This is a genomic window from Sphingomonas sp. URJC2 (assembly GCF_059803575.1).
The window spans coordinates 1-56,502 of the sequence record NZ_JAPFGX010000017.1; the positions used below are offsets into that span (position 1 = coordinate 1).

Genomic DNA, 56,502 nt, shown 5'->3' on the forward strand with positions numbered 1-56,502 from the left:
GCGCTGGCCGGGCTGGGGCGGCTGTCGCCCGCCGATGTCGGCGCGCTCGCCACGCCGCGCGGGATCGCGCTTGGCCGGGCCGACAGCTGGACGTGCGAGATCGACCGCGCCGCCCGCGCCGGAGAGGCGGGGACGGTTGCGCTGCTCGCCGCCGCCGGGTTGCAGACCCGCGACTGGCGCGCGGTGCCGCCCGCCTATCTGATGCACATCGTCGCGGCCTTGCGCCGCGTCGGCCGGATCGGCGAGGCGCGGATGATCGCCGCCGAGGCGGTGACGCGGGCGTGACCGAAGATCGGGCCGGGCCGCCGGACGCGCCTGCCGGGCCGCCGTCCGAGGATAGCCGGCTGATCGACCGTTTCCTTGAAATGCTGGTCGCGCAGGCGGGGGCGGCGGCCAATACGGTGATCGCCTATCGCACCGATCTGCAACAGGCCTCGGCGCTGCTGGGCGGCGGGCTTGCTGGTGCCGATGCCGATGCGCTTGCCCGGCTGGGGGATGAATGGTCGGGGCTTGCCCGGTCGACGGTCGCGCGCAAGGCGGCGGCGGTGCGCCGGTTTCTGGCCTTTCTGGCCGAAGAGGGGTTTCGTGCCGACGATCCCGGCCGCGCGCTGCCCCGGCCCGGCGCGGCGCGGCCGCTGCCGCGCGTGCTCGACCATGGCGAGGTCGACCGGCTGTTTGCCGAGATCGACCGGCGGCTGGCCGCCCCCCATCCGCCGGTTGCCGATCTGCGGCTGTCGGCGCTGTTCGAGCTGCTTTACGGATCGGGGCTGCGCGCGACCGAGCTGGTGTCGCTGCCGCGCCACGCGGTCGCGCCCGATCGGCCGTTCCTCGTCATCCGCGGCAAGGGCGGGCGCGAACGGCTGGTGCCGCTGTCGGACCGCGCCCGCGCGGCGGTGGCGCGCTGGGCCGATCATGTGCCGGGCGACCAGCCCTGGCTGTTCCCCTCGGGCAAGGAGCATCTCAGCCGGGTGCGCCTGTATCAGATCGTCAAGGCGCTGGCGGCGGCGGCGGGGATTTCGCCCGACCGGGTATGGCCGCACGGGCTGCGCCATGCCTTTGCCACCCATTTGCTGGCGGGTGGCGCGGACCTGCGCGCGCTGCAGGCGATGCTCGGCCATGCCGACATCGCCACCACCCAGATCTACACCCATGTCGAGGCGAGCCGGCTGGTCGAACTGGTCAATGCGCATCACCCGCTCGTTGACGCGGCGGCGCGGACGACCTAGCGCCCGGTCTTATGACCACGTTTCTCGATTTCGAAAAACCGATTGCCGAGCTGATGGCGCGGGTGCGCGAGCTGCGCGAGACCGCCGTTGATGGCACGCTCGACATCGACGCCGAGATCGCCCGGCTGGAGACCAAGGCCGACCGGGCGCTGCGCGACACCTATGCCCGGCTGACGCCCTGGCAGAAGACCCAGGTCGCCCGCCATCCCGCGCGGCCGCATTTCAAGCATTATGTCGCGGCGCTGGTCAGCGATTTCATGCCGCTGGCCGGCGACCGCGCCTTTGCCGACGATCAGGCGATTCTGGGCGGGCTGGGGCGGCTGGGCAATCGCCGGGTGATGGTGATCGGCCATGAAAAGGGCGACGACACCCAGAGCCGGCTGCGCCATAACTTCGGCATGGGCAAGCCCGAGGGCTATCGCAAGGCGATCCGGCTGATGGAACTGGCCGACCGGTTCGGCCTGCCGGTGGTGACGCTGGTCGACACATCGGGCGCGTTTCCCGGCGTCCAGGCCGAAGAGCGCGGTCAGGCCGAGGCGATTGCCCGCGCGACCGAACAATGCCTGAAGCTGGGCGTGCCGATGGTCGCGGCGATTGTCGGCGAAGGCGGGTCGGGCGGCGCGATTGCGCTGGCGGCCGCCAACCGCGTGCTGATGTTCGAACATGCCGTCTATTCGGTGATCTCGCCCGAAGGCTGTGCGTCGATCCTGTGGCGCACCGCCGACCGTGCCCCCGATGCGGCCGAGGCGATGAAGATCACCGCGCAGGACCTGAAGCAGCTGGGCATCATCGACCAGATCGTCGCCGAGCCGCTGGGCGGCGCGCACCGCGACCCGGCGGGCGCGATCGGCGCGCTCGGGCAGGCGATCGGCGCGGCGCTCGACCAGCTGGCCGGCCAGCCGGCGGAGCGGCTGCGCGCCGACCGGCGGGCCAAGTTCCTGGCTATGGGGCGTATCTGATCGCCGTGACGGAACGATATTCCGTCGTTTGCGATCAACCCATGGTGGCAACGGGGCGGATTTCGGCATGAGACGGACGATCATTCTGGCCGCCACGGCGGCGCTGGCGCTGACCGTTCCGGTGACGGGCGTCACCGACGCACAGGCCCAGCGCGCGCCGCGCGGCATTTCGGCGGCCGAGGCGCGTCAGGGGGCCGCCGCCCATCCCCAGCTGCTCGACGAATATGGCGGCAGCTATGGCGGGGCGCAGGATGGCTATGTCGCGCGGATCGGCCAGCGCGTCGCCGCCCAGTCGGGGCTGGCCGATGCCGGCTCCGCGATCCGCGTCACGCTGCTCAATTCGCCGGTCAACAACGCCTTCGCGGTGCCCGGCGGCTATGTCTATGTCACCCGCCAGCTGCTCGCGCTGATGAATGACGAGGCCGAGCTGGCCGCCGTGCTTGGCCATGAGGTCGGCCATGTCGCCGCCCGCCACGGCGCATCGCGCAGCCGGGCGAGCACCTTCGGCACGCTGGGCGCGGTGCTGGTCGGCGTGCTGACCGGCAGTTCGGCGGCGACCCAGCTTGCCAGCCAGGCCGCGCAGCTGGTGACGCTGCGCTATTCACGCTCGCAGGAATATGAATCGGACGATCTCGGCGTCCGCTATCTGGCGGGTGCCGGCTATGATCCGGCGGCGATGGGGCGCGTGCTCGCCGCACTGGCCGCACAGGGCGCGCTCGATGCCCGGCTGGCCGGCCGTGCCGCCCAGACGCTGCCAAGCTTTGCCAGCACCCATCCCGATCCGGGCAGCCGCGTCGCCCGCGCCCTTTCGCGCGCGCGGCAATATCCGGGGGCGGGGCGCGAACAGGGCCGGGATGCGTTTCTCGCCGCGCTCGACGGGCTGATCTATGGCGATGATCCCCGGCAGGGGGTGATTGATGGGCAGGCGTTCCTGCATCCCGAACTCAGGCTGGCATTCCGCGCGCCGCCGGGGTTTCAGCTGACCAACGGCACCCGCGCGGTCACCATCGCCGGGCCGGGCGGGCAGGCGCAGTTCGCCGGCGCGTCCTTTGCCGGCGATCTTCAGGCCTATGTCGAGCGGGTGTTTGCCGGCCTGTCGCGCGACGGGCGGGTCGCGCCTGCTGGGGCGCGGCGCGGGCGGGTGAACGGGCTGGACACGCTGTCGGCAACCGCGCGTGTCGCGGGTCAGCAGGGGCCGCTTGACGTGACCGTCACCGCCTATGCCTTTGCGCCCGACCGCGCCTATCATGTGCTGACGGTGACGCCGGCGGGGCAGGGGATCGGTCCGTTCCAGCCGCTGATTGACAGCGTCAGGCGGCTGAGTGCTGAGGAAGCGGCGCGCATTCCGGTGCGCGAGATCGATATCGTCACCGTGCGGCCCGGCGACACGCCGCAGCGTCTGGCGCAGAACATGGCCTTTGCCGATGCGCAGCTGGACCGGTTTCTGGTGCTGAACGGGCTGTCGGCGGATGCCGCGCTCCGCCCCGGCGACCGGGTGAAGCTGGTCGTCTATCGCCGCTGAGCGGCGCGCGCGGATAAAAAAAGGCGGAGCGCCAGGGGCGCCCCGCCTTCCCGTGTCGATAAGGGTCGACGCGATTAGCCGCCGTTGCCGGCGGTCGAGGCCATGCCGTTGGCGGCGTTCTGGAACGTGCCGGTCACGTTGCCACCCAGGCTGCGCAGCGCGGTGATGGCGGCGACGGCGATCAGGGCGGCGATCAGACCGTATTCGATCGCGGTCGCGCCCTTGCTGTTCTTGATGAAGTTGCGAATGGTCTTCATTCCCGGTCTCCTAGACGTCAATTCCACATACCCGGCCAGATTTTCATCGGCAGCCTCCATCTATTGCCGGACAGGTTTCAAAAGAGTTGACGAACCGGGCGGATCGACGTGTGCGGCGGGTTAACCCTGTTGCCGGCCGATTGCCCGGAAGCGCCCCGGAAACCGGCCTTTGCCGGCACCGGCCCGCTGCTCAGAACTCATGATTTGTCGCATGGTCCGATGCGCCGGATGTCGCGACCCGGCCCGATCAAGCTCGGGGGCGGTTTCCAGCCGGGCGGATGCAAAATGCGGCCCGGAGAATGCGGGAAATCAAAGGCCTAGAGCGGCCAATCCGATGCAATCGGATCAGTTGCATCAGCGTCCGGCGTTGCGGTTCGTGGCCTGGATCTCGTCGGAAACATTGGACCACATCGAGATCGCATTGTCGCCGAACGCGCGGAACGCACCGATCGCGGCAAGGAAGATGAGTGCGACCAGCAGGCCGTATTCCACGGCCGTCGCCCCCCGTTCCGACGCGCGCATGCGCGCGATGAGATGCCTGTCCATGTCCGCCCGCGTCCCCTGGCAAAAGCGTTGCCCGGTTTAGGCCGCAGCCCTTAAGGAAAGATTATGACGTCTTCCCCGCTGCTGCTTGTCGTTGCCGCCGCCCTGATCGATTCCGCCGGGCGCGTGCTCGTCCAGCAGCGGCCGGAGGGGCGTGCCATGGCCGGGCTGTGGGAGTTTCCGGGCGGCAAGGTGGAACCCGGCGAGACGCCGGAAGACGCGCTGGCCCGCGAACTGGCCGAGGAACTGGGCATTGCCGTCGATCCGGCCGACTGCCGGCCGCTCGCCTTTGCCAGTGCCGGGCTTGATCGGGCGCATCTGCTGCTGCTGCTCTACACGATCGAGCGCTGGCAGGGCGCGCCCGCCGCGCTCGAGGCGGCGGGGATGGCGTGGCACCGCCCGGCCGCGCTGCGCACGCTCGCCATGCCGCCCGCCGATGTGCCGCTGGTCGACGCGCTGGTTGCGCATCTGGGCGACGATCCCGCCGGCGACAGCGATTCCGTGGTCGCAGAGTAAGCCCGGCTTGCCCATGCGCTGAGCCGGCCGTGCTGTCGGTTCAGGATCCCGGTTCGTCGCCACGCCCGGCCCGGAGCGCGGCGGCGAGCGAGGCAGTGGCGCTGCCGCGCTTGGCGGGCTTGGGCTGGCTGGGGGCGGGGGCCCAGCCGAGCATATAGACGATCTCGACCGTCTCGGCGGTGCGGCCATCGCCATCGGCGGCGGCATCGAACGCCGCCCCGGCGCGCATCAGCGCCGCGCGCGACAGCGGCGGCACCGCCCCTGCGAGCACATTGGTCGCCGCCATGCCGCGCAGATCATCGAGCAGCCGCCCGAGCGCGCCGTAACGCAGCGTCAGCCGCTCGCCATCCGCGACCGGCAGCGCAAAGCCCGCCCGCGCCAGCAGGTCCCCGGCCGAACGCACATCGATCTGCGGGTGGATGCGCGCGACCGCGCGGTCGGCCTCGCTCGCCAGCAGCGCGGCGCGCAGCCGCGTCAGGCTGCCCGCACCCGTCATCGCGCCCAGAAACAGCCCGTCGGGCCTGAGGCACCGGCGGATCAGCGCCAGCGCGCCGGGCAGATCGTTGACCGTGTCCAGCCCGCCCGCCGCCACCACCAGATCGAAGCTGGCATCGGCAAAGGGCAGCCGGTCCTCATCCGCCACCACGCCCCCCGCCGCCGCGGCAAAGCTGTGACCGGGATCGCAGGCAATAGTGGCGATCCCGCGCGCGGCGAGCGCCCGGCCGACGCGCCCGTCAAGGCAGCCGAGATCGAGCGCGGTCGCAAATGGCCGCCGCACCGCATCCAGCCGGTCGAGCAGTTCATCGGCGATGCGGGCATGGAGGAAATCATGCGCGGCAAAATCGCGCGCGGCGCGGTCACGCCGCAGCCGGCGGCGGGCGCGGTCGAAAATCTGCGGCACGGCTGGAGGCGGGCTGGCGGGGGAAGGCGACATGGCGGCGCTTGTGCCGGACGCGCGGGCGGGGGACAAGCGGGGTGGTTGACAAGCGGGGCGGGCGGAAAGGGGGGGCGGCATGCTGGACAGGCTGTGGGCGCTGGTGCGCGATTATGCGCTGCCGCCGCGCTGCCCGGCCTGTCTGGCGGTGCTGGCGACCGCTGACGGTTTTTGCCCCGATTGCTGGCGGCAGCTCGATTTTCCGGGCGGCGATGGCTGCGCTGCCTGCGGGGCGGCTTTGCCCGAAGGCGCGCTGCCGGGCAGCCGGTGCGGCCCGTGCCTCGCCGCGCCGCCCGATCATGACGGCATCCGCGCCGCGCTTTATTACGGGCCGGTCGCGCGCAGCGTCGCCATCCGGCTGAAACATGGCCGCCGGCCGGCGATGGCGCGGGTGATGGCCGGGCTGATGGCGGCGCACGCTGCGGCCGAGCCGGAGGCGCTGCTGGTGCCGGTGCCGCTGCATCGCTGGCGGCTGTGGCGGCGCGGCTTCAACCAGTCCTTGCTGATCGCCCGCGCGATTGCGCGGCAGACCGGCCAGCGGGTCGCGCCCGGGCTGATCGTGCGCCGCCGTGCGACGCCGCTGCTGCGCGGGCTGGGCCGCCGCGCGCGGCACCAGGCCTTGCGCGGGGCGTTTGCCGTCCCATCTGACAGCAGGGCCGAACTTGCCGGGCGCACGGTGCTGCTGGTCGACGATGTCCATACCAGCGGGGCCACCGCCAATGGCTGCGCCCGCGCGCTCAAACGGGCGGGTGCGGCGCGGGTGGTGCTGCTGTGCTGGGCGCGGGTGCGGCCGGACGCGGCGGCGGACCCGGACTGGCCGGGCGCGGCTTGACGCGCGCGTCAGGCTGGGCAACGGGCGGGGCAGGCGGATGACACGGAGATGACAATCGTGGCGAAGGTCGAAATCTACACCAAGTTCGGATGCCCCTATTGCGTGCGCGCGAAGAAGCTGCTCGCGTCCAAGGGCGCGACGTTCGAGGAATATGACATCACGCTGGGCGGCCCGCAGCGCGCCGAGATGATCGACCGTGCCGGCGGGCGCACCACGGTGCCGCAGATCTTCATCGACGGCCATCATGTCGGCGGATCGGACGATCTGGCCGCGCTGGATGCGAAGGGCGGGCTTGATCCGCTGCTCGTCGCCGGCTGAGCCGGGATGCGCGTCGCGCTCCTCCAGATGACCGCCGGGCTCGATCCGGCGGCCAATGCCCGGATGATCACCGATGCGGTCGCGGCGGCGCGCGCGGGCGGGGCGGCGATGCTGTTCACGCCCGAAATGTCGAACCTGATCGACCGGGACCGCGCCCGCTCCGCCCCGTTGCTTGCCGCCGAGGCCGATGATCCGACGCTGGCGGCGGTGCGCGAAGCCGCGCGCGCGGCGGGCATCTGGGTGCATCTGGGGTCGCTCGCGCTTGCCGGCGACGGGCCGGATGCGCGGCGGTGCAATCGCGGCTTCGTGATCGACAATAACGGTGCGGTGGCCGCGCGTTACGACAAGATCCATCTGTTCGATGTTGATCTGCCCGGCGGCGAAAGCTGGCGCGAATCGGCCGTCTATGCGCCGGGCGAGCGGGCGGTTGCGGTCGATGCGCCACCGGGGCGGCTGGGGCTGAGCATCTGTTATGATCTGCGCTTCCCCGATCTTTACCGGGGGCTGGCCGATGCCGGGGCGACGCTGCTTGCGGTGCCGGCGGCCTTTACCGTGCCGACCGGGCGGGCGCACTGGCATGTGATGCTGCGCGCGCGCGCGATCGAGGCGAGCGCGTTCGTCATCGCCGCCGCCCAGACCGGCAGCCATGCCGATGGCCGCGAAACCTTTGGCCATTCGCTGGTCGTCGATCCCTGGGGCGAGGTGGTGCTGGACATGGGTGAGGCGCCGGGGCTGGGCTTTGCCGAGATCGATCCCGCGCGGCTGGCCGATGTCCGGGCGCGCATCCCGGTGCTCGCGCATCGCCGCGCCATCCCGCCGGTCGAGGTGGCGCGGTGATCGTGTTCGATCTGAAATGCAGCGCCGGCCATGTGTTCGAAGCGTGGTTCGGCTCGTCGGCCGATTATGAGGCGCAGCGCGCGCGGCGGCTGGTCGCCTGCCCGGTGTGCGGCGATGCCGGCATCGACAAGGCGGTGATGGCGCCGCGCATCGGCTCCGGCGCGGGGCGCGGAGAGGTGGGCGAGGTGTCGTCCGCCTCCGCGCCCGGCGACAATGCCGCGCCGCTCGATCCCAAGGCGCTGCTCGCCGCGCTCGCGCGTGCGCAGGCGCGGATGCTCGCCGGGTCCGAATGGGTCGGCACGCGCTTTGCCGACGAGGCGCGGGCGATGCACCATGGCGAGGCCGAGCAGCGGCAGATCCATGGCGAGGCCAGCCCGCAAGAGGCACGGCAGCTGGCCGATGAGGGGATCGAGCTGGTGCCGCTGCCGCTTCCCGTCACGCCGCCCGATCAGCGCCACTGATCGTATCGACAGCATTCATTCATCTTTGCGTCATTAGCAGCCCCGACCATGCTGAAACCTGCGTTGTTCGCCTCCGCCGCGCTTGCCGCCCTGATGCCGTTCGCGCCCGCGCATGCGCAGGACGCGGCACCCGCGCCGTCCCGCCCGCCAATGGGCGAGACCGGCGAAATGGGCGACGGCGACGACGGCAATAGCGGCGAGATCGTCGTCTCCGGCCAGCGCGAACGCGGCGCGGTGATCGGCGATATCCAGCCCGAGCTTCAGCTCAGCCCGGCGGACATTCGCGGCTATGGCGTCAGCTCGGTCGCCGAACTGCTCCAGCAGCTCAGCCCGCAGACCGGCGGCATTCGCGGGCGTGGCGGCGGCCAGCCGGTGGTGCTGGTCAATGGCCGGCGCGTGTCGGGCTTTGCCGAGATCCGCGACCTGCCGACCGAAGCGATTGCGCGCGTCGATGTGCTGCCCGAGGAAGTGGCGCTCAAATACGGTTTTCAGGCCAATCAGCGGGTGATCAACTTCGTGCTCCGGCCGCGCTTCCGTGCGGTGACGGGCGAGGTCGAGGGCGGCGGCGCCACCGATGGCGGCGGCGCGCGCGGCGAGATCGATCTGGATTTCCTGCGTATCGACAATGACAAGAGGTTCGAACTTGCGTTCGAATATGAACGCGTCGAGCCGCTGCTGGAAAGCGAACGCGATGTCGACCGGTCCGATCTGGGCGGCACCGTCGATCAGGGGCGGTTCCGCACGCTGGTGCCGACCGGCGACACATTTTCGGTCAACACCATCGTCAGCCGCAACATCGCCGAGGGCGTGGGCGCGACGCTCAACGGCCGGATCGAACGTGCCGAGACGCTGGCGCTGATCGGCCTGCCGGCAACCGGCCTTGATCCGCGCACCCAGGCGCGGGACGTGCTCAACGGCCATCTCGGCACCACGCTGGGCGGCGCGCTGGGCGGCTGGCAATGGACGATGACCGGCAATTGGGACCGGATCGAAACCAATGTGCTGACCGATACCAGCGAGGCCGCGGGGCCGCGCGACCGGGCGCGCGCGGTGTCGGACATTCTGACCGGCGATTTCACCACCAATGGCCGGCTGTTCAAGCTGCCGGCCGGCGATGTGTCGACCACCTTTACCCTGGCCGCGACCCGCAACCGGTTCGACAGCGAATCGCTGCGCGCCGGGGTGGCGCGGACGGGCGGCGCCAGCCGCGACATCGGGGCGGGGCAGGTCAGCATCGATCTGCCGCTGACCAGCCGGCGGCGGGGCATCCTCGCGGCGGTGGGCGACCTGTCGGTCAATGGCAATCTGCAGGTCCGCCGGCTGTCGGATTTCGACACTTTGCGCACCTGGGGCGCGGGGCTGAGCTGGTCGCCGGTGCCGATTGTCGACATCGTCGTGTCGCACACCAATGAGGAAGAAGCCCCCAGCCCGCAGCAGCTGGCCGATCCGCAGATCGCCGTCCCCGATGTGCGCGTGTTCGATTTCGTCACCGGCGTGCCGGTGCTGGTCACGCAGCTGACCGGCGGCAATCGCGGCCTGCTGGGCGACAATCGCGAAGTGACCAAGTTCGGCCTGACGCTGCGGCCGACGATCGGCAAGGCCGATGTCAGCCTGACGGCGAACTATGTCGCCAGCCGGATCGACAATCCCATCGCCTCGCTGCCCAACCCGACCGCCGCCATCGAAGCGGCGTTCCCCGACCGGTTCCTGCGCGATGCGACCGGGCGGCTGGTGCAGGTCGATGCCCGGCCGGTCAATTTCGCGCGCGAAACGACGCGCCAGCTGCGTTGGGGCATCAACCTGTCGATCCCGCTCAAGGCCGATCCGGCGCGTTTTCAGGCGCTGCGCGAGGCCGGGGCGTTCGGGCGACCGGGGGCTGCGCCGGGTGGGCCGGGCGGTGCGGGTCCAGGCGGAGCAGGTCAGGGCGGAGCCGGTCAGGGTGCGGGCGGTCCCCCGCCGGGCGGGCCGCCCCCCGGTGCCTTTGGCGGCGGGCGCGGCGGCCAGTTTGGCGGCCGGGCGCAGTTTGCCGTGTTCCACACCGTCCAGTTCCGCAACCGCATCCTGATTGCCGAGGGCGGGCCGAGCCTTGATCTGCTGAACGGCGACGCCATCGGCGCACGCGGCGGCGCGCCGCGCCACCGGGTCGAGGTGCAGGGCGGCTATTTCCAGAACGGGCTGGGCATGCGCCTGTCGGCCAACTGGCAGAGCGCGACGCGCGTCGACGAGGCCAATGGCGATGCGCTGCGCTTCGGGGCGATCGGCACCGTCAATTTGCGGCTGTTCGCCAATCTGGGTGTGATCCCGTCGGTTGTGCGCGGCCGGCCGTTCCTGCGCGGCACACGGCTGACCTTTGCGGTCGACAATGTGTTCAACGCGCGCCAGCAGGTCACTGACGCATCGGGCCGCATCCCGCTGTCGTTCCAGCCCGACCTGCTCGACCCGCTCGGCCGGACTGTCAGGCTTCAGTTCCGCAAGCTGTTCTTCTGATTGACCGCCGGCGCATCGCGGGGCAGGAAAACCCCGCGTGCGTCCGTAGCTCAGCAGGATAGAGCATCGGATTCCTAATCCGGGGGCCGTGGGTTCGAATCCCGCCGGGCGCACCAAGACTGTGGCGAGCGTTTCCGGCGCGGGCGCATGCCGCACCGGGCCTGGTCGGCGCTGATCGCCTTGTTCCTTGACGAACTGATCGATCCGGCGATGATCGCGGCAAAGGACGATGCCGACGATGCCCCTGCATGACGAAGCCCATCTGGTGGCCCGTATCGGCTGGCTGCGCGCCGCCGTGCTGGGGGCGAATGACGGGATCGTCTCGACCGCGAGCCTCGTGCTTGGCGTCGCCGCGTCCGGGGCCGACCGGCAGGCGCTGCTCGTCGCGGGCGTGGCGGGGCTGGTCGCCGGGGCGATGTCGATGGCGGCGGGCGAATATGTGTCGGTCAGCAGCCAGGCCGATACCGAGGCCGCCGATCTGGCGCGCGAGCGGGCCGAGCTGGTGAGCAGCCCGGCGCTCGAACATGCCGAGCTGGCCGCGATCTACCGCGCGCGCGGGGTGGATGCCGAGACGGCCGACCGCGTCGCCACGCAGATGATGGCGCATGACGCGCTGGGCGCGCATGCGCGGGACGAGCTGCACATCACCGACACCATCGCCGCGCGTCCGGTGGTGGCGGCGCTCGCCTCCGCCGCCACCTTCACCGCCGGGGCGGCGCTGCCGCTGCTGCTGGCGCTGATGCTGCCGATGGCATGGATGATGGCCGGGCAGGCGGGGGGCGCGATCCTGTTCCTTGCGCTGCTGGGGGCGGTTGGCGCGCGCGCCGGGGGCGCGGCCGCCGGCAGGCCGGTTGCGCGGGTGGTGTTCTGGGGCGCGCTCGCCATGGCGCTGACCGCCGGCATCGGGCGGCTGGCCGGCACGGCGGTCTGACGAAAGGCCCGCTTTGGACATTGTCGGCTTTGCGCTTGCGGTGCTGGTCATCGAACTGACGCCCGGTCCCAACATGGCGTGGCTGGCCGGGCTGGCCGCGACCGAGGGGCGGCGCGCGGGCTTTGCGGCGGTCACCGGCGTCGCGCTCGGCCTGCTGGCGAACGGCGTGCTCGCGGCGCTGGGGCTGGCGGCGCTGCTTGGGGCGCAGCCGGGCCTGCTGACCGCGCTCCGCCTTGCCGGGGCGGCGATGATGGTGTGGCTGGCGGTCGAGACATGGCGCGGGGCGGGTGCCGGGGCCGCGCCGGCCATCGCCGGCCATGTCGAGCGCCGCGCCTTTCTTGCCGGGGCGCTGATCAACCTGCTCAATCCCAAGGCCTATCTGTTCTTCGTCGTGGTGGCGCCGCAGTTTCTGGGCGGTGCGACGCTCGCGCTCCACAATGCGCTGCTGCTGGCGGGGATCAGCGCGGCGATCGCGACGCTCATTCATTGCGGGATCGTGATGGCCGGCAGCCGGGCGCAGGTATGGCTGGCCGATCCCGGGCGCACCCGGCTGGTCCGGCGGACGTTCGCGCTGCTGATGCTGGGGATTGCCGCATCATTCCTGCTGCCGGGCAATGATTAGCGCCATTGCGGATCAGTTCCCGCCCGGGGGGCGCTTGACCGGGTCTCCCCTAACTGTATTGCCTGAATAATACAGATAGGGAGGATGCGATGCGCGTGGCGGCGATGCTCGCGGTCATGCTCGACGGCGCGGCCGGGCCGGCGACGCGCGACTATCCGGTTGCGGCCTTTCAGGCGGTCGATCTCGCCGCCAATGCGACGCTGACCATCGCACAGGCGGCGACGACCCGGGTCGAGGCGACGGGGGAGGCGGCGCTGCTGCGCTGCCTGACGGCGACGGTGGCGGGCGATCGGCTGGTGATCGGCTGGGCCGGCCGGCGCGGACGCGGGGCCGGGGACCAAGGGGACGCCAAACGGGGAGAGGGGCGGGACGAGATCGTCGTCACCGGCCGGGCCGCGTGTCCGCCGATGGGCGATCCCGGGCGGCTGCATATCCGCGTCACCGCCCCGGCGATCACGCGCGTCAGGCTGATCGAACAGGGCCGGATCGCCATCGGGCCGCTGGCCGGGCCGGGCCTTGCCGTGACTCTGGCCGGGCGGGGTCAGGTGACGCTGCGCGATCTGCGCATGGACGAAACCCGGCTGGCGCTGCCCGGCGAGGGCCGCATCGACGCATCAGGAACGCTCGGCCGGCTGGTCATCGCGCTGGCCGGACGGGGCGATGTGGACGCGGCACAGGCGCGGGCCGACAGCCTTGCCGTGACGCTGGCCGGCACCGGCATGATCGCTGCGCGGGTCGACGGGCCTGCGACCGGCACCGTCGCCGGTTCGGGCCGGGTCGTCGTCAGCGGCCGGCCTGTCTGCGCGATCCGCAGCGTCGGCAAGGCCCGGATCACCTGCCCCGCCGGCCGCTGATCGCTGGCCGCTGATCGCCGGCCGCTGATCCCTGGGCGCGCCGCTCAATAGCTGTCGGGGCCGAGCAGCCCGGTTGCGCGCAGCAGCGCCGCCTGCTGGATCAGGATGTCGCTGCGGCTGCGCGCAAGGGCGAGCTGCGCCGCGCGCAGCGACCCGTTGGCGATCAGGATGTCGAGCGTGGTGCGCAGCGAAAACCCATATTCGGCGCGCACGCCGTTCAAAGCGAGTTCGGCGGCGGCGACCCGGCGGGCATTGGCCTCGGCCCGCGCCTGCGCCGCGATCAGATTGGCCCATGCGGTCTCCGCCAGCCGGACGGCCTCGCGCTCGGCGGCGATGGTGGCAAATCCGGCGGCGCGATAATCCGCCCGCGCCGCCCGCACGCGCGCGGCGACAAGGCCGCCGGTCAACAGCGGCAGGCGCAGCACCAGATTGGCCGATGCGACATTGGGCGATGCGGCCAGCCGGTCGTTGACGGCATAGCCATAGCTGGCGCCGATCCCCAGATTGGGATTACCCTCGGCACGTTCGCGGTCGATCCGCGCTGCCGCCGCCGTCGTGGCCAGCCGCTGGCGGCGGACGACGGGATTGGCCGCAAGCGCATTGGCGCGCGCCGCCGCAACCGTTCCGGGCAGGGCGGCGGGCGGGGGCGGCGTCGCCTCCAGCCGCCCGGGGTCCGCGCCGATGGTGGCGCGGTAGACTGCGGCGATGGCGGCGGTTTCGCTTTCCGCCACCGCCAGATCCGCGCGGGCCGATTCAAGCTGCGCCTCGAACTGGGCGACATCGGTGCGCGCGGCCTGCCCCAGCTGAAAGCGCGACCGCGCCTCGGCGACCTGCTGAGCCAGCAGCTCGATATCGGCCTCGGCCACCGCCACCGCCTGCTGCGCATAAAGCAGCTCGGCATAGGCGGCGACGACGGTTTCGAGCACCGCCGCCTCGGTGTCGCGCACTGCCTCGGCACCGGCGGCGGCATCCTGCGTCGCGGCACGCACCGCCGCCGGCACCCGCCCGCCCGTCCAGACCGGCAGGTTGGCGGTGATCGCGCCGGTGCCGCCGGTGCCGTTGTCGAACCGGCTATAGCCGCCGGCACCACTCAGATCGGCGGTCAGCCGGCCCAGCGCCTGGGCCTGGTTCGGCGTTTCGGCCAGCGCGTCCTGCCGGGCGCGGGCCTCGGCCAGTTGCGGGTTGCCGGCATAGGCGGCGGCAATCGCCTCGCGCAGCGTCTCTGCTGCACATGGGCTGGCGAGGCACAGCATCAGCGCCGCCACGCAGGCACGATTATTCATGGCGCAGCGCCCATGCCGGGGTGGCATGGCTGGCGCGCAGGGCATGGCCGATCACGGTCAGCACCGCGATCAGCACTGCAAGCGCGCTCGCCGCGACGAAGAACAGCGGCGACAGCGCGATGCGGTCATCAAACCCGGCCAGCCAGGTCCGCGCGGCGACAAAGGCCAGCGGCCAGGCGAGCAGATTGGCGGCCAGCACCGGCCGCACGAACCGCCCGACCAGCAGCCGGACGATGTCGGCCGACGATGCGCCCAGCGTCTTGCGGATGCCGATTTCCTTCACCCGGCGCTGGGTGTCGAACGCCGCCAGCCCCCACAGGCCAAGGCAGCCGATCACCACCGCCAGCCCCGTGCCGATGGCGAACAGCCGCCCCGCCCGGTCATCGTCCTGATAGAGCCGCCGCAGATGCGTTTCGCCGGTGTCGGCGATGAACGGCACCTGCGGCAGGATCTGCTGCCATGCCGCCCGCACATCCTCGATCACCCGGCGCGTCTCGCCCCGGTAGCGCAGCGTCACGACCGGAAACGGCGCGACGCCGCGAAACGCCATGTAATAGCCCGGATCGCTGGGCAGGCGCGGCGAGCCGAAGCGCAGATCCTCGATCACGCCGATGATGGTGCGCGGCCCTTCCGTCTGGAAGGTCTTGCCGATCGCGTCCTGCGGCGCGGCAAAGCCCAGCCGGGCGGCGGCGGTGCGGTTGATGACGATGTTGCGCTCGCCCTCGGGCGGGATGCCGGCGGCATCGTCGGTGCGCCGCGCCTCGTCGAACAGCCGCCCGGCGAGCAGCCGGGGGCGATAGACGGCGAAGAAATCGCTGCCGACCAGCGTGCGGCGCAGCGCCGGGCCGGTGCCGGGCCGGCCGGGAATGGCGAAATTGTCGAGATTGTTGTTGCCCAGCCCGCCGACCGCCGCATCGGCCGTGGTCACCGCCGACACGCCGGGCACGGCCCGGAACGCCGCCATCAGCCGCGCCGTCGGCCCGGGTTCAAGGTCGCTATAGTTGAGCGAGGACACGACCAGCAGGCCGTCGCGCTCAAACCCCAGATCGGTCGCGCGGACGTGGCGCATCTGCGCGATCAGCACCAGCGCGCAGATGATGAACGCCGTGGCGAGCGCGAACTGCACGACGACCAGCGCCTCGCGGATGCGCGCCCCGCTGCGCCCGCCGCCGGGCGTGCGCGCCGAGGCGAGCACCTGAGCCGGGGGAAAGCCCGACAGCAGCAGCGCCGGGTAAAGCCCCGCCACGACGCCGATCACCACCGCCAGCAACGCGAGCGCGGGCAGCACCAGCGCATAGGGAATGGCGAGCGACAGGCCGCCGGCGGCATTGACGAAGGGCAGGCTGAGTTCGGTCAGGATCAGCCCGATCAGCGTGGCCAGTGCCGCCGTCAGCACCGATTCGGTCAGGAATTGCCGCATCAGCGCGGCCCGATCCCCGCCCAGCACCTTGCGCACCGCCACTTCGCGCGCGCGCAGCCCGGCCCGCGCGGTGGCGAGGTTCACATAGTTGACCGCCGCGATCGCCAGCGTCAGCAGCCCGACCAGGCCGAGCGTGGCGACCGTGAGCCGGAGCGACGCGCCCTCCTTGCCGGCGGGATGGAGATGCTGATCGGCGATCGGCAGCAGCTTCAGCGCCACCGTGTCCGACGCGTTCGGCCCCAGATCGGCAAAGCCGCGCCGGTCGACAAAGCCCGGCAGCCGCTGCGTAAACGCGCGGGCGGCATCGGGCTGGGGAAAACGCAGATAGGTGGCAACCGCCGTGCTGCCCCATTTGTACCACCAGTCCTCGCCATGCACCGCCGGGATGCGCGTCAGCATGGTGAAGCGCAGATCGGTATTGTCCGGCAGGTCCTCGAATATGCCGGTGACGCGGTAGCTGGCGGTTTTTTCCAGCGTGATCGTGAGCGTCTGGCCGATCGGGTCGGCGGTGCCGAAATAGCGCCGCGCCGCCGTGGCGCTGATCACCACCGCATTGGGATCGGCAAGCGCGGTCGCCGGATCGCCCCGCTGCATGGTCAGCGGAAACACGCGCAGGAAATCGGCATCGACCTGCGCGATGTCGTCGAGCACGGCCGCCCCGTCATGGATGACACTGCCGCCCGCTTCGCCGCCCTGGATACGGGTGCCGACCAGCCCCGGAAAGTCCTGCTTCAGCTGTTCGAGCAGACCGCCCATCGTATAGGGCAATGTGCCGGTGAACGGCCCGTCGGCGCGCCGCCATTCGGTCTGCACCAGATAAACCCGGTCATGGCCGGGCAGCCATTTTTCGAAGCTGGTCTGGAAATGGACATACAGGCCAAGCACCAGAAACGCGGCGATGCCGAGCGCCAGCCCGCCAATGGTGAGCAGTGCCTCGCGCTTGTGGCGGGTCAGCCCGCGGGTGAAGTTGATCAGCGACAGGCCGGTCATCACGGTCCCCTTCAGTGGCGGCGCGCGGCCGAGGCGATGATGCGCCCGTCGAGCATGTCGATCCGCCGTTTGGCCATGTCGGCATGGCTGGGCGAATGGGTGACCATCACGATGGTCGCCCCTTCGTCGTTCAGCCCGGTCAGGATCTTCATCACCTGCTCGCCATTGGCGGTGTCGAGATTGCCGGTCGGCTCGTCCGCCAGGATCAGCCGCGGTTCGCCGACAATGGCGCGGGCGATGGCGGCGCGCTGCTGCTGGCCGCCCGACAGCTGGTGGGGGAAATGGCGCGCGCGGTGGGCGATGCCGACCTTGTCCATCGCCGCGCGCACCCGTGCCCGCCGGTCGGCCGCATCGCGCCGATAGGCAAGGCCAAGCGCGACATTCTCCTCGATGGTGAGCTCGTCGATCAGGTTGAAGCTCTGGAACACAAAGCCCAGATGTTCGGCGCGGAACCGGGCCAGCGCTTTCTCATCGAGCGCGGCCAGATCGCGGTCGCCGAACAGATAGCGGCCGGCGCTGGGCCGGTCGACGGTGCCCAGCGTGTTGAGCAGCGTCGATTTGCCGCACCCCGACGGCCCCATGATGGCGACGAACTCGCCGGCTTCGACCTCAAGATCGATATTGGCGAGCGCGGTCGTCTCGACCTCGTCAGAAACATAGCGGCGCTGGATGTTTTCCAGACGGATCATCGATCCCTCCCTTGTCAGCGGATGTTGATGACGTCGCCCTTCACGGACGACAGGTTGGACAGCAGGATGCGCTCGCCCGCGCGCAGGCCGGACAGGATTTCCGCCTGTTGCGGGTTGCGGCGGCCGACGCGAACCGCGCGGCGGCGGGCATGGCGGCCATCGGCGTCGAGCACGAACACGCTGCCGCCGCCGCCATCCTCCAGCCAGCCGCCAACCGGCGCGACCAGCGCCGGGGCGGTGCCGCCCAGCGTGATGCGCACGTCGAGCGTCTGGCCGCGGTTCAGCCCCGGCAGCGGGGCGGCAAAGGCCAGTTCGACGCGGAAACGCCCGTCGCGGACCGTGGGCAGCACCCGGGCGACCGTCAGCCGCCCGCCGGCAAAGCGCGCCGCCTGGCCGGTGGCGACGCGGCCGAGGTGATATTCATCGACATCGGCCTCAAGCTTCCACGATCCCTCGCTGTCGACCTGGCCGGCGGGATCCCCGGCCTTGAGCGACTGGCCGGGCTGCAGGGTGAAGTTGGTCAGCCGCCCGGCGGCCGGGGCGCGCACCACCAGCGCATCGCGCCCGGCGCGGAGTGCGGCAAGGCTTTTGACCAGCCTTTGCCGCGTATCCTCCAGCCGTGCGGCCTGGGTGCGGGTGATGCCGGCTTCGGCCGCGCCGCCCGCGCGCAGCTGCGCCAGCCGCTTTTCCTGATAGGCGGCCTCTTCGGCATAGCTTGCCACCCCTTCGTCGGACAGGAACCCCTGCGCGCGCAGCTGTTCGCGGATCGCCAGATCGCGCTTGGCCTTGATGTAGCTGTAGCTGGCCTGGGCGATCTGTTCGGCCCGGTCGAGGCGGCTGCGTTCGATGCTCAGCCCTTCACCGGCGACGCCGCCAAGCTGGCTGGCGATCTGCGCCTCGCGCGTCAGCACATCCAGTTCGAGCGCGGGATTGCTCAGCTGCGCCAGCGGCTGGCCTTCGCTGACCAGCGCCCCGTCCTGAACCAGCAGCTTTTCCACCTGCCCGCCCGACAGCACGCCCACCAAAGTGCTGATCCGGGGGGCAACGACCGCGCGCACCGGCAGATAATCGGCAAAGGGCGCGCGGCGGACCATGCCGGTTTCAAGATCCGCGGCCGCCATGTCGACCGATCCGCCCGCCGGCATGCGCCAGATCAGCAGCGCCGCCAGTCCAAGCCCGGCGGCGATCCAGAATATCCGCCGCCGCCAGAAGGGCCGTGCTGAACGCGCGACCCGCCGGTCCATTCCCGCGCCGGGGAAATCGGTTGATTGCATCGCCTGTTCGGTCATCATGCCGGACAGTATCGCCGAGATCGGCCGGAAAGACTAAATGCCTATGAATGAACGCGAAATCGAGGGTGCCCAAGACCATGCCCGTCCAGATGCGGACAGTGTGTCCGCAAATGGACAGGCGGTGGACGTGTCAAGCGGCGCGACGATTCTGCTGATCGACGACAATCCGGAGATTGCGCGGGCGGTGGCGATTGCGTTCCGGATTAACGGCGATGCTGTCGACTGGGCAAACGGACCTGACGAGGCGTGGTCGGCGCTGGCCCGCCGGCGCTATGATGCGATCCTGCTCGATCTGAACTTCACCGCCGGGGCGGCGGACGGGGCGGAGGGGCTGGCCTGTCTGCGCCGGATCATCGCCGCCGATCCGCAGGCCTGCGTCGTCGTGATCACAGCGCACAGCGGCATCCGCATCGCGGTGACGGCGATGCAGGCCGGCGCACGCGATTTCATCATGAAGCCGTGGCGCAACGCCGATCTGATCGCCAAGGTGCGGGCCGCGATTGCCGCCCCGGCGGCGCTGACACCTGCCATGCCCGCCGCGCCCGCCAGCGCGGCCGAGCCGCCGCCGGCGCTGATCGGCGAGAGTGCGGCCATGGCGGAGGTGCGCGCGCTGATCGCGCGGGTCGGGCCGACCCGCGCGAGCATGACGGTCACCGGCCCGCCCGGCAGCGGGCGCACGCTGGCGGCGCGCGCCATCCATGCGGCGTCGCCCGATGCGGCCATGCCGGTCAGCCGGGTCGATGTGCGCGATCCGGCCCGGCTGGCCGCGCTCGCCGATGCCACCGGCACCGTGCTGCTGCGTCATCCCGACGCGCTCGATCCGGTCGCGCAGGACAGTCTGGCCGACCGGCTGGCACCGGGGCTGCGCTGCCTGACGGTCGCGGCAACGGTCGATGGCCTGACCCCGGCGCTGCGCCGCCGGCTGGCGACGGTCGAGCTGGCGATGCCGCCGCTGGCGCGGCGCGGCGACGATGTGCTGCGGCTGGCGCGGCATTTCGCCCGGATCGCGGCCGACCGGTTCGGCCGCCCGCAGCCGGTGTTTACGCCCGCGGCCGAGGCAGCATTACGTGTCGCCCTGTGGCCGGACGAGGTGCGCGGTCTGGCGCTGGCGGTCGAGCGGGCGGTGGTGCTGGCCGAGGATGGCCGGATCGACACCGCGATGCTCGATCCTGCCGGTCCGGCCTGTGCCGACAGCGCGCCGCCTGCGCCGCGTTTCGACCTGACCGATGCCGAACAGACGATGATCCGCGCGGCGCTTAAGGAGCATGGCCATAATGTGTCGCGCGCCGCCGCCGCACTGGGCCTCAGCCGCGGGGCGCTTTACCGGCGGATGGCGCGCTATGGGCTTTGACCGGCGGGTGCCGGCGGTCGGCCCTGTCGCCGGCCATGCGCTGGGCCTGATCGGCTGCGGCATGGCCGGGCAGTTTGCCGTCGCGGCCGGCTATTGGGGCTTGCTCGCCGGGGCGGTGCTGGCCGCGTTCGGGCTGGTGGTGGCCGGCCTGCGGTTCGTCGCGCGGCTGGCGGCTGCGCCCGAGCTGGCGGCCGAGCCGGTGGCGGACATCGCGCTCGACCGGCTGATCCTCGACGGCGCGCCGGTGCCGATGGTGGAAATCGCCGCCGGCCAGGTGCGCGCGCTCAACCGCGCCGCGCGCCAGCTGTTCGGGACGGACGAGCGCATCCTGCCGGTGCCGGCCGACCTGCTCGATCCGGCGGCGCATCATGTCCGCTATGCAGGGCGGCAGTGGCGCATCGACCGGGTCGAGCTGGGCGGTGCCCGGCCGGGGCGGACCGTCGCGTCGCTGATCGATGTCGAGCAGGAGGCGCAGGCGGCCGAGGCGCGGGCGTCGTCGGAGATGATCCATGTGCTTGGCCATGAGCTGCTGAACGGCCTTGCGCCCATCGTGTCGCTCGCGGAAAGCGGGGAGGCCGTGCTGGACGCAGGCGGGGCGGACCCCGCGCTGCTGCGCGAAATCCTGACGACGCTTGGCCGGCGGGCGGAGAGCCTGCAGCGTTTCACCGAGGCGTATCGCGAACTGGCGCGCCTGCCGCCGCCCCGGCCGGAGCCGGTGCCGGTCGCCGAACTGGCCGGGGACATGGCGCGCCTGTTCGCCAGCCGCTGGCCCGAGGTGGCGCTGGCGGTGACGGCGGCCGGGGAGGGCGTCTGGCCGCTCGACCGCGACCAGATCGGCCAGGCGCTGTGGGCGCTGTTGCAGAATGCGGCCGAGGCGGCGACGGCCGCGCGCGGCCGCGACGCGCAGGTGCGGCTGATGCTGCGCCGCGATCCCGCCAGCCTTGTGATTACCGTCGAGGACAATGGCCCCGGGGTCGCCCCCGAACAGGCGGGGCGGATCTTCCGGCCCTTCCAGACCAGCAAGGCGGACGGGACCGGGGTGGGCCTCAGCCTTGCCCGCCAGATCGCGCAGGCGCATGGCGGCACGCTGACGGTGCGGCCGGGACCGTCGGCGCTGTTCACCCTGCAACTGCCGCGCCCGTCCCAGCCCTGATCTGCTGGCCACCTGTCGTCCGGCGGATGTCGGATCGGTGCAATAAGGATTATTCATCCATATGCGCCGTTCGCATATTTGCTCTGCGATATGTGTCATGTCGGTCCGTTGCGGACAATCTTCAGTCCGAAACGGCAATCTTCTAATATTGACGGTCAGTCACCCTGTCAGTTGATTGCGCGCCGGAGCCGGATGGTCTGGCTCTGGCGACTCATCAACATGCAAATGTTGAAGTCGTATTCAAAAAAGGGTGAAACAACATGAACCGTATCCTGAAGCTGCAGCGCATGGCCCCCGATCAGACCCACTCGCCCAGCTCGGCGCTGAGCACCGGCAGCTCGACCTCCGACTGCTGCAAGAAGAGCGCCCAGCGCTAATCAGGCGGGATGGCCGCGCGACCGGCCCGGTGCGCCGGGCAGGTCGACCGGTCTCCGCCCGGCAGTGGCGTCGTCCGGGGACGGCGCCACTGCCGACTTGCCGCCTCCGTCTTCGACAGTGCCGGCCGCCGCGACGCGCAGACCGCGCCCGGCTGTGCTGCTGCGCGTTTTTGTCCGGGTGATCCATGCTGGCCACGATTAGCTCGCTGCGCGACATGCGCCATGTCGACAAGACCTATTATCTCGGGTCCGACGACCGGTTCTACGAGCTCAACTACACGCATTACACGCCGAGCGACGAGCTGCTCGATCTGGTCCGGCCGATGCTGGAGCCGCTGGGCGCCGCCTGGCAGGTGCGCCGCGCCGATGTGTGGACCCATGTCATGCCGGTGCCGCAGGACGGGGAGCCGGAGCTGCTGGCTCAGGGCTGGAAGATCCATGTCTCGGCGACCAACATGTCGGCCCGCGACATCCTGACCCGGATCGCCACGCTCGCCATCGCGCGGCGGATCCAGTTCAAGTTCGCCAACGATGTCGAAACCCTGCGGCTGATGACGTCGAAGCGCTGGACGCGCGGCGGATCGGGCAAGTTCATCACCATCTACCCCAAAAGCCTCGACGAGTTTCAGGAGTTCATCGACAGCGCCTATGTCGCGCTCAAGGACTGTCAGGGGTCCTATATCCTGTCCGACCGGCGCTACCGGGACAGCCGCTGCCTCTATTACCGCTATGGCGGGATGCGCGCGACCCGGCGGCTCGACTGCCTTGGCCGCCGGCTCGAGGTGCTGACCTCTCCGGACGGGGAGGAGGTGCTGGATCAGCGCCGGCCCTATTTCGAGCTGCCCCACTGGGTGCCCGACCTGTATCCGCCCGATCCCGCCGATCCGCACACCGACGACGCTGGCGATGCGGTGACGCTCGATCATGGCCGCTATGTCGTGCGCAGCGCCCTGTCATTTTCCAACACCGGCGGCGTTTATGTCGCCCATGATACGCAGGCCGGGCGCGACGTGATCGTCAAGGAAGCGCGGCCCGGCGTCGAACTCAGCGCCTGCGGCCAGGACGCGACCGACCGGCTGGCGCATGAGGCGGAAATCCTGCGCACGCTCGCTGGGCTGGGCATCGTGCCCGAGGTCCATGCCACCTTCCGCGACTGGGAAAATCTCTATCTGGTCGAGCAGAAGCTGGACGGCGACGACATCCGCAACGTGATGCTGCTGAACACGCCGCTGCTGCGCGTCAATCCGACCGTCGCGCAGAGCGCCGATTTCTACCGCATCTATATCGGCATCTTCAAAAGCCTGTTGATGGCGGTCGACCGTATCCATGGCCGGGGGGTGGTGATCGGTGATCTGTCGCCCACCAACATTCTGGTCGACAAGGACAGCGGCACGGTCCGCCTGATCGATTTCGAGGGCGCGTTCCGGCCGGGGCTGGATACGCCGCAGGACATTCATACGCCCGGTTTCCGTTCGGCCGCCGCGGGGCGCGCGCGCGAAAACAGCTTTGCCGACGATATCTACGCGGTCGGCGTGATCATGATGTATTCGATGTTCCCGATCGCGGCGATGGCGCATCTGCGCGAGGACGTGTTCGACACGGTGTTGCCGGTGCTGGTTGCTGATATCGGCTGGGCCGACACCCCGGTGCTGGAGGTGGCGCGCGGGCTGATCGGCCAGCGCCTGACCTGCCGGCAGGCGCTGGCCCTGCTCGACGGGCCGGCACGCATCGCGGCGCCGCTGCCACGGGTCGCGCCCGACCGGGCCGGGGGCGCAGCGTCCGAACCGGCGCTGGGTGAGGTCGAGCGGGGGCTGGCCGGGTTCATCACCGCCAATTGCCGGTTTGACGACAAATACACGCTGTTTCCGATCGATCCTTATGGGCTGCACAGCAACCCGCTCGGCTTCGGGTTCGGCGCATCGGGGATCGTGGCGACGCTGCACAGCGTCGGCGTGGCGCTGCCCACCCCGGCGCTTGAGCGGTTCCGGCACGAGATCATGGCCGTCGATCCCGACGATCTGCCGCCGGGCCTGCTGATCGGCACCGCCGGCATGGCGCTTGCCCTGCTGGGCAGCGGCGATCCCGACGGCGCGCGCCGCTTCCTCGACCACGCCAATGCCAGCCCGCTCGCTTATGGCCACCATTCGCTTTATTACGGCATGGCGGGCATCGGGATGGTGAACCTCGCCGCCCACCGGCAGCTTGGCGATGCGGCCTATCTGGCGCGGGCCGTCGAACTGGCAGGGGCGCTGCGCGACACTGCCCGGCGCGACGCCGGCGGCGTGCACTGGCATGATGGCGGCGGCATCCGCATCGGCTTTGGCTATGGGCAGAGCGGGGTCGCGCTGTTCCTGCTCCGGCTGTCGCAGATCCTGGACGCGCCCGAATGGCGCGCGCTGGGCGAGGCGGCGCTCGATTTCGATCTGGCATTCGGCCATGAGGTCGAACCCGGCATCGTCAGCTTTCCGGAATCGCCGGACAATCGCACGACGCTCGAACAATATATCGAACAGGGCAGTGCCGGCATCGCCAAGGTCGCGATCCGTTATGGCCGGATCGACCGGATCGGGCCTTTGCTTGCCGATCTCGACCGCAAATATTCGGGCTTTCCGGGGCTGATCTATGGTCTGTCGGGCTTTGTCGATGTGCTGACCGACGCGCATCTCTATTCGGGCGACGCCCGGTATCTGGAGATGGCGCGGCGGCCGGTGCAGGGGCTGCTCGACCTCTATCTGTTCAAGACCGAGGACGGGCTGGCGATGCCGGGTGAAAACCTGTTCCGCATTTCCTGCGACTATGCGACCGGGCTGGCCGGCGTCGTCAGGACGCTCAACCGCCGCCGCCGCCTGATCGGCGATGCCTTCTGCCTCGACACGCTCGACGGGTTTGCGGTCGCATGACGATGCGCAACTTTGTCGGCCTGCTCGGCGATCAGCGCGGGGCCTATCTGCTGGTGATGCTGTGCGCGGCGCTGGTCACGGGCAGCGAGGCGGTGCTGCATCCGCTGCTGATGAAGGCGATTTTCGACGCGGTGTCGGTGCGCGAGAGCTTTGCGCATTTCGTCTGGCTCGGCCTTGGCTATCTGGCGCTGGGCGTCGGCATCAACATTCTTAACTATGGCGTGTCGCTGTGGAAGCTCAGGGTCGATAACCGCATCGTCGCGCGGGTGAGCGACCGGCTGCTCAGCGCCTATTTCAGTCGCGATTACGGGACGCTGATGCGCGAGGGCAGCGGCTATTATGTCGCCCGCATCCGCTCCGACGTGCGCGACGGGCTGGTGCCGATGCTGGCGACGGTGCGCGCCATCGCGGTCAGCGGCACCACCTTTGTGCTGCTGATCGCGGTGCTGCTGTATCTGTCGTGGCAGGCCTTTGCGATCCTGATGGTGATCATCCCGGTGTCGACCGCCGTCAGCCTGCTGGTCAGCCGCCGCATCCGCCGCCTGACCGAGGTGGAACGCGACAGCGAGGCGGCGGTGGTCGATATCCTCACCCGCGCGGTCGGCGCGTTCAAGGTCGTGCGCGGTTTCGGGCTGGTGCCGCGGACGCTGGGCAGTTTTGCCGGCAGCCTCGGCTCCGCGCTCGATTCGGCCTATCGCAAGTCGCGCCTTGTCTGGCTTTTGCAGCGGGGCAGCGACCTGACGATGGTGGTGTCGGACGTCTGCTCGATCTTTGTCGGTGCCTATCTGGTGTTCCGCGATCAGCTGACCCTGGGATCGTTCATCGCGTTCATGAACGCGTTCTGGCGCGCGGCGACGACGGTGATCGAGATTTTCAGCAAGCTGGCCGAAATCCATGGCTATGGCGCGACGATCGACCGGCTGGCGGCGTTCCTCGCGGTGCCGCCCGCGCCGCGCCGCCATACGACGGGGGCCGAGGTGCGCGCCGCCGGGATCGGCTTTTCCTATGACGCGCGGCCGGTGCTGAGCGGCTTTGCGATGGCGGTCGCGCCGGGCGAACGGGCGCTGATCATCGGCCGCAACGGTGTCGGCAAGACCACGCTTGCCAACATTCTGTGCGGCCATCTGGCCCCGTCGACCGGCGCGCTGACCCTGCCAGCGCGGGTCAGCGGGATTACATTGCCGCTCAGTTTTCCGCCGATGCCGGTGCGCGACCTGCCGATCGACCCCGATCTGCGCGCGCTGTTCGGGCTGGACACCGCCGAGATTCTCGATGCCGCGCCCGACCGGCTGTCGGCCGGGCAGCAGCAGAAGGTGGCTCTCGGCCTCGCGCTTAGCCTCGATGCCGATCTTTACGTGCTCGACGAACCGCTCGCCAATCTGGACACGGCAAGCTGCGACCTCGCGATGCGCGAAATCTGCCGCCGGACCGCGGGGCGCATTCTGGTGATGATCATGCACAATGCCGACGATCATCTGCCGCTGTTCGACCATGTCCATGTGCTGGGCGAAACGCCGCCCGGCCGCGTGGCGCGGCGGGCCTGACGCCTGCCCGACGGTTCGGCACCGGTCAGGGGCGCAGCAGCCGTGACGTCAGCTGGATCAGGTCCGCCTGACGGCGCAGGCCCATTTTCTGGAAGATGCGTTTCAGATGGGTGCGCGCCGTTTCGCGGGTGATGTCGAGATCCGCGGCGATATTGGTCAGGTTGGCACCGAAGCCGACCATCACCGCGATGCGCGCCTCCTGCGGCGTCAGGCCGAAACTTTCGGTCAGCGTTTCGGCGATATGGGTCGAATCGCGGCGCTGCAGCTCCAGCGAGACGAGCGCGACCGCGCGGTTGAGGAATACTGTGTCGCGGGCGGCGGGCAGCGGAGCAAAGCTGGCCGCCGCCACCCAGCTCGGGTCGCGCGGCGTGCGCGAGACGATCACCGGCACCGTGCGCTGGCCGGCGGCGGTGCGCTCCAGCGCCTCGCTGATCCGCGCCTGGATGATGACCCGCGTCGCGCCGAGCCGGCCGTTGCGGACATGGAGCTGCCCGGTCTCCGCCAGGTCGCGCATAAAGGCATCGGTCGCCATCAGCACCCGCGCCTGATCGTCGAGCAGGCAGACCGAGCGCGTCCCGTGCGCGGTCAGGCCGTTCCAGTAGGAGCGCAGCACATCGGCGGCATGGCGCAGCGAAATCTTCAGGCCGGTGTCGATCTCCGCCGCGATCAGCTGCATGATTTCGCGGTCGCCGCTGACGAACGGTCCCTGGCCGGCGTCGCGATGGACCTGGAGCGAGGCAGCATAGCGGCCATCCTTCACCACCAGCGACAGCTGGTGGCGCACGCCCAGCTTGCGCTCGAGCCAGGCCAGCACGGCATGTGAGCGCCGGTCGTCGGGCGGAAAGGCATCGGCATCGGTATAGACCGATCCGCTGGCGAGCCGTTCAAGCAGCTCCGGATGCATGTCGGTATGGCTGAGTTCGGCGGTGTAGCGGGACCAGATCTGGTCGGACGTCAGCGCAAATCCGCGCATCGAGGCATGGATGAAGGCCTGCGATTCGAGGTCGCAGATCGCCAGCGCCGCGCCGCGCGCGCCAAAGAAATCGAGCACGGACTGAACAAGATCGTCCCAGTGATCGGGGTCATGCGCCGATCTGAGCGCTGCACCGTTCAGCTGGCGCAGAAATCCCGTCAAATGATCAACCGCGATCGACAAGAATAAATGCCCTCTGGTGCCTTTAATCACCAGCGTTATCAGGCTCGTGTCACGCCTTGCCATACCCCAATCGGAGTAGTGGTTTCCCATAGAGGGACGGGCGCGGACGCGGGCAGGCTGCACCCGAGGGGGCGCCTGACCGGGGGGAGGCTGGAGCAGGGCGGCGCGGTTGCGCGCGCCCGCCGCCAATCCCGCCGCCGCTTCTTCGGAGACAGCAGGAGGCGGCTGCTCCAGATCTCTGACTTTTCACACTTTCCGAGCGTTCGGGAGATCCGCTCCGCCTTGCCAATGCTTCAGCCGGGGCGTTGGGCGTTTTCAATAAAACATCCGAAATGGACTGAAACTGCCGCGGTCTGCGCGCCGGCTTTCATCTGCTCATCTGATCGGCGCAGCTGCACGGGCCGGGAAGGTGGCGGCCAGGCGGGTCGCCGGCCGGGGCGGCAGGGGATGCGGCCGTCCTCCGTCCCCCTTGCGCTGCGGCGCAAAATCGGCATGTAACCTTGTAACGTCATGCGGTTCGTCCTTTGTTCCTCCCTTGTGCCGGCCATCGTCCTCGCCGCCCCGGCGGCGGCGCAGCGCGTCGGCGACAATGCGGCGGTCGCGGCGGAGGATGCGTTCGGCACCAGCGTCGGCAATGAACGCGTCGGACTTTACAGCAGCTCGGACGTGCGCGGCTTTTCGCCGGTGGCGGCCAACAATATCCGCATCGAGGGGCTGTATATCGACCGGCCGGCCGCGTTCACCGACCGGCTGGTGGAAAGCAACACGATCCGCGTCGGGCTGACCGCGCGCCAATATCTGCTGCCCGCGCCGACCGGCATCGTCGATTACCGCATCCGCCCGGCGGGCAATGATCCGGTGCTGAGCGCGATGGTCGGGCTGAACTCGTTCGGCGGCGGGCGGATCGAGCTGGATGCCCAGATCCCGGTGATCCGCGACCGGCTGAGCATCGTGGCCGGGGCGGCCGGCTTTGCCGAGGAATATGCGAGCGGCGCGGGCGCGATCCTTGCCTCCTATGCCGTCGCCCCGCGCTGGCGGCCGCGCGAGGGGATGGAGATCATCCCGTTCTGGAGCCGGATCGACACCTGGGACCGCGAAGCGACGCCCTTGTTCCTGCCTGCCGGGCCGTATCTGCCGCCGCGCGTCGCCCGGCGCGACTATGTCGGTCCCGACTGGGCGGATACGCGCAGCATGGTGACGCATTCGGGCATGCTCGCGCGCTGGCGCGAGGGGGATGACTGGTCGCTGGCCGCCGGGCTGTTCCGCTCGGTCACGCGCACGCCCGAACAATATGCCCATATCCTTGCCGACCTGACCCCCGACGGCATGGCGGAGCGGCGGATCTCGCGCGATCCGCTGCAAAAGATCGCGGCCACCAGTGGCGAGCTGCGGCTGAGCCGTGCGCTGCGTGACGGGCCGCGCCGCCATGTGTTGCACGCGGTGCTGCGCGGGCGGCTGCGCGACAGCCTGTTCGGCGGCAGTGCGCGGCGGTCGTTCGGGCGGGTGAACATTGCCGACCGGATCGATGTGCCGCAGCCGCTGTTCACCCCCGGCGTGCAGACGGCGGAGGATGTCAGCCAGTGGATCGCGGGCCTTGCCTATGACGGCCGCTGGGAGGGGCGGGGGTCGATCAGCCTTGGCCTGCAGCGCACCGGCTATCGCAAAGCGGTGCTGCGCCCGGGCGCGGCGGAGTCGCGCACCACCGACCATGCCTGGCTGCCGACCGCGACCTTGGCGCTCGACCTTGCCCCCGGCCTCGTCGCCTATGCCAGCCATACGCGCGGGCTGGAGGAAAGCGGGATCGCACCCGACAGCGCCGCCAACCGCACCGAAGTGCTGCCCGCCATCCTGACCCGGCAGAGCGATGCCGGTCTGCGCTGGAAGGCGACCGAAAAGCTGAGCCTGATCGCCGGGCTGTTCGATGTCAGCAAACCCTATTTCGCCACCGATGCGCAGAATCTGTTCACCGAGCTGGGCGAGGTGCGCCACCGCGGCGTCGAGCTGAGCGCGGCCGGCACGGTGGCGGACGGGCTGACCATCGTTGCCGGCGCGGTGCTGATGCGGCCGCGCGTTACCGGCGCACCGGTGCGCGAAGGGCGGATCGGCCGCCGCGCACTGGGTCAGACCGGGCGGACGCTGACTTTGTCGGGCCAATATGCGGTGCCGGGGGCCGAGGGGCTGGCGCTGACGCTCGCCGCCACGCATCGCGGCGCGCGGGTGGCCGATACGCTCAACCGGGTCGAGGTGCCGGCACGGACGATCGTCGATGCCGGGCTGCGCTATACGTTCAAGCTGGCGCGCACCCCGGCGTTGCTGCGCTTCACCATCGTCAACCTGACCAACGCCTATGACTGGCAGATCGTCGGCAGTGGCGGCTATCAGGTCAATGCGCCGCGCAACGCGACATTGTTCCTGACGATGGATTTCTGAACCTCCGCCTGCGCCCGACACACCGGCTTGCGCCCGTGATGTTATCTTGTATCTAGCCCCGATGAATCGCCCGGCACGGGGCGCGGCAACAGGGGTCGGAACAGATGCGGTTTTGCGGTGGAACGCCATCGGGCATGGCGGTGATGCTCGTCCTTGGCATGGCGGCGGTGCCGGCGGCGGCGGCCGATGTCGATGATGCCGATGCGCCTGCCGGGCAGATCACCGTCACCGCCCAGCGTCAGGCCTATCGCGGCGATTTCACCCTGCGCGAGACGCCGCAGGCGATTTCGGTGATTTCGACCGAATGGCTCGACCGCACCAATGCGACGCGGCTGAGCGATGCGCTCGACCTGAATGCCGGGGTGGTGCGGCAGAATGCCTTTGGCGGGCTGTGGGATGCCTTTGCCGTGCGCGGCTTTGCCGGCGATCCCAATCTGCCGACCGGCTATCTGGTCAACGGCTTCAATGGCGGGCGCGGCTTTGGCGGCACGCGCGACGCCGCGGGGATCGAGCGGATCGAGGTGCTGAAAGGCCCCAATGCCGCGCTGTTCGGCCGCGGCGAGCCGGGGGGCACGGTCAACATCGTCACCAAGCGCGCCGATTTCGCCAATCATGGCCGGCTGTCGCTGATCGGCGGCAGTTTCGACCGCCTGCGCGGCGAGGCGGATATCAATCTGGCCGCCGGGCAGGTGCTGGCCGTGCGGCTGATCGGCTTTGCCGAACAGGCGGACAGTTTCCGCGATACGGTGGAGAGCAACCGCTTCGGCTTTCTGCCGACCGTCACCTTCGCCCCCTGGGCGGGCACCAGCATCACCTATGATCTTGAGGTGACGCGCACCGAGGTGCCGTTCGATCGCGGCATCGCGGCCATTGGCGGCCGGATCGACGCGCTGCCGCGCGGGCGATTTCTGGGCGAGCCGGGCGATGGCCCGATCGAGGCCGATGCGACCGGCCAGCAGCTGCAACTGCAACAGGATCTGGGCGGCAGCTGGAGCCTGTTGCTCGGCACCAGTTTCCGCGAAACCCGGCTGGAGGGCTTTTCGACCGAGGCCGAACTGGTGCGCGGCCGCCAGCGGCTGTTCCGCGACGGCCGTTCGCTGTCGCGCCAGCGCCGCTTCCGCCGATACACCGCCGATCATTTCGTGCTGCGCGGCGAAGTGGCCGGCCGGTTCGACACCTTTGGGCTGGAACACCGGCTGCTGGCGGGGGCGGATTACGACCGGTTCGACAACAGCCAGCTGTTCCTGCGCGCCCGCCCGCCGGTGATCGGCGCGACGACGACCGCGCAGGCGAGCAACGACATCGATGTGCTCGCCCCGGTCTATGGCCGGTTCCCGCTGCCCGTGCCGGCCCCGCAGACCGACCGGCTCGACCGGCAAAAGGCCTGGGGCGCCTATGTGCAGGACCAGATCCGCCTGAGCGAGCGGCTCCAGATCCGGCTGGGCGGGCGGTTCGACGATGTGACCATCACCAGCCGCAACCGCGCCAATGGCGTTGTCGGCCGGCGCGACCGCACCCGGTTCAGCCCGCAGGCGGGCATCGTCTATGATGCGACGCCCGCCATTGCGCTCTATGCCGCTTATGGCGAGGGCTTTCGCCCCAATCTGGGCGCGGATGTGCGCGGGCAACTGTTCGACCCCGAAACCACCCGCTCGGCCGAAATCGGCACCAAGCTTAGCCTGTTCGACGGGCGGCTGACCGGCACGCTCGCGGCGTTTTCGCTTACCAAGCGCAATGTGCTCGCCGCCGATCCGGGCAATCCGGGCTTTTCGCTGCCGGTCGGCGCGGCGCGCAGCCGGGGGGTGGAGCTTGATCTGGAAGGGCGGCTGCCGGGTGATCTGACCTTGTGGTTCTCCTATGCCTTTGTCGATGCCGAGGCGCGGCGCGATGTCGCTGATCCCGATTTCGGGCTGGCGATCCGCGCGGGCGATCCGCTGATCAACATCCCGCGCCACAATCTCAACGTGCAGCTGGCCCGGCGCTTCGATCTGGGCGGCACGCCGCTCGATCTCGGCGCGGGCGTCCAGCATGTCGGGCGGCGGCTGGGCGAGGCGGGGGTCGACTTTTTCCTGCCCGCGCACACGCTCGTGCGGCTGTTTGCAACCGCAAGGCTCAGCGAGCGGCTGGAGCTGTTCGGCGAGGTGACCAACCTGTTCAACGAACGCTGGTATGCCAACAGCTTCTCCCAGCTTTGGGTGCAGCCGGGGATGCCGCGCGCGGGTGCAGTGACGCTCCGCTATGCTTTTGGAGGGCGGCCATGAGCCTTGTCGAGATCAATGGCCTGATGGTCGACCGTGGCGGGCGGCGCATCGTCGACGGGCTGACGCTCAGCGTCGCGCCGGGGCAGGTCTATGCGCTGCTTGGCGGCAACGGATCGGGCAAGTCGACGACGGTGGCCGCGATCCTGGGCCTGTTGCCACGCAGCGGCGGCACGATCCTGGTCGGCGGCGAGGACCCGGCGCGCGCGCCCGATGCGGTGCGCCGCGCAATCGCCTATCTGCCTGAAAATGTGGCGCTTTACGATCATCTGAGCGCGCGCGAAAATGTCCGCTATTTCCTCAACATCGCCGGCATCAGGCCGGCGGCCACCGAGATTGGGGCGGCATTCGATGCCGTGCGCCTCGATCCGGCGGCGTGGGACCGGCGGGCGGGGGCGTTTTCCAAGGGGATGCGCCAGAAAACAGCGATTGCGCTGGCGCTGCTGCGCCGCGCGCCGCTGCTGCTGCTCGATGAGCCGACTTCGGGGCTGGACCCCAAGGCGGCGGAGGATTTTCATGCGCTGGTCGAGGATCTCGGCCGGCGCGGCATCGGCGTGCTGATGGTGACGCACGACCTGCTGGGCGCGGCCGATGTCGCCGACCGCATCGGGCTGATCCGCGACGGGCGCATCGCCGCCCAGTGGGATGCCGCCACCGCTGGCAAAGGCGGGGCGCGGTTCGACCTGCAAACGCTCTACCGTGCCTTTCAGGGCGCGGCATGATGACCGCCTTTGTCATTGCGGGCGGGGAGCTGCGGCTGATCCTGCGGTCCCGGCTGGCACTGATCGGCATGGCGACGCTGCTCGCCCTGTCGATGATCGCCGCGCTGACGTCATGGCGGCAGATGGAGGCGGCACAGGCGGCGCGCGCGGCCAGCCAGCATGCCGCCGATGCCGCGTTCAAGGCCCAGCCCGGCCGCCATCCGCACCGCATGGTCCATTATGGCAGCTATGCGATCCGCCCGGTCGGGCCGCTTGCCGCGTTCGATCCCGGCGTCGATGCCTTTACCGGCACCGTGCTTTATCTGGAGGGGCACCGGCAGAACAGCGCCACCTTTGGCGCGGCGCGCGAATCCTCCGGGCTGGTGCGGTTCGGCCAGCTGACCCCGGCTTTCGTGTTGCAGACGCTGGCCCCGCTGCTGCTGGTGTTCCTCGGCTTTGCGGGCGTGGCGCGCGAGCGCGAGGGCGGGGGGCTGGTGACGCTGCGCGCGCATGGCGCGACCGCGTTTCAGATCATCGGCGGCAAGGCGTTGGCGCTGGCGATGGTCGCGCTCGCTGCTGCCGCACCGGCGCTGGCCGGGCTGGCGCTTGCCGCCAGCGCTGCGCCGGCTGAGGCCGCCATCGCCGCGCTGATCGCGCTGGCGAGCCTTGTCTATCTGCTCGGCTGGGCGCTCATGGTGACGGCGGTGTCAGCGCTTGCGCGCACCGCACAGGGGGCGCTGATTGCGCTCATCGCGCTCTGGTCCGTCACCGTCATCCTGCTGCCGCGCGGCGCTGCTGCGGTGGCCGGGCTGGTGCATCCCTTGCCCGGACGGGCCGAGACCGAGCTGGCGATCAATGCCGATCTGCGGCGGCTGGGTGACAGCCATAATCCCGACGATCCGTTCTTCGCCGCCTTCCGCGCCCGGCTGCTGCGCCAATATGGCGTCACACGCGTCGAGGACCTGCCGTTCAACTATCGCGGCGCGCTGTCTGCGGAGGGTGAGCGGCTGACGGCGGCGCTGTTCGCCCGCTATGCAGCGCGCGCGGCCGCGATCCAGCGCGATCAGCTGGCGCTGGTCGACGCACTGTCCTGGGCCAGCCCGGCGATTGCGGTCCGGCGGCTGGCGATGCTGGGCGCGGCGACCGACCTGCGCACCCATTTGGCGTTTCTCGATCAGGCCGAGGCGCATCGCTACCGGATGGTGCAGCGGCTGAACGCGATGCATGCGACGCGCGTGTCGGCTGCTGACGATGCCCGGCGCAGCACCGATGCCGAGGCGGAACGGCGGTCCCGCATCGCCGCCGCCAGCTGGCGCGAAATCCCCGATTTCACCTTCAGCCCCCCCGATCCGGGCGCGCGGCGCACGGCGATGGCGGTGCCGTTGATCCGGCTGCTGGGCTGGCTGGGGGCGGCGCTGCTGCTGATGATGATCGCCGCACGGCGGATGGAGGTGCGCGCATGATTGCCGATCTGATCCGCGAGGCCCGGCTGATCGGGCGCGACCGGCGGGCACTGCTCGCGGTGCTGGCACTGGCGCTGTTTGCGGCGGCGAGCCTTGCCCTCGGCCTCGCCACGGTCGCGCGTGAGCGTGCGGCGATCGACCGGATCGTCGCGCTGCAACAGGCCGATGTCGAAGCCGTGATGCGCCATGCTGGCGATGCCGGGTCGGCGGCCTATTACACCTTTCACCCGACCTGGGACGCGCCGTCCGATCTGGCCTTTGCCGCACTTGGCGGGCGCGACATCGCGCCGGCGCTGCTGCGCATCCGCGCGCTCGCGCTCGAAGGCCAGATTTACGAGAACGAAGCCGCAAATCCGGAGCTGGCGCTGCCGGGGCGGTTCGATTTCGCGTTCGTTGTCGTCTATCTCGCGCCGCTCGTCATCTTTGCGCTGCTGCATGACCTGCGCTCGGGCGAGAGCGAGGCAGGGCGGCTCGGCCTGCTGCGCGCCCAGCCCGGGGCACGGCGGCGCATCTGGGGGCCGCGCATCGCGCTGCGCCTTGCACTGGTGCTTGCGGCGCTGCTGCTGCCCTTTGCGGTTGCGGCGTTGTGCGCGGGGACGGCACCGGCACGTGCGTTCGGCTTTGCCGGGCTGGTGGGGCTGGCCTGTCTGTTCTGGGGGCTGGTGGCGGTCATCGTCGGGCGCATCGGCCTGCGTTCGTCGGTCAACGCGGCGAGCCTCGGCGCAATCTGGTTCGCCGCGACCCTGATCGTCCCCGCGACCGCCAATATCGCGATCAACAGCGCGATCACCGTGCCCGATGGCGCGGCGCTGGCGCGCGAAAATCGCGAGGCCGTCCATGCCGGCTGGGACAAGCCGCGCGGCGAGACGATGGCGCGGTTTCTGGCGCTCTATCCGGCCTATCGCGGCACCCCGCCGGTGGGCGCGGCGTTCCACTGGAAATGGTATTTTGCCTTCCAGCATCTGGGCGATGTTCAGGTGATGGACGCGGCGCGTGCCTATCGCGACGGCATCGCGCGGCGCGAGCGGGCGGCACGGCTGCTCGGCTGGCTGCTGCCGCCGCTCGGGGTGCAGCAGGCGCTGCATGATCTGGCCGGAACCGGGGTCGCGGGGCAGCTTGGCTATCAGGACCGGGTCCGCGCCTATCACCGGCAGCTGCGCGAATTCTATTATCCCTATCTGTTTTTCGACCGGCCGTTCGGGCCCGCCGATTTCGCCCGCGCGCCGCGCTTTCGCTGATCTTCAGCCCGGCTGGGATGGCGAGGGCTGGGTTGGGGCAGGTTGGGGGAGGCGGATGTGAAAGGCCGCCCCCCCGGTTTCGGCCGGGCGCGCGACGATGGTGCCGCCATGTGCCTCGATCACCGTCCGGCAGATCGCGAGGCCAAGGCCGGTGCCGTCATCCTTGGTCGTGCGGAACGGCTCGAACAGCCGCGCCTCCGTCTCGGGCGCGAGGCCCGGCCCTGAATCGGCGATCATGATGAGCAGATCATCGCCCTGCCGCCCGGCGCGGATCAGGATGCGCCGGTTCGCGCAGCCGGCCATCGCGTCACAGGCGTTGCGCAGGATGTTGCCGATCACCTGTTCGATCTGCAGCACGTCGCAGTCGATCGCCAGCGCATCGGGCGCGAGATCGAGGTCCAGCGCCACCCCTGCGGCATTGGCGCGCACCCTGGTCTGTTCCCAGGCCGCGGCGATGATGTCGGGCAACTGGCCAAGGCTGCGCGACACCTCGCCCGACAGGGTGAAACGCCGCATCCGCCGGATGATTTCCGATGCCCGGCGCAGCGTGTCGGTGGCGTGCATGACCAGCGCCAGCGCATCGGCCCCGGCATCCGGCCCCGCACCAGAACCGCCGCCCCCGGCACCTTCGAGCCGCAGCCGCGCGGCGGCCAGATAATTGGCGGTCGAGGCCAAAGGCTGGTTCAGTTCGTGCGCAAGGGTGGAGGCGAGCGCCCCCATCGCCGACAGCCGCGAGGCGCGCAGCGCGACCTGCTGGGCGGTGTCGCGTTCCGAATCGGCAAGCTTGCGGTCGGTGACGTCGAACAGCAGGCCGCCGATGCTGATCGGCGCGCCGCTGCGGTCGCGTTCGACCACCGAGCCTTTGGCGCGCAGCCAGCGCGGTGCCTCGCGCGTGGTGGCGGCCCGATATTCGACATCGAGCAGCGCCGGCCCGTCGCGCGACCACAGCGCCTCGCATTCGCGCCTGACCCGCGCCCGGTCATCGGGATGGACGGCCATGAAGAACGTCTCGGCGGTCCGCACGGCATTGGGGGGGCGGCCGAACAGCAGCCCGAACCCGTCCGACACGTCGAATGCATGGGTCAGCAAATCCCATTGCCAGACGCCGAAACCGGCGGCCGTCATCGCCTGCGCCATCCGCTGTTCGCTGGTGCGGAGAGCGGTCAGCGCCCGCGCTTCGGCCAGCGCCTCGCCCAGCCGGTCGGCAATGGCGCTGCCGGTGGCGATCTCCGCCGCGCTCCACCCGCGCGGATGGGTGGCGAGCGCGAACAGCAGCCCCCCGGCCGGCCGGCCCGGCATGGGCAGGAACAGCGCAGCGCCAATGCCCAGATCGGCCAGCCCGGCCAGATATGGCGAGGTGCGCCGCAGATCGCTCGCCCCCAGATCGGGGATGGCGACGGCATCCGCGCCGCCCAGCGCATCGGCGAGCATCCGGCCGAGCGTCGCGACCCGGCGGCGCTCGGCGGGCGGGGGCGCGCCCTCGGTCGTCCAGGCGGTGCGGACCAGCGCGACCGCCTGATCGGCATCGGTTTCGATCAGGCCGATGGCGTGGGCATCGAGAAACTGGCCGAGCACGGCCCCGGCCGCTGCCAGCGTTTCTGCCGGTTCCGGTTTGCGCGCGAACAATTGTTCGTGCAGCGCCAGCAGCGCCGCGCGGCGGCGTTCATCCTCCTTGCGCGCATCGATCCGCCCTGCGGTGCCGAGCGCGCGCAGCGCCCGGCCATCGGCATCGCGCGCCGTCACCCGGCCACGCAGCAGCACCCAGACCCAGTGGCCCGCGGGGTCGCGCAGCCGAACCTCGGCCCCCGCGCCGCCGCCAGTGCCCTTGAGCAGCCCGATCAGCCAGTCGCGCAGCGCCGTGCGGTCCTGCGGATGCACGCGTTCGCGCCAATCGCGCGCACGCGCGTCGGCGTGGCGTTCGAGAAAGGCGGGCCAGTCGCCGGTCGGGACGATGCGGTCGCCGGGCACGTCCCAGTCCCACACGACCTCCTCGGCCGCGTCGAGCGCGCGCAGCGCCAGCGCCGCGCCATCCTGATGCGAACCATCTGGTTCGCCGGGGCCGTCATTGCCGTTGCTGCCCTGCATCCCGTCCCCTGCACCGGCCCGGTTCGGCCACCCCTGCGGGGCATGATGGCCCGCTGACCGGTCACTGACAACCGGCAATGGCAGCGTGACCGGCAAGCCGGGGTGATGCAATCGGTTGCGACCAGCAAAAAGGCCCCGCCCGACGCATGCCGGACGGGGCCTGAACAGTCGCCGGGCGGCCGGCGTTACTGGTCGAGGAAGCTGCGCATCTTGCGGCTGCGCGACGGATGCTTGAGCTTCCTGAGCGCCTTCGCCTCGATCTGGCGGATGCGCTCGCGCGTCACGCTGAACTGCTGGCCCACTTCCTCCAGCGTATGGTCGGTGTTCATGCCGATGCCGAAGCGCATGCGCAGCACGCGTTCCTCGCGCGGGGTGAGCGAGGCGAGCACGCGCGTCACCGTTTCCTTGAGGTTCGCCTGGATCGCGGCATCGACCGGGATCACGGCGTTCTTGTCCTCGATGAAATCGCCCAGGTGCGAATCCTCTTCGTCGCCGATCGGCGTTTCAAGGCTGATCGGTTCCTTGGCGATCTTCATCACCTTGCGGACCTTTTCGAGCGGCATCGACAGCCGTTCGGCCATTTCCTCGGGCGTCGGTTCGCGGCCCTGTTCGTGCAGGAACTGGCGGCTGGTGCGCACCAGCTTGTTGATCGTCTCGATCATGTGCACGGGGATGCGGATGGTGCGCGCCTGATCGGCGATCGAGCGGGTGATCGCCTGCCGGATCCACCAGGTGGCGTAGGTCGAGAATTTATAGCCGCGGCGATATTCGAACTTATCGACCGCCTTCATCAGGCCGATATTGCCTTCCTGGATCAGGTCCAGGAACTGCAACCCGCGATTGGTGTATTTCTTGGCGATGGAGATGACGAGGCGCAGATTGGCCTCGACCATTTCCTTCTTCGCGATCCGGGCCTCGCGCTCGCCTTTCTGGACCATGTTGACGATCCGGCGGAACTCGGGGAGCGCCATGCCGGTCGCCTGCGCGATCTCGGCGATTTCGGCGCGGATGCGCTCGACCGCATCGGCCTCGGCATTGGCAAAGGCGGTCCATTTCTTGTCGACGCCGCGCACGCTGTCGAGCCAGCTTTCGTCCAGCTCATGGTTCACATAGCGGTCGAGGAAATCCTTGCGCGGCACCTTGTGGCGCTCGGCCAGACGCAGCATCTGCCCGCCCAGCGCGGTCAGGCGGCGGTTGTAGCTGTAGAGCTGATCGACCAGATATTCGATCTTCTGGTTGTGGAACTGGACGCTCTCGACCTCGGCGGTCAGCTCCTCGCGCAGCTTCTGATAATCGCGCTCCTTGGCGGGCGGGAAGGCCGCGCCGCCGCCCATCGCGCCGAGGCGGAGGCCCTGAAGCTTGGCGAATTTCTGGTAGATTTCGGTGATGCGGGCGAATTTTTCGAGCGCGCCGGGCTTGAGCAGCTCCTCCATCGCGGCAAGCGACAGGGTGTTGTCCTCGTCATCCTCTTCCATCGGGCGCTGGGCGCGCCGTTCGGTCATCTCGTCATCGTCTTCGCCGGCCGGCTCTTCCTCGACCTCGTCCTCGTCCTTGAACGACGGGCCGGCGGTCTTTTCGGAAATCTCGCCGTCGCCGCCTTCCTCGTCCTCGAGATTGTCGGGCGTCGGGTCCTTGTTGAGCATCGCATCGAGATCGAGGATCTCGCGCAGCTGCATCGTGCCTTCGTTGAGCGCGTGCGACCAGCCGATGATGGCGTTGAAGGTGATCGGGCTTTCGCACAGCCCGAGGATCATCGTGTCGCGCCCGGCCTCGATCCGCTTGGCGATGGCGATTTCGCCTTCGCGGCTGAGCAGCTCGACCGCGCCCATTTCGCGCAGATACATGCGCACCGGATCGTCGGTGCGGTCGACGGTTTCCTTCTTCTTCTCCGGCAGCGGGGCGAAGCCGGCTTCCGAATCGGCGGCGTTGTCGATCTCGTCGTCGTCTGACTGTTCCTCGGCGTCTTCGCCGGCGTCCTCATTCTCGACGATGTTCACGCCCATGTCGTTGAGCGCGGACATGATGTCCTCGATCTGCTCGGACGACATCTGGTCCTGAGGCAGTGCCTCGTTCAGCTCGTCATAGGTGATATAGCCGCGCTTCTTGGCGCGGGCGATCAGCTTCTTGACCGACGCTTCGTTGAGATCGATCAGGGGCGCGTCGCCGCCCTCCGCTTTATCGACCGGTTCATCCATCGTTTTCGCCATCTGTCCGCCCGAGCTCAAGTCAGTCCTTCGCCTTCGTCGTCTTGCAGCAGATTTGCAAGCCGCCGGTCGATCTCGACACGCATTTCGAGAAGCCGCTGCTGCTCCTTATAGGTCGCTTCATCGAACGACCGGGTCAGCTGCGCGGTGGTCGCTGCCAGCGCCGCCGCGATTTCCGGCCCGGCGACCATCACATGGATGGCCTCGGCCAGAGCGGCGCGGGCACGGCCTGGATCGGCATCTTTCCGGGTGAAGGAAAAAGGCAGGCTGTCGGCACGCAACATTTCTCGCACGAGCGCATCGAACTCGCTGCCCGCCAATATGGTGGCGAGTGCGCCGGGATCAAGCGTCTCCTGACCGGCGATGCCGGGGGCCAGCGCCAGCTCGACCAGCCGCCCGACCAGCGCCGCGATTCTGGGATCGGCAAAGCGGATCATGTGCAGCGCCTCCAAATGGACGGCGAGCTGATCGGGCATGTTGAGCAGCCCGGCGACCACGCCCTTGACGAGGATCGCGTCCATGCCGGTTGCGCCCACCGCCTTGGCATCGTCGGTCAGCGGCGGGATGAACCCGGCAAAGCCGCCCGCCCGCCCGCCAAACGCCCGCCCGCCGCGCATATTCCCCCGGCCATCGGGGCGGAACGGGGCCTGCCTGTCGCCAAAGCCGCCACCGCGCGGCGGGCGGGCGAGATAGGCGGCCTCGAACCGCGCGCGGAACTCGGCCTGATATTGCGCGCGGACATCGCCGTCGCCGATTTCGGCGGCGAGCAGCGCCAGCCTTTTGCGCAGCCCGGCGCGCTGTTCGGGGGTGGCCAGCGGGGCTGCGTCCACTTCGTGCCGCCACAGCCGGTCGACCAGCGGCTCGGGCGCGGCCGCCAGCTGCTCGAACGCTGCCGCGCCGCCCGCGCGCACCAGATCGTCCGGGTCCTGACCGGCGGGCAGGGTGACAAAGGCAAGCGACCGGCCCGGGGCCAGTTGCGGCAGCGCGCGGGTGGCGGCGCGATAGGCGGCCTTCTGCCCCGCGCCATCACCGTCGAAGCACAGCAGCGGCTGATCGACATGCCGCCACAGCCGCTCCAGCTGCTGTTCGGTCAGTGCGGTGCCAAGCGGGGCGACCGCCGATTCGATCCCCGCCTGCGCCAGCGCGATCACGTCCAGATAGCCTTCGACGACGATCATCCGCCCTTCGCGGCGGGCGGCGGCGGCAGCGCGGTCGAGGTTGAACAGCGTCCGGCCCTTGTCGAACAGCGGCGTGTCGGGCGAGTTCAGATATTTGGGCTCGCCCTGACCGATGATGCGCCCGCCAAAGGCGATCACCCGCCCGCGCGGATCGCGGATCGGGATCATCAGCCGGTCGCGGAACCGGTCATAAGGCTCCTTGCCGTCGACCGCGATCAGCAGCCCGGCCTCGATCAGCAGCGCATCGCCATAGCCGGACAGCGCGCGGCGCAGCCCCTGACGGTTGTCGGGGGCATAGCCGATGCCGAAGGCGGTGCGGGTCGCCGGGCTGATGCCGCGCCGCGCGACATAATCGCGCGCTGCGCCGCCGCCTGCGCCCTCCAGCTGGTCGGCGAACCAGCGCGCGGCATCGGCCATCACCTCATGCAGGCCGCGCGCCTGTTCGGCCCGGCGCGCCTCGCGCGGGTCGGGGGCGGGCACGTCCAGCCCCGCCGCCTGGGCGAGTTCGCGCACGGCATCCATGAACCCCAGCCCGCGCTGATCGGTCAGCCAGCGGATCGCATCGCCATGCGCGCCGCAGCCGAAACAGTGATAAAAGCCTTTCTCGTCATTGACGTAGAAGCTGGGGCTTTTTTCATTGTGGAACGGGCAGCAGGCGCGGAACTCGCGGCCCGCACGCTGCAACTTGACCGTCCGGCCAACGAGCGCGGACAGCAAAGTGCGTTGCCGCAATTCGTCGAGAAAGGCCGGGGACAGGCTCATGACGCGGGCGATCCTGCCGCTTGGGCGCGGCGTGTCAAACCCCGCAGCCCGGCTGCGGGGCGGGGCCTGCCGCGCGGGGGCGGCGTGTCAAACTCCGCGGCCGGGCGGCGGCGCGGGGACGGCAAATGCCACGGCGCAGGGCGCTCAGCTGAGCGCGGCCTTCACCAGTCCGCTGGCCTTGGCCATGTCGATCCGGCCGGCATGGCGGGCCTTCAGCTCCGCCATCACCCGGCCCATGTCCTTGGGGCCGGCCGCGCCGATTTCGTCGCGGATCGCGGCGATCGCGGCCGCCGCCTCGGCATCGTCCATCATCTGCGGCAGGAAGCGTTCGATCACCGCCACTTCCGCGGCCTCGCCGGCGGCCAGTTCGGGGCGGCCGCCCTGTTCGTACATGGCAATCGACTCGCGCCGCTGCTTGACCATTTTCTGCATGACCTCGATCACCAGCAGGTCGTCATCGGCCGGGGCGGGGCCGGTGCGCGCCTCGATGTCGCGATTCTTGATCGCCGCCTGGATCAGGCGGATGGTGGCGGTGGTCTCCTTGTCGCCGGCCTTCATGGCGGCAACGAGCGCGGATTTGATGTCGTCGCGAATCATGGGCACCGCTTTAACAGGTTGACCGCTGCCCCGCGCAAGCCTAGCTCGCGGGACTTAGCGATATCGCCGTCACCCTTGTTCAGGAGCCTGCCCATCATGGCCGACGCCACGCCCTTGCGCGCACCCGAAAGACCCACCGGGGTGCTCGTCCTGGCCAGTGGCGAGACGATCTGGGGCAGGGGCTTCGGCGCCGAGGGGGCCGCGGTCGGCGAAGTGTGTTTTCACACCGCGATCACCGGCTATCAGGAAATCATGACCGACCCTTCGTTCGAAGGGCAGATCATCACCTTCACCTTCCCGCATATCGGCAATGTCGGCACCAATGACGAGGATGTCGAGGCCGACCATGCCCATGCGCTGGGCTGCATCGTGCGCGAGGATGTGACCGCGCCTTCCAGCTTCCGCGCCGCTGAGGGCTTTGACAGCTGGCTGAAGGCGCGCGGCAAGATCGGCCTGGCGGGGATCGATACCCGCGCGCTCACCCGCCGCATCCGCGAGGGCGGCGCGCCCAATGGCGTCATCGCCCACAATGCCGACGGGGTGTTCGACATTCCCGCCCTGCTCGCCATGGCCCGTGCCTGGCCGGGGCTGGAGGGGATGGATCTGGCCGGGCAGGTGTCGTGCGCGGCGCAGCACGCATGGGATGGCGGGGTGTGGCAGCTGGGCTTCGGCTATCGTGCAGGCGATGCCGCTGAGGACCGTCCGCACATCGTCGCCATCGATTATGGCAGCAAGCACAACATCTTCCGCAATCTGGTTCAGGCCGGGGCGAAGGTGACGGTGCTGCCGGCGACCGCCAGTTTCGACGAGGTGATGGCGCACAAGCCCGACGGCTTCTTCCTGTCGAACGGGCCGGGCGATCCGGCCGCGACCGGCGAATATGCGGTGCCGGTGATCCGCCAGATGCTCGACACCGGCAAGCCGCTGTTCGGCATCTGCCTTGGCCATCAGCTGCTCGCCCTCGCCATCGGCGCGCGCACGGTGAAGATGCATCAGGGGCACCGGGGCGCCAATCACCCGGTCAAACGGCTCGATACCGGGCAGGTGGAAATCACCAGCATGAACCACGGCTTTGCGGTCGCGCGCGACAGCCTGCCGGCCAATGCGCGCGAAACGCATGTGTCACTGTTCGACGACAGCAATTGCGGGCTTGAGCTGACCGACCGGCCGGCGTTCAGCGTCCAATATCACCCGGAAGCCAGCCCCGGCCCGATGGACAGCCTCTATCTGTTTGAAAAGTTCGTCGGGCGCGTGCGCGCGGCCAGCGCCAGCAACTGAGACAGACCCATGCCCAAACGCACCGACATTTCCTCGATCCTGATCATCGGCGCCGGTCCCATCGTGATCGGCCAGGCCGCCGAGTTCGATTATTCGGGCACCCAGGCGGCCAAGGCGCTCAAGGCCGAGGGCTATCGCATCATCCTCGTCAACTCGAACCCGGCGTCGATCATGACCGACCCCGAGTTTGCCGATGCGACCTATATCGAGCCGATCACCCCCGAGATCGTCGCCAAGATCATCGCCAAGGAACGCCCCGACGCGATCCTGCCGACCATGGGCGGGCAGACGGCGCTCAACACCGCGCTCGCCTTGTTCCGCGACGGCACGCTCGACCGGTTCGGCGTGCGCATGATCGGCGCGGATGCCGATGCCATCGACAAGGCCGAGGACCGGCTGAAGTTCCGCGAGGCTATGGACCGGATCGGGCTGGAAAGCCCGCGCAGCCGCATCGCCCATACGCTCGACGAGGCGCTGGCCGCGCTCGACCATGTCGGGCTGCCGGCGATCATCCGCCCGTCCTTCACGCTGGGCGGCACCGGCGGCGGCATCGCCTATAACCGCGAGGAGTTTGCCGAAATCGTCGCCGGCGGGCTGGATGCGTCGCCGACCGACGAGGTGCTGATCGAGGAATCGGTGCTCGGCTGGAAGGAATATGAGATGGAGGTGGTCCGCGACCGGGCGGACAATGCCATCATCATCTGCTCGATCGAAAATGTCGATCCGATGGGCGTGCATACCGGCGATTCGATCACCATCGCCCCGGCGCTGACGCTGACCGACAAGGAATATCAGATCATGCGCAACGCCTCGATCGCGGTGCTGCGCGAGATCGGGGTGGAAACCGGCGGCTCCAACGTCCAGTTCGCGGTCAATCCCAAGGATGGCCGCCTGGTCGTCATCGAAATGAACCCGCGCGTGTCGCGCTCCTCGGCGCTGGCGTCGAAGGCGACGGGCTTTCCCATCGCCAAGGTCGCGGCGAAGCTCGCGGTCGGCTACACGCTCGATGAAATCCAGAACGACATCACCGGCGTCACCCCGGCGAGCTTCGAGCCGACAATCGACTATATCGTCACCAAGATCCCGCGCTTCGCGTTTGAAAAGTTCAAGGGATCGGAACCGCATCTGTCGACCGCGATGAAGTCGGTCGGCGAGGTGATGGCGATTGGCCGGTCCTTCCACGAAAGCCTGCAAAAGGCGCTGCGCGGGCTGGAAACCGGCCTGTCGGGGCTGAACCCCGCGACCGCGCTGGTCGGCGCGCGCAAGGAAGCGATCATCGAGGCGCTGGCGCGGCCGACGCCCGACCGGCTGCTCGTCGCCGCCCAGGCGCTGCGCGAAGGGCTGAGCGTCGACGAGGTGCACGAGGTCGCCCGCTATGACCGCTGGTTCCTCGCCCGCATGGCCGAGATCGTCGCCGCCGAGCGCGAGGTGGCCGCCAATGGCCTGCCGCAGGATGCGGGCGCGATGCGCCGGCTGAAGGCGATGGGCTTTTCCGACGTCCGGCTGGCCGAGCTGGTCAACCGCCAGGAAGAGGTGGTGCGCGCGCACCGCCATGCGCTGGGCATCCGGCCGGTATTCAAGCGCATCGACACCTGCGCGGCGGAGTTCGCGGCGCGCACGCCCTATATGTATTCGACCTATGAGGCCCCGTCCTTCGGCGTGCCCGAGGATGAAAGCCAGCCGTCGGACCGGCGCAAGATCGTCATTCTGGGCGGCGGGCCGAACCGGATCGGGCAGGGGATCGAGTTCGATTATTGCTGCGTCCATGCCTGTTTCGCGCTGCGCGAGGCGGGGTTCGAGACGATCATGATCAACTGCAACCCCGAAACGGTGTCGACCGATTACGACACCTCGGACCGGCTGTATTTCGAGCCGCTGACCGCCGAGGATGTGCTTGAGGTGCTTCATGCCGAACAGGCGCGGGGCGAGCTGCTGGGCGTGATCGTGCAGTTTGGCGGGCAGACGCCGCTCAAGCTTGCCCATGCGCTTGAAAAGGCCGGCATCCCGATCCTCGGCACCAGCCCCGATGCCATCGATCTGGCCGAGGACCGCGAACGCTTTGCCGATCTGGTCGAGCAGCTGGGGCTGAAACAGCCGGCGAACGGCATCGCGCGCAGCCGCGACGAAGCGATCGCGGTCGCCGCGCGCATCGGCTATCCGGTGCTCATCCGCCCGTCCTATGTGCTGGGCGGGCGGGCGATGGAGATTGTCGACGGTCCCGACCAGCTCGATTCCTACATCGCCACCGCCGTGCAGGTGTCGGGCGATTCGCCGGTGCTGATCGACCGCTATCTGCGCGACGCCATCGAGGTCGATGTCGATGCGATCGGCGACGGCACCGATGTCGTCGTCACCGGCGTGATGCAGCATATCGAGGAAGCGGGCGTGCATTCGGGCGACAGCGCCTGTTCGCTGCCGCCCTACAGCCTGTCCGACGACATCGTCGCCGAGATCGAGCGTCAGACCGAGGCGCTGGCACGCGCGCTCGACGTGCGCGGGCTGATGAACGTGCAGTTCGCGGTCAAGGATGGCGAGGTCTATCTGATCGAGGTCAATCCCCGCGCCAGCCGCACGGTGCCGTTCGTCGCCAAGGCCATCGGCACGCCGATTGCCAAGATCGCCGCGCGGGTGATGGCGGGCGAGCGGCTGGCCGCGCTGCCGCCGATCAACTGGCGGGTGCCGCATATCGCCGTCAAGGAAGCGGTGTTCCCGTTTGCGCGCTTCCCCGGCATCGATCCGGTGTTGTCGCCGGAAATGAAGTCGACCGGCGAAGTCATGGGGATCGACAGCGATTTCGCGACCGCGTTCCTCAAGTCGCAGCTGGGCGCGGGCACCACCCTGCCGCTGTCGGGCACGCTGTTCGTGTCGGTCAAGGACAGCGACAAACCGCAGATCCTGGAACCGGTGCGCGATCTGATCGCCATGGGCTTCCGCGTGATCGCAACCGGCGGCACCGCCGATTATCTGGCCGCTGCCGGTCTGCCGGTCGACCGGGTGAACAAGGTCGCACAGGGCCGGCCGCACATTGTCGACCGGATCAAGGACGGGGCCGTCCATCTGATCTTCAATACCACCGAAGGCTGGCTGTCGCTCAAGGACTCGCAGTCGATCCGCGCCTCGGCGCTCGCCCACCGGGTGCCGAGCTTCACGACCGCGGCCGCCGCAGCCGCCGCCGTCCGCGCGATTGCGGCGCTGGCCGCACATCCCCTTGAAGTGCGCTCGCTCCAGTCATATTATTCAGGGCTGCACGCCTGACCCCCGACATTGCGTTCGAGTGGCGGGTGGCCCCGGTGGGGCCGCCCGGGGTGGCGGATTTTCTTGGGCGAAGGGTGGATTGATGGCGACCGTCGAAAAAATGCCGATGCTGGCCGAAGGCCATCGCAAGCTGACGGACGATCTGCACCGGCTGAAAACGGTCGAGCGGCCGCAGGTGATCGACGCGATCGAGGAAGCGCGCGCGCATGGCGACCTGTCGGAAAATGCCGAATATCATGCGGCAAAGGAACGTCAGGGCCAGATCGAGGCCGAAATCGCCCGGATCGAGGACCGGCTGAGCCGCGCCCAGATCATCGACCCGACCGAGCTGTCGGGCGACAAGATCGTGTTCGGCGCGACCGTCACCCTGCTCGATGAAGACGACAAGCCGGTCCGCTACCAGATTGTCGGCGAGACCGAGGCCGATGCCAAGCTGGGGCGGATCAGCTACAACTCGCCGCTCGGCCGCGCGCTTATCGGCCGCAAGGTCGATGACGAGGTCGAGGTGACGGTGCCGTCGGGAGACCGTTATTATCTGGTCTCGAAGATCGAGTTCATCTGACCCGGGCGTGATGACGACCGCGATGCGGGTTCACCGCCATGCCTGACGCCGCCAATGCCCGCGTCACCAACTGGATCGCGGTGTTCACGGCGCTGGCCTGGATGCTGGTTGCGCTGATGGGCGATGGCGACCGGTTTGCGGTTGCCGCCGGGTTCATCCCGCTGCGCCTGACCGAGGGGCTGGATTTGCCCGGTGCCTGGCCGGTGTGGACGACGCCGCTCAGCGCGACGCTGATCCATGCCGGGCTGGTGCATCTGGCGTTCAACCTGCTGATGTTCGTCTATTGCGGCCGCTTTGTCGAACAGGTGATCGGCGGTGCGGCGAGCGCAGTGCTGTATGTCGCCGGCGCTTATGGCGCGGCGGCGGCGCATTGGGCGGTCGATCCGGGCAGCACGGTGCCGATGATCGGCGCGAGCGGTGCGATGTCGGCCACCATCGGCGCCTATGCGGTGTTTTTCAGCCGCGCCAAGGTGCGGGCCATCGGGCCATTGTCGCCGTTCGTCGTGCGCGTGCTGTGGCTGGCGGCGGCGTGGGTGCTTGTTCAGTCGCTGCTCGGGCTGTCGGCGGCGGGCGGGCGCATCGCGATTGCCGCGCATATCGGTGGTTTCATCACCGGGCTTGCGCTGGCGCGGCCGCTGCTGATGTGGCGTTACCGCAACGCCTGACAGCCGGCGGCCGGCTCAGGCCTCGTCCTTCGCCGGATCGAGCAGCCGGTGCAGATGCACGACCACATATTTCATCTCGGCATCGTCCACGGTGCGCTGCGCGGCGGCGCGCCACGCATTTTCCGCGCTGCGATAGTCGGGATAGATGCCGACAATGTCGATCTTCTCCAGATCGACGAAATCAAGACCCTGCGGGTCGCTGACCCGGCCGCCGAACACGAGGTGCATCTTGCTCATGGCCCGCGCGCCTAGCCGGGCGCGGGCCGGGGAGCAAGTCCGCAAACTTCCGTTAGGGCATGTTCGGAAATGCGGCGCGGCGCATTTCGCGGTGCCGCCCCGACGATCAGGCTTGCGAGGCTTTGCCGCTGAATGTCAGGGTTTCTGGACCGCCTTGACCGCGCCTGCCGCCGCCTGACCGGCTGCCGTCACCGCGCCGATCGCCTTGTCGGCCAGCGTCTCGACCGGCGATTTGGCGGCGGTGCCGATGCCAAGCTCCTGCTTGCCGGCGGACATGGCGGCGCGGCTGGCATCGGCCGCGGCCGCGCCGAGCTTGCGCCCCACCGGGCCGAGCGCGCGACGCTCGCGCTGGCTGGGCGGCAGCGCTGCACCGATCAGCGCACCGATGGCGATACCGCCGGCGAGCGCGAGCAAAGGGGCACCGTCGATCCGGCGGGTCAGGTCGTCGCCCAGCTCGCCGGTCCGCGTGCGGACTGCGTCGATGCGGTCGGACACGGGATGCGCGCCGGAACGGGCGGGGTCGGAATCGGAATGGGCCATGATCATACTCCGTGGTCGGCAAGAAGAAATGGCGGCTCGTCCGCGCCCGGCGGACGCGGGGTGGGGTGGTCGGCCTCGGGCGGCAGTTCGGGGCCGGGGCCGGGGCCGGGGCCGGGGCCGGGGGCGGTGCCGGAAGGTGAGGCAGCGCGGTCTGTCATAGCGCGCCTCGCCCGCGACACGCCCTTTGCGATCCCCCGCGCAATCCGGTTGCGCAGCCCGATGCCGACCACAGCCAGCACCAGCGCCGCAATCAGCCCCGGACGATCGAGTGCGGCGCGCGCACCCGCCACCGCCTGCCCGGTGACGGCGCGGGCCGCCGCATCGGCACGCCGCCGCGCGCGCCGGGCAAGCTCGGCACTGATCTCCGTGGCGAGCGTCGGCGGATCGAGCCGGTCGCCAAGCCGAACCAGCGAGGCGCGCAGCTGCGCACGGGCAGCTTCGGCGGCACTGCGCGCCGCCGCCAGCGCCGCATCGTCGCGCGCGCTCACCGGCCCGCCCGCCGGATCTGGCGATAGGCGAGATAGCCAAGCCCCGCCGCCACCAGCAGCGCGCCGGCGATCACGATGGCCAGCGCCGCCCCGGTTCCGGTAAATGGCTGAAGCACCAGCACCAGCCCGACCAGCAGGGCGGGCACCGTGCCGAGCACCAGCGCCAGCGCCAGCGCCACCAGCAGGCCTGCGCGGACCAGCGGCGTCGCCGCAGCCCTGGCGCGGGCGCGGTAAAGATCCGCCTCGGCACGGGCGAATGCCTTGCCGTCCTCGACCAGCTGGCCGATCAGCTCCCCGATCGGAACCTCGTCGCGCATCTGCCGGCCGGCGGGCGCGATCAGGCCGCGTCGCCGGCGCTTTGCGCGCCGTCTGCCGGCGCAGCCTTGGGGGCGTCGCTGTCGCCGTCATTGTCGAGGCCGGCCCGGACCAGCCGGGCAAGCACGAAGCCCACGCCGACCGCAACGCCGATCGCGACGGCCGGGCTTTTGCGCACCAGATCGCGCGCATCGTCGACCAGCTCCTCGACATCCTTGCGTCGCACCGATGCGGCAAAGCCTGCCACCCCTTCGGCTGCGTTGACGGCATAGCGGGCATATTGCGGGCCGATCTTGTCCTCGATGGTCCGCGCGGCATCGGTCAGGAAGCGTGCGGCTTCCTCCAGCGCGCCTTCGGCCTTTTCCTTGCCCTGGCCGGCGGCATCGCGCAGCTTGCCGGTCGCTTCGGATGCGAACGCCCCGAACTGGCTCCGCAACCGCTCGACGGTCGATCCGGTGTCGGCCGCGGTGGACCCGGCACCGGCCTCGGCACCGGTATCCGCCGGTGCCGCCGGGCTGCCGGTCAGGTCATTCCCCGTGTCGGTGGGAATCTGGCTGACATCGGTCATGGAAATCCTCCTTCTGCCGCGAAAAAAACTGTTTCGCATCAACCGCCGGCCGGGCGACCGGGTTCCGCGTCACCCGGGCCGGATTTGCGTTCCGGCGGCAGCGCCGATAGGGCAACGCCGTCACGTCCCAGATGTAGGAAAACCCTTCCATGACCGCAATCATCGACATTCATGGCCGTCAGATCATCGACAGTCGCGGCAATCCGACGGTCGAGGTCGACGTCACGCTGGAAGATGGCAGCTTTGGCCGTGCCGCCGTGCCGTCGGGCGCGTCGACGGGGGCGTTCGAGGCGGTCGAGAAGCGCGACGGCAACAAGGCGCGCTGGCTGGGCAAGGGCGTCAAGCAGGCGGTGGCCGCAGTCAATGGCGAGATTGCCGAGGCGGTGATCGGGCGCGATGCCGAGGATCAGGCCGAAATCGACGCGGAGATGATCGCCCTCGACGGCACCGAGAATAAGGGCCGGCTGGGCGCCAATGCGATCCTGGGCGTCAGCCTGGCGGTCGCGCGCGCGGCGGCGGAGGCGTGCGGCCTGCCGCTCTACCGCTATGTCGGCGGCGTTGCGGCCAACATGCTGCCGGTGCCGATGATGAACATCATCAATGGCGGCGCGCATGCCGACAACCCGATCGATTTCCAGGAATTCATGATCATGCCGGTCGGTGCGGACAGCCTGGGCGAGGCGGTGCGCTGGGGCGCGGAGATTTTCCACACGCTCAAAAAGGCGCTGCACGACAAGGGGTTGGCGACCGCGGTGGGCGATGAGGGCGGCTTTGCCCCCAATCTCGCCTCGCCGGCCGATGCGCTCGATTTCATCATGCGGTCGATCGAGACCGCGGGCTATCGCCCCGGCGAGGATGTGGTGCTGGCGCTCGATTGCGCGGCGACCGAGTTTTTCCGCGACGGCCGCTATGCGCTCGACGGCGAAGGGCGCAGCCTGTCGCCGGACGAAATGGCCGATTATCTGGCCGATCTGTGCGCCCGCTATCCGATCCGCTCGATCGAGGACGGGATGGCCGAGGAAGATTATGACGGCTGGAAGATCCTGACCGACCGGCTGGGCGGGCGCGTGCAGCTGGTCGGCGACGATCTGTTCGTCACCAATCCGCGCCGGCTGAGCGACGGCATCGACCGGGGGCTGGCCAACTCGCTGCTGGTCAAGGTCAACCAGATCGGCACGCTCACCGAGACGCTGGAGGCGGTGTCGACCGCGCAGCGCGCCGGCTATACGGCGGTGATGTCGCACCGTTCGGGCGAGACCGAGGATGCGACCATCGCCGACCTGGCGGTCGCCACCAATTGCGGTCAGATCAAGACCGGCAGCCTGGCCCGGTCGGACCGGCTGGCCAAATACAACCAGCTGATCCGCATCGAGGAGCAGCTGGGCATGCAGGCGCGCTATGCCGGGGCGGCGATTTTTCGCAACAAAGCGGGTTGATTCGCCGACTCGGCTGTGATTCAACGGGTTAATGGCTGGTCCCCGCAACGCCCTTCACCTGCTCCGATCCGTCGCCGGTCCGGCGGCGGCGCTGCTCGTGATCGGTTTTTTCGGGGGCTATGCGCTGGTCGGCCCCAATGGCGTGCTGGCGCTTGGCGATTATCGCCGGGCGCTCGCCGCGCGTGAGGCCGAGCTGGCGCGGGTCGAGGAACAGCGCCGGATCATCGCCAACCGCGTCGCGCTGCTCGACCCGAAAAAGGCCAATCCCGACATGGCCGACGAACTGATCCGCAAGGAACTCGGCCTCGTCCATCCCGACGAAATCATCATTCCGATGGACGAGCTGCCCGCCGCGCCGAACGCGCCTGACGCTACGACCGGCGGGCGCTGACCGGCGATCCAGCCGTTGCGATTCCGGTTGCGGGCGGACTATAGGCGTCGCTCACCAACCTCTCTCCAGCCCTCGACAGAAGGGGATATCATCTTGGCCAGAGCCGCAAAGCCCAAGGCAGCCGCCGCGCCGCCCGCCATCCCGAACCGCGAGCGTCCGCCCGAGCCGCAACGCTATCAGCCCGGCCGGGACGAACTGCTTGAGCTGTATCGCCAGATGCTGCTCATCCGCCGGTTCGAGGAAAAGGCCGGCCAGCTTTACGGGCTGGGGCTGATCGGCGGCTTCTGCCATCTCTATATCGGTCAGGAAGCGGTGGCCGTCGGCCTGCAATCGGCGCTGACGCCGGGGCTGGACAGCGTCATCACCGGCTACCGTGACCATGGCCATATGCTGGCTTACGGCATCGATCCCAAGGTCATCATGGCCGAGCTGACCGGCCGCGCCGCCGGCATTTCGCGCGGCAAGGGCGGGTCGATGCACATGTTCTCGACCGACCACCGTTTCTATGGCGGCCACGGCATTGTCGGCGCGCAGGTCAGCCTGGGCGCGGGGCTGGCGTTCAAGCATAAATATGCCGGCGATGGCGGCGTCTGCATGGCCTATTTCGGCGATGGCGCGGCCAATCAGGGCCAGGTCTATGAAAGCTTCAACATGGCCGAGCTGTGGAAGCTGCCGATCATCTTCGTGATCGAGAACAACCAATATGCGATGGGCACCAGCGTCAACCGCTCCTCGGCGGAAGACCAGCTCTACCGGCGCGGCGAAAGCTTCCGCATCCCCGGCATCCAGGTCGACGGGATGGACGTGCTCGCCTGTCGCGGTGCCGCCGAGGTCGCGCTCGACTGGGTGCGCAGCGGCAAGGGTCCGGTCATCCTCGAGATGAAGACCTATCGCTATCGCGGCCATTCCATGTCCGATCCGGCCAAATATCGCAGCCGTGACGAGGTGCAGTCGGTGAAGGAAAACTCCGACCCGATCGATCAGGCGGCGCGCGATCTGGCGGCGCTGGGCGTCACCGATGTCGAACTGAAGGACATTGACCGCGACATTCGCCGCATCGTCGGCGAAGCGGCCGATTTTGCCGAAACCATGCCCGAGCCGGACCTGTCCGAGCTTCACACCGATGTGCTGGTGGAAACCTACTGATGGCGATTGAACTGAAGATGCCGGCCCTGTCCCCGACCATGGAGGAAGGGACCCTTGCCCGCTGGCTGGTCAAGCCCGGCGATGCGGTGCGCTCCGGCGACATTCTGGCCGAGATCGAGACCGACAAGGCGACGATGGAGTTCGAGGCGGTCGACGAAGGCGTCGTCGCCGAGATTCTGGTCGCCGAAGGCACCGACAATGTGAAGGTCGGCACCGTCATCGCCACGCTGACCGGGGAAGGCGAAGCCGCCGCTCCGGCACCCGTCGCTGCGCCGGCTCCTGCACCCGCGCCGGCCCCGGCCCCGACCCCGGTTGCCAAGCCTGCCCCGGTCGCAGCTCCGGCGGCACCGCGCGCGGCCGAGGTGCCGGCGGGCACCGAAATGGTCCGCACCACGGTGCGCGAAGCGCTGCGCGATGCGATGGCCGAGGAAATGCGCCGCGACGAACGCGTGTTCGTGATGGGCGAAGAGGTCGCCGAATATCAGGGCGCCTACAAGGTCACTCAGGGGCTGCTCGACGAATTCGGGCCGCGCCGCGTGATCGACACGCCGATCACCGAATATGGCTTTGCCGGCATCGGCACCGGCGCGGCGATGGGCGGGCTGCGCCCGATTGTCGAGTTCATGACGTTCAACTTCGCCATGCAGGCGATCGACCACATCATCAACTCGGCGGCCAAGACCAACTATATGTCCGGCGGCCAGATGCGCTGCCCGATCGTGTTTCGCGGCCCGAACGGCGCGGCCAGCCGCGTGGCGGCGCAGCACAGCCAAAATTACGGACCCTGGTATGCCAGCGTCCCCGGCCTGGTGGTGATCGCGCCTTATGACGCGGCCGATGCCAAGGGGCTGCTCAAGGCGGCGATCCGCAGCGAGGATCCGGTCGTGTTCCTTGAAAACGAGCTGGTCTATGGCCGCAGCTTCGACGTGCCCCGGCTCGACGATTTTGTGCTGCCGATCGGCAAGGCGCGGATCGTGCGGCCGGGCCGCGACGTGACCATCGTCAGCTATTCGATCGGCGTCGGCATCGCGCTGGAAGCCGCCGAGCAGCTGGCGGGCGAGGGGATCGAGGCCGAAATCGTCGATCTGCGCACGCTGCGCCCGCTCGACCGGCAGACGGTGCTCGAAAGTCTGGCGCGCACCAACCGGCTGGTTGTGGTCGAGGAAGGCTGGCCGGTCTGTTCGATCGCGTCCGAAATCGCCGCGATTGCGATGGAGGACGGGTTCGACGATCTCGATGCCCCCGTGCTGCGCGTCACCAATGCCGATGTGCCGCTGCCCTATGCCGCCAATCTGGAAAAGGCGGCGATCGTCGACGCGGCGCGCGTCGTCGAGGCTGTCCGGCGGGTCTGCTACCGCTGATCCTGTGCCGCCCGGCGCATGCCGGGCGGCCCTGCTTGCACCGTGGCGCGGGTCAGACCGTGTGTTTGTCGCAGGTCAGCCGCGCATTGCCGACACTTGGCGTCGGATCGATGATGCCGGTGCCGTTATTGATGCTCAGGTCGCGCCGGTCGCGGACCACGAATGATGCGATATAGTGGATGCGCGGCCGCCCGATCAGCCAGCCGCCGAGCAGCGGCTGATACTGATAGTTGATTTCCACGAACATCACCGCCGATCCCGGTGGTGCTGTGACGCGCGAGCCGCTTGGCCCCATGCCGGTAAAGGCATTGCCGGTGGCCCCGTCGCCGGCCCGGCCATAGCTTGAATCCCAGCCCGCGCCCTGCCGCACCCCGAGGCAGCGCTGCCATTTGATCGTCTGCCCGCCCGAGGCATTGACCTCGACGCTCGACAGGGTGACGCGGCCATTCTGCAGCAGGCGGAACGACGCCCCCTGGATGCGCACCCCTTCGAGGACGTCGCTCAGATCGACCTCGCGCAGCTCCTGCAGATTGGTCTGGCGGTTGCTGCTGCCCGCGCGCGAGGCGTTGTCGGCCAGCGCCAGCGCAATCTGGCTGACGCGCATCTGCATCTGGGCGTAATTGCCCGCTTCGATGCCGAACATGCTCAGCCCCATAAAGGCCGGCAGGCTGAAGGCGAACTCGATATAGGCGACGCCGCGGGCATTGCCCGACAGGCGCGCGGCGAGGCGCGGGAGCATGGACCGGATCATGTGCATCGATTGACCACCGGTGCGACCGACTGGGCGGAAAAGGGCTGGTTCTTGAGCGCCGTCTGCACGACGATCTGTTCGGTGTTCGACAGGCCGAGCATCCGCCCGATCGGGAACAGCCGCGGATAGGTGACGGTGACGCGGTAGATGGTCACATCCTTTGCGCCGCCCTGTCCGGACCGGGCCGGGCGCGCATCCCACTGGCTGTTGCCGTTGATGTCGTCATAGCATTCGCCGGCGTCGCGGCGGCCATTGTTGTTGCTGTCGACAAACCGTTCGGGCTTGGTGGCGAGGAAGGTCGAATAAAACTCGCGGCTGGTCGTCACGGTCGCGTTGCGCAGCGCGGTCCCGACCTGCTGGCGGATGCGGTTGTCGAGCGCGCCGCCCCTTTCCGCACCGCCCTGGATCGTCGAATCGCGGCCCGAACGCTGCACCTCGCCCTCGACGATCGAGGTGACATAGGAGCGATAGGCGAAATCCATCCCGCCCAGCAGCATCAGCAGCATCGTCGGCGCGATCAGCGCAAACTCCATGATCGTCGAGCCGTTCTGGTCGGCGGCCAGATGATCGGCGCGCCGGGGCGCGGCCGGACGGCGGGCGGGCGGATGGGGGATGGGCCGGGCCATCACTTGGTCAGCCTCAGTTCGGCGATCAGCGAGGCGATTTCGCGGAACGCATCGCGCAGCTGGGTGGTGTTGGCGGCATAATAGGCCTTGCCCGGCGACGCGCACTGCTCAAGCCGTGTCGTCATGCTCTGCGAAAAGGCGATGACCCAGACGGTAATGCCCTTGGACTTGGCGGCCTCGCAGATCGCGCTGAACCGGGCATTGTGGCGGTCAGTCAGCTCGCTCGACGCCGCGCCGCCCAGCACCCGCTGGTCGCGGCGCTCATAGCCGTAAAGGCCGTAAATGTCCAAGTTCGGCGCCATGTCGCCATCGGTCATGAAGATCAGATGGCGGTTGGGCGGATCGCCATTGACGCGCGCGGCGGTGTCGGCCGCGAACGGGCCGGTGGGCGACAGGAAGCGCGCGCCCCAGATCATGCCGACATCATGATAGGTGCCGCCATGCGGGGTGAAATCGCTGGCGTTGACATAGTTGGACACGTCGGTCCGGGTCAGCTCGGCCAGCCGCTGCGCC

The 56,502-nt window shown here is 69.3% G+C and carries 50 protein-coding genes, 1 tRNA gene and 1 pseudogene (1 of these 52 only partly in view); 32 read left to right on the plus strand and 20 right to left on the minus strand.

Annotated features, from left to right (window positions below):
* From OPU66_RS08145 to OPU66_RS08160, 4 genes and pseudogenes are all read left to right on the plus strand, one after another.
* Positions 1 to 285, plus strand: a pseudogene (locus tag OPU66_RS08145) (hypothetical protein); the annotation flags it as partial.
* Complete coding sequence (locus OPU66_RS08150; protein WP_498553127.1) at positions 282 to 1,226, plus strand: tyrosine-type recombinase/integrase; 945 nt, start codon at positions 282 to 284, stop codon at positions 1,224 to 1,226. The pseudogene OPU66_RS08145 and the gene OPU66_RS08150, both read left to right, overlap by 4 nt.
* An 11-nt stretch (positions 1,227 to 1,237) precedes the next feature.
* Positions 1,238 to 2,185, plus strand: a complete 948-nt coding sequence (locus OPU66_RS08155; RefSeq protein ID WP_498553128.1) for an acetyl-CoA carboxylase carboxyltransferase subunit alpha — start codon at positions 1,238 to 1,240, stop codon at positions 2,183 to 2,185.
* 67 nt (positions 2,186 to 2,252) lie between these two features.
* Positions 2,253 to 3,707 (plus strand): M48 family metalloprotease, encoded by a 1,455-nt coding sequence (locus tag OPU66_RS08160; RefSeq protein ID WP_498553129.1) that lies wholly within the window; start codon positions 2,253 to 2,255, stop codon positions 3,705 to 3,707.
* 74 nt (positions 3,708 to 3,781) lie between these two features.
* Here OPU66_RS08160 and OPU66_RS08165 read toward each other — a convergent pair whose 3' ends face one another.
* Positions 3,782 to 3,964: a Flp family type IVb pilin gene (locus tag OPU66_RS08165; protein ID WP_498553130.1), complete on the minus strand. Its 183-nt coding sequence runs from the start codon at positions 3,962 to 3,964 to the stop codon at positions 3,782 to 3,784.
* A 354-nt stretch (positions 3,965 to 4,318) separates the two neighbouring features.
* Positions 4,319 to 4,510, minus strand: coding sequence for a Flp family type IVb pilin (locus OPU66_RS08170; protein ID WP_498553131.1), 192 nt, complete (start codon positions 4,508 to 4,510; stop codon positions 4,319 to 4,321).
* Between the two features lie 63 nt (positions 4,511 to 4,573).
* Between OPU66_RS08170 and OPU66_RS08175 the strand changes: the two genes are divergently transcribed.
* A complete protein-coding gene (locus OPU66_RS08175; RefSeq protein ID WP_498553132.1) occupies positions 4,574 to 5,023 on the plus strand; it encodes a (deoxy)nucleoside triphosphate pyrophosphohydrolase in 450 nt (149 codons plus the stop codon).
* 40 nt (positions 5,024 to 5,063) lie between these two features.
* Here OPU66_RS08175 and OPU66_RS08180 read toward each other — a convergent pair whose 3' ends face one another.
* Positions 5,064 to 5,957 (minus strand): class I SAM-dependent methyltransferase, encoded by an 894-nt coding sequence (locus OPU66_RS08180; RefSeq protein WP_498553133.1) that lies wholly within the window; start codon positions 5,955 to 5,957, stop codon positions 5,064 to 5,066.
* A gap of 79 nt (positions 5,958 to 6,036) precedes the next feature.
* On the opposite strand from OPU66_RS08180, the gene OPU66_RS08185 reads away from it, so the two are divergent.
* The 9 genes from OPU66_RS08185 to OPU66_RS08225 all read left to right on the plus strand — a co-directional run bounded on the left by OPU66_RS08185 (position 6,037) and on the right by OPU66_RS08225 (position 13,299).
* Positions 6,037 to 6,789: a ComF family protein gene (locus OPU66_RS08185; RefSeq protein WP_498553134.1), complete on the plus strand. Its 753-nt coding sequence runs from the start codon at positions 6,037 to 6,039 to the stop codon at positions 6,787 to 6,789.
* Between the two features lie 57 nt (positions 6,790 to 6,846).
* The gene (gene grxC, locus OPU66_RS08190; protein WP_498553174.1) at positions 6,847 to 7,107 is read left to right on the plus strand and encodes a glutaredoxin 3; all 261 of its coding nucleotides are present in this window, start codon (positions 6,847 to 6,849) and stop codon (positions 7,105 to 7,107) included.
* A 6-nt stretch (positions 7,108 to 7,113) separates the two neighbouring features.
* The gene (locus OPU66_RS08195; protein ID WP_498553135.1) at positions 7,114 to 7,944 is read left to right on the plus strand and encodes a carbon-nitrogen hydrolase family protein; all 831 of its coding nucleotides are present in this window, start codon (positions 7,114 to 7,116) and stop codon (positions 7,942 to 7,944) included.
* Positions 7,941 to 8,405 carry a DUF1178 family protein gene (locus OPU66_RS08200; RefSeq protein WP_498553136.1) on the plus strand — a complete coding sequence of 155 codons (465 nt, stop codon included), beginning with the start codon at positions 7,941 to 7,943 and terminating at the stop codon, positions 8,403 to 8,405. The genes OPU66_RS08195 and OPU66_RS08200 overlap by 4 nt, the downstream gene beginning before the upstream one ends.
* Before the next feature lie 48 nt (positions 8,406 to 8,453).
* Positions 8,454 to 10,892: a TonB-dependent receptor gene (locus OPU66_RS08205; protein WP_498553137.1), complete on the plus strand. Its 2,439-nt coding sequence runs from the start codon at positions 8,454 to 8,456 to the stop codon at positions 10,890 to 10,892.
* A 39-nt stretch (positions 10,893 to 10,931) separates the two neighbouring features.
* A tRNA-Arg gene (locus OPU66_RS08210) sits at positions 10,932 to 11,008 on the plus strand.
* A gap of 122 nt (positions 11,009 to 11,130) precedes the next feature.
* Positions 11,131 to 11,823, plus strand: a complete 693-nt coding sequence (locus tag OPU66_RS08215) for a VIT1/CCC1 transporter family protein (RefSeq protein WP_498553175.1) — start codon at positions 11,131 to 11,133, stop codon at positions 11,821 to 11,823.
* 13 nt (positions 11,824 to 11,836) lie between these two features.
* Positions 11,837 to 12,445 (plus strand): LysE family translocator, encoded by a 609-nt coding sequence (locus tag OPU66_RS08220; protein ID WP_498553138.1) that lies wholly within the window; start codon positions 11,837 to 11,839, stop codon positions 12,443 to 12,445.
* An 89-nt stretch (positions 12,446 to 12,534) separates the two neighbouring features.
* Positions 12,535 to 13,299, plus strand: coding sequence for a GIN domain-containing protein (locus OPU66_RS08225; RefSeq protein ID WP_498553139.1), 765 nt, complete (start codon positions 12,535 to 12,537; stop codon positions 13,297 to 13,299).
* A gap of 44 nt (positions 13,300 to 13,343) precedes the next feature.
* Here the strand turns inward: OPU66_RS08225 and OPU66_RS08230 are convergent, their stop codons facing one another.
* The 4 genes from OPU66_RS08230 to OPU66_RS08245 are packed head-to-tail and all read right to left on the minus strand — an operon-like array spanning position 13,344 to position 18,973.
* Complete coding sequence (locus OPU66_RS08230) at positions 13,344 to 14,582, minus strand: TolC family protein (RefSeq protein WP_498553140.1); 1,239 nt, start codon at positions 14,580 to 14,582, stop codon at positions 13,344 to 13,346.
* Positions 14,575 to 16,992, minus strand: a complete 2,418-nt coding sequence (locus OPU66_RS08235; protein WP_498553141.1) for an ABC transporter permease — start codon at positions 16,990 to 16,992, stop codon at positions 14,575 to 14,577. The genes OPU66_RS08230 and OPU66_RS08235 overlap by 8 nt, the downstream gene beginning before the upstream one ends.
* A gap of 11 nt (positions 16,993 to 17,003) precedes the next feature.
* Entirely contained in the window at positions 17,004 to 17,681 is a 678-nt protein-coding gene (locus OPU66_RS08240; protein WP_498553142.1) for an ABC transporter ATP-binding protein, read from the minus strand.
* A 14-nt stretch (positions 17,682 to 17,695) separates the two neighbouring features.
* A complete protein-coding gene (locus tag OPU66_RS08245) occupies positions 17,696 to 18,973 on the minus strand; it encodes an efflux RND transporter periplasmic adaptor subunit (protein WP_498553143.1) in 1,278 nt (425 codons plus the stop codon).
* 121 nt (positions 18,974 to 19,094) lie between these two features.
* On the opposite strand from OPU66_RS08245, the gene OPU66_RS08250 reads away from it, so the two are divergent.
* The 5 genes from OPU66_RS08250 to OPU66_RS08270 all read left to right on the plus strand — a co-directional run bounded on the left by OPU66_RS08250 (position 19,095) and on the right by OPU66_RS08270 (position 26,298).
* A complete protein-coding gene (locus OPU66_RS08250; protein WP_498553144.1) occupies positions 19,095 to 20,324 on the plus strand; it encodes a sigma-54-dependent transcriptional regulator in 1,230 nt (409 codons plus the stop codon).
* On the plus strand, positions 20,314 to 21,477 hold the full coding sequence (locus OPU66_RS08255; protein WP_498553145.1) for a sensor histidine kinase: 1,164 nt from the start codon (positions 20,314 to 20,316) through the stop codon (positions 21,475 to 21,477). Before OPU66_RS08250 ends, OPU66_RS08255 begins: the two co-directional genes overlap by 11 nt.
* Positions 21,478 to 21,737: 260 nt before the next feature.
* Positions 21,738 to 21,854, plus strand: a complete 117-nt coding sequence (locus OPU66_RS08260; RefSeq protein WP_498553146.1) for a class III lanthipeptide — start codon at positions 21,738 to 21,740, stop codon at positions 21,852 to 21,854.
* A gap of 185 nt (positions 21,855 to 22,039) precedes the next feature.
* Positions 22,040 to 24,754 (plus strand): class III lanthionine synthetase LanKC, encoded by a 2,715-nt coding sequence (lanKC, locus tag OPU66_RS08265; RefSeq protein ID WP_498553147.1) that lies wholly within the window; start codon positions 22,040 to 22,042, stop codon positions 24,752 to 24,754.
* Positions 24,751 to 26,298: an ABC transporter transmembrane domain-containing protein gene (locus tag OPU66_RS08270; RefSeq protein WP_498553148.1), complete on the plus strand. Its 1,548-nt coding sequence runs from the start codon at positions 24,751 to 24,753 to the stop codon at positions 26,296 to 26,298. Before lanKC ends, OPU66_RS08270 begins: the two co-directional genes overlap by 4 nt.
* Positions 26,299 to 26,323: 25 nt before the next feature.
* Here the strand turns inward: OPU66_RS08270 and OPU66_RS08275 are convergent, their stop codons facing one another.
* The gene (locus OPU66_RS08275) at positions 26,324 to 27,454 is read right to left on the minus strand and encodes a helix-turn-helix transcriptional regulator (protein WP_498553149.1); all 1,131 of its coding nucleotides are present in this window, start codon (positions 27,452 to 27,454) and stop codon (positions 26,324 to 26,326) included.
* 537 nt (positions 27,455 to 27,991) lie between these two features.
* Between OPU66_RS08275 and OPU66_RS08280 the strand changes: the two genes are divergently transcribed.
* From OPU66_RS08280 to OPU66_RS08300, 5 genes are all read left to right on the plus strand, one after another.
* A complete protein-coding gene (locus OPU66_RS08280; RefSeq protein ID WP_498553150.1) occupies positions 27,992 to 29,884 on the plus strand; it encodes a TonB-dependent receptor domain-containing protein in 1,893 nt (630 codons plus the stop codon).
* Positions 29,885 to 30,018: 134 nt separating this feature from the next.
* Entirely contained in the window at positions 30,019 to 32,145 is a 2,127-nt protein-coding gene (locus OPU66_RS08285) for a TonB-dependent siderophore receptor (RefSeq protein ID WP_498553151.1), read from the plus strand.
* A complete protein-coding gene (locus tag OPU66_RS08290) occupies positions 32,142 to 32,864 on the plus strand; it encodes an ABC transporter ATP-binding protein (RefSeq protein WP_498553152.1) in 723 nt (240 codons plus the stop codon). The genes OPU66_RS08285 and OPU66_RS08290 overlap by 4 nt, the downstream gene beginning before the upstream one ends.
* The gene (locus OPU66_RS08295; RefSeq protein WP_498553153.1) at positions 32,861 to 34,306 is read left to right on the plus strand and encodes a DUF3526 domain-containing protein; all 1,446 of its coding nucleotides are present in this window, start codon (positions 32,861 to 32,863) and stop codon (positions 34,304 to 34,306) included. The genes OPU66_RS08290 and OPU66_RS08295 overlap by 4 nt, the downstream gene beginning before the upstream one ends.
* Positions 34,303 to 35,544, plus strand: coding sequence for a DUF3526 domain-containing protein (locus tag OPU66_RS08300; RefSeq protein ID WP_498553154.1), 1,242 nt, complete (start codon positions 34,303 to 34,305; stop codon positions 35,542 to 35,544). The genes OPU66_RS08295 and OPU66_RS08300 overlap by 4 nt, the downstream gene beginning before the upstream one ends.
* Positions 35,545 to 35,547: 3 nt before the next feature.
* Here the strand turns inward: OPU66_RS08300 and OPU66_RS08305 are convergent, their stop codons facing one another.
* From OPU66_RS08305 to OPU66_RS08320, 4 genes are all read right to left on the minus strand, one after another.
* Positions 35,548 to 37,629 carry a PAS domain-containing protein gene (locus OPU66_RS08305; protein ID WP_498553155.1) on the minus strand — a complete coding sequence of 694 codons (2,082 nt, stop codon included), beginning with the start codon at positions 37,627 to 37,629 and terminating at the stop codon, positions 35,548 to 35,550.
* Positions 37,630 to 37,814: 185 nt separating this feature from the next.
* Entirely contained in the window at positions 37,815 to 39,836 is a 2,022-nt protein-coding gene (gene rpoD / locus OPU66_RS08310) for an RNA polymerase sigma factor RpoD (RefSeq protein ID WP_498553156.1), read from the minus strand.
* Positions 39,837 to 39,850: 14 nt separating this feature from the next.
* The gene (gene dnaG / locus OPU66_RS08315) at positions 39,851 to 41,773 is read right to left on the minus strand and encodes a DNA primase (RefSeq protein WP_498553157.1); all 1,923 of its coding nucleotides are present in this window, start codon (positions 41,771 to 41,773) and stop codon (positions 39,851 to 39,853) included.
* Between the two features lie 144 nt (positions 41,774 to 41,917).
* Positions 41,918 to 42,370 (minus strand): GatB/YqeY domain-containing protein, encoded by a 453-nt coding sequence (locus OPU66_RS08320; protein WP_498553158.1) that lies wholly within the window; start codon positions 42,368 to 42,370, stop codon positions 41,918 to 41,920.
* Between the two features lie 96 nt (positions 42,371 to 42,466).
* Here OPU66_RS08320 and carA point away from each other — a divergent pair, with 96 nt between their 5' ends.
* The 4 genes from carA to OPU66_RS08340 all read left to right on the plus strand — a co-directional run bounded on the left by carA (position 42,467) and on the right by OPU66_RS08340 (position 48,130).
* Entirely contained in the window at positions 42,467 to 43,648 is a 1,182-nt protein-coding gene (carA, locus tag OPU66_RS08325) for a glutamine-hydrolyzing carbamoyl-phosphate synthase small subunit (protein WP_498553159.1), read from the plus strand.
* Between the two features lie 9 nt (positions 43,649 to 43,657).
* Positions 43,658 to 46,903, plus strand: coding sequence for a carbamoyl-phosphate synthase large subunit (carB, locus tag OPU66_RS08330; RefSeq protein ID WP_498553160.1), 3,246 nt, complete (start codon positions 43,658 to 43,660; stop codon positions 46,901 to 46,903).
* 82 nt (positions 46,904 to 46,985) lie between these two features.
* Positions 46,986 to 47,465 (plus strand): transcription elongation factor GreA, encoded by a 480-nt coding sequence (gene greA / locus OPU66_RS08335; protein ID WP_160592953.1) that lies wholly within the window; start codon positions 46,986 to 46,988, stop codon positions 47,463 to 47,465.
* A gap of 38 nt (positions 47,466 to 47,503) precedes the next feature.
* Complete coding sequence (locus OPU66_RS08340; RefSeq protein ID WP_498553161.1) at positions 47,504 to 48,130, plus strand: rhomboid family intramembrane serine protease; 627 nt, start codon at positions 47,504 to 47,506, stop codon at positions 48,128 to 48,130.
* Between the two features lie 15 nt (positions 48,131 to 48,145).
* On the opposite strand, the gene OPU66_RS08345 is transcribed toward OPU66_RS08340, so the two are convergent.
* From OPU66_RS08345 to OPU66_RS08365, 5 genes are all read right to left on the minus strand, one after another.
* Positions 48,146 to 48,367 carry a DUF4170 domain-containing protein gene (locus OPU66_RS08345; RefSeq protein WP_160592955.1) on the minus strand — a complete coding sequence of 74 codons (222 nt, stop codon included), beginning with the start codon at positions 48,365 to 48,367 and terminating at the stop codon, positions 48,146 to 48,148.
* A gap of 135 nt (positions 48,368 to 48,502) precedes the next feature.
* Entirely contained in the window at positions 48,503 to 48,907 is a 405-nt protein-coding gene (locus tag OPU66_RS08350) for a hypothetical protein (protein WP_498553162.1), read from the minus strand.
* Between the two features lie 2 nt (positions 48,908 to 48,909).
* Positions 48,910 to 49,395 (minus strand): hypothetical protein, encoded by a 486-nt coding sequence (locus OPU66_RS08355; protein ID WP_498553163.1) that lies wholly within the window; start codon positions 49,393 to 49,395, stop codon positions 48,910 to 48,912.
* Positions 49,392 to 49,712, minus strand: coding sequence for a phage holin family protein (locus tag OPU66_RS08360; RefSeq protein ID WP_498553164.1), 321 nt, complete (start codon positions 49,710 to 49,712; stop codon positions 49,392 to 49,394). The genes OPU66_RS08355 and OPU66_RS08360 overlap by 4 nt, the downstream gene beginning before the upstream one ends.
* 20 nt (positions 49,713 to 49,732) lie before the next feature.
* The gene (locus OPU66_RS08365; protein ID WP_498553165.1) at positions 49,733 to 50,278 is read right to left on the minus strand and encodes a hypothetical protein; all 546 of its coding nucleotides are present in this window, start codon (positions 50,276 to 50,278) and stop codon (positions 49,733 to 49,735) included.
* 149 nt (positions 50,279 to 50,427) lie between these two features.
* Here OPU66_RS08365 and eno point away from each other — a divergent pair, with 149 nt between their 5' ends.
* The 4 genes from eno (at position 50,428) to OPU66_RS08385 (ending at position 54,612) form a co-directional block, all read left to right on the plus strand.
* Positions 50,428 to 51,714, plus strand: a complete 1,287-nt coding sequence (eno, locus tag OPU66_RS08370) for a phosphopyruvate hydratase (protein WP_498553166.1) — start codon at positions 50,428 to 50,430, stop codon at positions 51,712 to 51,714.
* 31 nt (positions 51,715 to 51,745) lie between these two features.
* Complete coding sequence (locus tag OPU66_RS08375) at positions 51,746 to 52,105, plus strand: FtsB family cell division protein (protein ID WP_498553167.1); 360 nt, start codon at positions 51,746 to 51,748, stop codon at positions 52,103 to 52,105.
* Between the two features lie 93 nt (positions 52,106 to 52,198).
* Positions 52,199 to 53,251: a pyruvate dehydrogenase (acetyl-transferring) E1 component subunit alpha gene (gene pdhA / locus OPU66_RS08380; protein ID WP_498553168.1), complete on the plus strand. Its 1,053-nt coding sequence runs from the start codon at positions 52,199 to 52,201 to the stop codon at positions 53,249 to 53,251.
* Complete coding sequence (locus OPU66_RS08385) at positions 53,251 to 54,612, plus strand: pyruvate dehydrogenase complex E1 component subunit beta (protein WP_498553169.1); 1,362 nt, start codon at positions 53,251 to 53,253, stop codon at positions 54,610 to 54,612. Before pdhA ends, OPU66_RS08385 begins: the two co-directional genes overlap by 1 nt.
* A gap of 52 nt (positions 54,613 to 54,664) precedes the next feature.
* Here the strand turns inward: OPU66_RS08385 and OPU66_RS08390 are convergent, their stop codons facing one another.
* The 3 genes in view from OPU66_RS08390 to OPU66_RS08400 are tightly spaced (at most 8 nt apart) and all read right to left on the minus strand, a layout consistent with a single transcriptional unit that may run on beyond the window.
* A complete protein-coding gene (locus tag OPU66_RS08390; RefSeq protein WP_498553170.1) occupies positions 54,665 to 55,351 on the minus strand; it encodes a TadE/TadG family type IV pilus assembly protein in 687 nt (228 codons plus the stop codon).
* A gap of 8 nt (positions 55,352 to 55,359) precedes the next feature.
* Entirely contained in the window at positions 55,360 to 55,989 is a 630-nt protein-coding gene (locus OPU66_RS08395; protein ID WP_498553171.1) for a TadE/TadG family type IV pilus assembly protein, read from the minus strand.
* On the minus strand, positions 55,989 to 56,502 hold the 3' end of the coding sequence (locus tag OPU66_RS08400; protein WP_498553172.1) for a Tad domain-containing protein. 1,241 nt of this gene lie beyond the right edge of the window; the window shows 514 of its 1,755 coding nt (coding positions 1,242-1,755); its start codon lies off the right edge, out of view; it ends in the stop codon at positions 55,989 to 55,991. Before OPU66_RS08400 ends, OPU66_RS08395 begins: the two co-directional genes overlap by 1 nt.

What these genes read in the sequence shown, in the direction of transcription:
- OPU66_RS08155 (WP_498553128.1), top strand. Translation starts at nt 1,238, where the DNA reads ATGACCACGTTTCTCGATTTCGAAAAACCGATTGCCGAGCTGATGGCG.
- OPU66_RS08160 (WP_498553129.1), top strand. Translation starts at nt 2,253, where the DNA reads ATGAGACGGACGATCATTCTGGCCGCCACGGCGGCGCTGGCGCTGACC.
- OPU66_RS08165 (WP_498553130.1), bottom strand. Translation starts at nt 3,964, where the DNA reads ATGAAGACCATTCGCAACTTCATCAAGAACAGCAAGGGCGCGACCGCG.
- OPU66_RS08170 (WP_498553131.1), bottom strand. Translation starts at nt 4,510, where the DNA reads ATGGACAGGCATCTCATCGCGCGCATGCGCGCGTCGGAACGGGGGGCG.
- OPU66_RS08175 (WP_498553132.1), top strand. Translation starts at nt 4,574, where the DNA reads ATGACGTCTTCCCCGCTGCTGCTTGTCGTTGCCGCCGCCCTGATCGAT.
- OPU66_RS08180 (WP_498553133.1), bottom strand. Translation starts at nt 5,957, where the DNA reads ATGTCGCCTTCCCCCGCCAGCCCGCCTCCAGCCGTGCCGCAGATTTTC.
- OPU66_RS08185 (WP_498553134.1), top strand. Translation starts at nt 6,037, where the DNA reads ATGCTGGACAGGCTGTGGGCGCTGGTGCGCGATTATGCGCTGCCGCCG.
- OPU66_RS08195 (WP_498553135.1), top strand. Translation starts at nt 7,114, where the DNA reads ATGCGCGTCGCGCTCCTCCAGATGACCGCCGGGCTCGATCCGGCGGCC.
- OPU66_RS08205 (WP_498553137.1), top strand. Translation starts at nt 8,454, where the DNA reads ATGCTGAAACCTGCGTTGTTCGCCTCCGCCGCGCTTGCCGCCCTGATG.
- OPU66_RS08215 (WP_498553175.1), top strand. Translation starts at nt 11,131, where the DNA reads ATGCCCCTGCATGACGAAGCCCATCTGGTGGCCCGTATCGGCTGGCTG.
- OPU66_RS08225 (WP_498553139.1), top strand. Translation starts at nt 12,535, where the DNA reads ATGCGCGTGGCGGCGATGCTCGCGGTCATGCTCGACGGCGCGGCCGGG.
- OPU66_RS08230 (WP_498553140.1), bottom strand. Translation starts at nt 14,582, where the DNA reads ATGAATAATCGTGCCTGCGTGGCGGCGCTGATGCTGTGCCTCGCCAGC.
- OPU66_RS08235 (WP_498553141.1), bottom strand. Translation starts at nt 16,992, where the DNA reads ATGACCGGCCTGTCGCTGATCAACTTCACCCGCGGGCTGACCCGCCAC.
- OPU66_RS08240 (WP_498553142.1), bottom strand. Translation starts at nt 17,681, where the DNA reads ATGATCCGTCTGGAAAACATCCAGCGCCGCTATGTTTCTGACGAGGTC.
- OPU66_RS08245 (WP_498553143.1), bottom strand. Translation starts at nt 18,973, where the DNA reads ATGATGACCGAACAGGCGATGCAATCAACCGATTTCCCCGGCGCGGGA.
- OPU66_RS08255 (WP_498553145.1), top strand. Translation starts at nt 20,314, where the DNA reads ATGGGCTTTGACCGGCGGGTGCCGGCGGTCGGCCCTGTCGCCGGCCAT.
- OPU66_RS08260 (WP_498553146.1), top strand. Translation starts at nt 21,738, where the DNA reads ATGAACCGTATCCTGAAGCTGCAGCGCATGGCCCCCGATCAGACCCAC.
- lanKC (WP_498553147.1), top strand. Translation starts at nt 22,040, where the DNA reads ATGCTGGCCACGATTAGCTCGCTGCGCGACATGCGCCATGTCGACAAG.
- OPU66_RS08270 (WP_498553148.1), top strand. Translation starts at nt 24,751, where the DNA reads ATGACGATGCGCAACTTTGTCGGCCTGCTCGGCGATCAGCGCGGGGCC.
- OPU66_RS08285 (WP_498553151.1), top strand. Translation starts at nt 30,019, where the DNA reads ATGGCGGTGATGCTCGTCCTTGGCATGGCGGCGGTGCCGGCGGCGGCG.
- OPU66_RS08290 (WP_498553152.1), top strand. Translation starts at nt 32,142, where the DNA reads ATGAGCCTTGTCGAGATCAATGGCCTGATGGTCGACCGTGGCGGGCGG.
- OPU66_RS08295 (WP_498553153.1), top strand. Translation starts at nt 32,861, where the DNA reads ATGATGACCGCCTTTGTCATTGCGGGCGGGGAGCTGCGGCTGATCCTG.
- OPU66_RS08300 (WP_498553154.1), top strand. Translation starts at nt 34,303, where the DNA reads ATGATTGCCGATCTGATCCGCGAGGCCCGGCTGATCGGGCGCGACCGG.
- OPU66_RS08305 (WP_498553155.1), bottom strand. Translation starts at nt 37,629, where the DNA reads ATGCAGGGCAGCAACGGCAATGACGGCCCCGGCGAACCAGATGGTTCG.
- rpoD (WP_498553156.1), bottom strand. Translation starts at nt 39,836, where the DNA reads ATGGCGAAAACGATGGATGAACCGGTCGATAAAGCGGAGGGCGGCGAC.
- dnaG (WP_498553157.1), bottom strand. Translation starts at nt 41,773, where the DNA reads ATGAGCCTGTCCCCGGCCTTTCTCGACGAATTGCGGCAACGCACTTTG.
- OPU66_RS08320 (WP_498553158.1), bottom strand. Translation starts at nt 42,370, where the DNA reads ATGATTCGCGACGACATCAAATCCGCGCTCGTTGCCGCCATGAAGGCC.
- carA (WP_498553159.1), top strand. Translation starts at nt 42,467, where the DNA reads ATGGCCGACGCCACGCCCTTGCGCGCACCCGAAAGACCCACCGGGGTG.
- carB (WP_498553160.1), top strand. Translation starts at nt 43,658, where the DNA reads ATGCCCAAACGCACCGACATTTCCTCGATCCTGATCATCGGCGCCGGT.
- greA (WP_160592953.1), top strand. Translation starts at nt 46,986, where the DNA reads ATGGCGACCGTCGAAAAAATGCCGATGCTGGCCGAAGGCCATCGCAAG.
- OPU66_RS08340 (WP_498553161.1), top strand. Translation starts at nt 47,504, where the DNA reads ATGCCTGACGCCGCCAATGCCCGCGTCACCAACTGGATCGCGGTGTTC.
- OPU66_RS08345 (WP_160592955.1), bottom strand. Translation starts at nt 48,367, where the DNA reads ATGAGCAAGATGCACCTCGTGTTCGGCGGCCGGGTCAGCGACCCGCAG.
- OPU66_RS08350 (WP_498553162.1), bottom strand. Translation starts at nt 48,907, where the DNA reads ATGGCCCATTCCGATTCCGACCCCGCCCGTTCCGGCGCGCATCCCGTG.
- OPU66_RS08360 (WP_498553164.1), bottom strand. Translation starts at nt 49,712, where the DNA reads ATGCGCGACGAGGTTCCGATCGGGGAGCTGATCGGCCAGCTGGTCGAG.
- OPU66_RS08365 (WP_498553165.1), bottom strand. Translation starts at nt 50,278, where the DNA reads ATGACCGATGTCAGCCAGATTCCCACCGACACGGGGAATGACCTGACC.
- eno (WP_498553166.1), top strand. Translation starts at nt 50,428, where the DNA reads ATGACCGCAATCATCGACATTCATGGCCGTCAGATCATCGACAGTCGC.
- OPU66_RS08375 (WP_498553167.1), top strand. Translation starts at nt 51,746, where the DNA reads ATGGCTGGTCCCCGCAACGCCCTTCACCTGCTCCGATCCGTCGCCGGT.
- OPU66_RS08385 (WP_498553169.1), top strand. Translation starts at nt 53,251, where the DNA reads ATGGCGATTGAACTGAAGATGCCGGCCCTGTCCCCGACCATGGAGGAA.
- OPU66_RS08390 (WP_498553170.1), bottom strand. Translation starts at nt 55,351, where the DNA reads ATGCTCCCGCGCCTCGCCGCGCGCCTGTCGGGCAATGCCCGCGGCGTC.
- OPU66_RS08395 (WP_498553171.1), bottom strand. Translation starts at nt 55,989, where the DNA reads ATGGCCCGGCCCATCCCCCATCCGCCCGCCCGCCGTCCGGCCGCGCCC.